The 56,089-nt window shown below is 63.2% G+C and carries 58 protein-coding genes and 1 tRNA gene (1 of these 59 cut by a window edge); 18 read left to right on the forward strand and 41 right to left on the reverse strand.

Features of this window, described 5'->3' with window-relative positions; all coding sequences use genetic code 11:
* From FLO80_RS10595 to FLO80_RS10630, 8 genes are all read right to left on the reverse strand, one after another.
* A partial coding sequence (locus FLO80_RS10595) for a GTP-binding protein (RefSeq protein ID WP_246156638.1) occupies window positions 1-148 on the reverse strand: 148 nt, incomplete at its 3' end.
* An 86-nt stretch (window positions 149-234) separates the two neighbouring features.
* Window positions 235-2,358: an elongation factor G gene (gene fusA / locus FLO80_RS10600; RefSeq protein WP_111368559.1), complete on the reverse strand. Its 2,124-nt coding sequence runs from the start codon at window positions 2,356-2,358 to the stop codon at window positions 235-237.
* Window positions 2,359-2,379: 21 nt separating this feature from the next.
* Window positions 2,380-2,850 carry a 30S ribosomal protein S7 gene (rpsG, locus tag FLO80_RS10605; protein WP_111368558.1) on the reverse strand — a complete coding sequence of 157 codons (471 nt, stop codon included), beginning with the start codon at window positions 2,848-2,850 and terminating at the stop codon, window positions 2,380-2,382.
* A gap of 12 nt (window positions 2,851-2,862) precedes the next feature.
* The gene (gene rpsL, locus FLO80_RS10610; protein ID WP_109385713.1) at window positions 2,863-3,234 is read right to left on the reverse strand and encodes a 30S ribosomal protein S12; all 372 of its coding nucleotides are present in this window, start codon (window positions 3,232-3,234) and stop codon (window positions 2,863-2,865) included.
* Between the two features lie 288 nt (window positions 3,235-3,522).
* Window positions 3,523-4,410: a DMT family transporter gene (locus FLO80_RS10615; protein ID WP_111368577.1), complete on the reverse strand. Its 888-nt coding sequence runs from the start codon at window positions 4,408-4,410 to the stop codon at window positions 3,523-3,525.
* 6 nt (window positions 4,411-4,416) lie between these two features.
* Window positions 4,417-5,229, reverse strand: a complete 813-nt coding sequence (locus tag FLO80_RS10620) for a glycosyltransferase (RefSeq protein WP_188078267.1) — start codon at window positions 5,227-5,229, stop codon at window positions 4,417-4,419.
* An 86-nt stretch (window positions 5,230-5,315) separates the two neighbouring features.
* Window positions 5,316-6,395 carry a site-2 protease family protein gene (locus FLO80_RS10625; RefSeq protein WP_111368557.1) on the reverse strand — a complete coding sequence of 360 codons (1,080 nt, stop codon included), beginning with the start codon at window positions 6,393-6,395 and terminating at the stop codon, window positions 5,316-5,318.
* A gap of 166 nt (window positions 6,396-6,561) precedes the next feature.
* Window positions 6,562-6,939: a winged helix-turn-helix domain-containing protein gene (locus FLO80_RS10630; protein WP_111368556.1), complete on the reverse strand. Its 378-nt coding sequence runs from the start codon at window positions 6,937-6,939 to the stop codon at window positions 6,562-6,564.
* A 286-nt stretch (window positions 6,940-7,225) separates the two neighbouring features.
* Between FLO80_RS10630 and FLO80_RS10635 the strand changes: the two genes are divergently transcribed.
* Window positions 7,226-8,716: a SulP family inorganic anion transporter gene (locus tag FLO80_RS10635; RefSeq protein ID WP_111368555.1), complete on the forward strand. Its 1,491-nt coding sequence runs from the start codon at window positions 7,226-7,228 to the stop codon at window positions 8,714-8,716.
* A 16-nt stretch (window positions 8,717-8,732) separates the two neighbouring features.
* Window positions 8,733-9,596, forward strand: a complete 864-nt coding sequence (locus FLO80_RS10640) for a universal stress protein (protein ID WP_111368554.1) — start codon at window positions 8,733-8,735, stop codon at window positions 9,594-9,596.
* Between the two features lie 56 nt (window positions 9,597-9,652).
* Here the strand turns inward: FLO80_RS10640 and FLO80_RS10645 are convergent, their stop codons facing one another.
* From FLO80_RS10645 to ectA, 6 genes are all read right to left on the reverse strand, one after another.
* Window positions 9,653-12,763, reverse strand: coding sequence for an efflux RND transporter permease subunit (locus tag FLO80_RS10645; RefSeq protein ID WP_111368553.1), 3,111 nt, complete (start codon window positions 12,761-12,763; stop codon window positions 9,653-9,655).
* On the reverse strand, window positions 12,760-13,875 hold the full coding sequence (locus tag FLO80_RS10650) for an efflux RND transporter periplasmic adaptor subunit (RefSeq protein ID WP_246156652.1): 1,116 nt from the start codon (window positions 13,873-13,875) through the stop codon (window positions 12,760-12,762). Before FLO80_RS10650 ends, FLO80_RS10645 begins: the two co-directional genes overlap by 4 nt.
* A 261-nt stretch (window positions 13,876-14,136) precedes the next feature.
* Window positions 14,137-15,573: an aspartate kinase gene (locus FLO80_RS10655; protein WP_111368551.1), complete on the reverse strand. Its 1,437-nt coding sequence runs from the start codon at window positions 15,571-15,573 to the stop codon at window positions 14,137-14,139.
* Between the two features lie 37 nt (window positions 15,574-15,610).
* A complete protein-coding gene (locus FLO80_RS10660; protein WP_111368550.1) occupies window positions 15,611-16,003 on the reverse strand; it encodes an ectoine synthase in 393 nt (130 codons plus the stop codon).
* A 4-nt stretch (window positions 16,004-16,007) separates the two neighbouring features.
* On the reverse strand, window positions 16,008-17,294 hold the full coding sequence (gene ectB, locus FLO80_RS10665; protein ID WP_111368549.1) for a diaminobutyrate--2-oxoglutarate transaminase: 1,287 nt from the start codon (window positions 17,292-17,294) through the stop codon (window positions 16,008-16,010).
* 67 nt (window positions 17,295-17,361) lie between these two features.
* Window positions 17,362-17,898: a diaminobutyrate acetyltransferase gene (ectA, locus tag FLO80_RS10670; protein WP_111368548.1), complete on the reverse strand. Its 537-nt coding sequence runs from the start codon at window positions 17,896-17,898 to the stop codon at window positions 17,362-17,364.
* A 233-nt stretch (window positions 17,899-18,131) separates the two neighbouring features.
* Between ectA and FLO80_RS10675 the strand changes: the two genes are divergently transcribed.
* Entirely contained in the window at window positions 18,132-18,608 is a 477-nt protein-coding gene (locus FLO80_RS10675; protein WP_111368547.1) for a MarR family winged helix-turn-helix transcriptional regulator, read from the forward strand.
* A 62-nt stretch (window positions 18,609-18,670) separates the two neighbouring features.
* On the opposite strand, the gene FLO80_RS10680 is transcribed toward FLO80_RS10675, so the two are convergent.
* From FLO80_RS10680 to FLO80_RS10715, 8 genes are all read right to left on the reverse strand, one after another.
* Window positions 18,671-19,315, reverse strand: a complete 645-nt coding sequence (locus tag FLO80_RS10680) for a 3-oxoacid CoA-transferase subunit B (RefSeq protein WP_246156661.1) — start codon at window positions 19,313-19,315, stop codon at window positions 18,671-18,673.
* Complete coding sequence (locus tag FLO80_RS10685; protein WP_246156653.1) at window positions 19,308-20,003, reverse strand: CoA transferase subunit A; 696 nt, start codon at window positions 20,001-20,003, stop codon at window positions 19,308-19,310. Before FLO80_RS10685 ends, FLO80_RS10680 begins: the two co-directional genes overlap by 8 nt.
* Entirely contained in the window at window positions 20,000-20,494 is a 495-nt protein-coding gene (locus FLO80_RS10690) for a GNAT family N-acetyltransferase (protein ID WP_111368544.1), read from the reverse strand. The genes FLO80_RS10685 and FLO80_RS10690 overlap by 4 nt, the downstream gene beginning before the upstream one ends.
* Window positions 20,491-21,831, reverse strand: coding sequence for an aminotransferase family protein (locus FLO80_RS10695; RefSeq protein ID WP_111368543.1), 1,341 nt, complete (start codon window positions 21,829-21,831; stop codon window positions 20,491-20,493). Before FLO80_RS10695 ends, FLO80_RS10690 begins: the two co-directional genes overlap by 4 nt.
* Window positions 21,832-22,911, reverse strand: a complete 1,080-nt coding sequence (locus FLO80_RS10700; protein WP_111368542.1) for an ABC transporter ATP-binding protein — start codon at window positions 22,909-22,911, stop codon at window positions 21,832-21,834.
* An 87-nt stretch (window positions 22,912-22,998) separates the two neighbouring features.
* Window positions 22,999-24,168, reverse strand: coding sequence for an ABC transporter substrate-binding protein (locus tag FLO80_RS10705; protein ID WP_246156654.1), 1,170 nt, complete (start codon window positions 24,166-24,168; stop codon window positions 22,999-23,001).
* Between the two features lie 50 nt (window positions 24,169-24,218).
* A complete protein-coding gene (locus FLO80_RS10710; RefSeq protein ID WP_111368540.1) occupies window positions 24,219-25,004 on the reverse strand; it encodes an ABC transporter permease in 786 nt (261 codons plus the stop codon).
* Window positions 25,005-25,017: 13 nt separating this feature from the next.
* Window positions 25,018-25,890: an ABC transporter permease gene (locus tag FLO80_RS10715; RefSeq protein ID WP_111368539.1), complete on the reverse strand. Its 873-nt coding sequence runs from the start codon at window positions 25,888-25,890 to the stop codon at window positions 25,018-25,020.
* A gap of 76 nt (window positions 25,891-25,966) precedes the next feature.
* Between FLO80_RS10715 and FLO80_RS10720 the strand changes: the two genes are divergently transcribed.
* The gene (locus tag FLO80_RS10720) at window positions 25,967-26,950 is read left to right on the forward strand and encodes a LysR family transcriptional regulator (protein WP_111368538.1); all 984 of its coding nucleotides are present in this window, start codon (window positions 25,967-25,969) and stop codon (window positions 26,948-26,950) included.
* 10 nt (window positions 26,951-26,960) lie between these two features.
* Here FLO80_RS10720 and msrA read toward each other — a convergent pair whose 3' ends face one another.
* The 4 genes from msrA to FLO80_RS10740 form a co-directional block, all read right to left on the reverse strand.
* Window positions 26,961-27,470: a peptide-methionine (S)-S-oxide reductase MsrA gene (gene msrA, locus FLO80_RS10725; protein WP_111368537.1), complete on the reverse strand. Its 510-nt coding sequence runs from the start codon at window positions 27,468-27,470 to the stop codon at window positions 26,961-26,963.
* A gap of 3 nt (window positions 27,471-27,473) precedes the next feature.
* Window positions 27,474-27,917, reverse strand: a complete 444-nt coding sequence (msrB, locus tag FLO80_RS10730) for a peptide-methionine (R)-S-oxide reductase MsrB (protein WP_223145483.1) — start codon at window positions 27,915-27,917, stop codon at window positions 27,474-27,476.
* A gap of 169 nt (window positions 27,918-28,086) precedes the next feature.
* Window positions 28,087-29,928, reverse strand: coding sequence for a dihydroxy-acid dehydratase (gene ilvD, locus FLO80_RS10735; protein WP_111368536.1), 1,842 nt, complete (start codon window positions 29,926-29,928; stop codon window positions 28,087-28,089).
* 101 nt (window positions 29,929-30,029) lie between these two features.
* Entirely contained in the window at window positions 30,030-30,482 is a 453-nt protein-coding gene (locus FLO80_RS10740; protein ID WP_111368535.1) for an Lrp/AsnC family transcriptional regulator, read from the reverse strand.
* Window positions 30,483-30,585: 103 nt separating this feature from the next.
* Here FLO80_RS10740 and FLO80_RS10745 point away from each other — a divergent pair, with 103 nt between their 5' ends.
* Window positions 30,586-31,269, forward strand: coding sequence for an AzlC family ABC transporter permease (locus FLO80_RS10745; protein WP_246156655.1), 684 nt, complete (start codon window positions 30,586-30,588; stop codon window positions 31,267-31,269).
* The gene (locus tag FLO80_RS10750; RefSeq protein WP_111368534.1) at window positions 31,266-31,562 is read left to right on the forward strand and encodes an AzlD domain-containing protein; all 297 of its coding nucleotides are present in this window, start codon (window positions 31,266-31,268) and stop codon (window positions 31,560-31,562) included. The genes FLO80_RS10745 and FLO80_RS10750 overlap by 4 nt, the downstream gene beginning before the upstream one ends.
* An 82-nt stretch (window positions 31,563-31,644) precedes the next feature.
* On the opposite strand, the gene FLO80_RS10755 is transcribed toward FLO80_RS10750, so the two are convergent.
* From FLO80_RS10755 to FLO80_RS10775, 5 genes are all read right to left on the reverse strand, one after another.
* Window positions 31,645-32,265 (reverse strand): YdeI/OmpD-associated family protein, encoded by a 621-nt coding sequence (locus FLO80_RS10755; protein WP_111368533.1) that lies wholly within the window; start codon window positions 32,263-32,265, stop codon window positions 31,645-31,647.
* Window positions 32,266-32,339: 74 nt separating this feature from the next.
* Complete coding sequence (locus tag FLO80_RS10760; protein ID WP_111368573.1) at window positions 32,340-34,118, reverse strand: SLC13 family permease; 1,779 nt, start codon at window positions 34,116-34,118, stop codon at window positions 32,340-32,342.
* Between the two features lie 135 nt (window positions 34,119-34,253).
* Window positions 34,254-35,066: a TIGR00282 family metallophosphoesterase gene (locus FLO80_RS10765; protein ID WP_111368531.1), complete on the reverse strand. Its 813-nt coding sequence runs from the start codon at window positions 35,064-35,066 to the stop codon at window positions 34,254-34,256.
* Between the two features lie 46 nt (window positions 35,067-35,112).
* On the reverse strand, window positions 35,113-35,586 hold the full coding sequence (locus FLO80_RS10770; protein WP_111368529.1) for an OsmC family protein: 474 nt from the start codon (window positions 35,584-35,586) through the stop codon (window positions 35,113-35,115).
* Between the two features lie 437 nt (window positions 35,587-36,023).
* Window positions 36,024-36,680: a DUF2161 domain-containing phosphodiesterase gene (locus FLO80_RS10775; RefSeq protein WP_111368527.1), complete on the reverse strand. Its 657-nt coding sequence runs from the start codon at window positions 36,678-36,680 to the stop codon at window positions 36,024-36,026.
* Window positions 36,681-36,971: 291 nt separating this feature from the next.
* Here FLO80_RS10775 and FLO80_RS10780 point away from each other — a divergent pair, with 291 nt between their 5' ends.
* The 6 genes from FLO80_RS10780 (at window position 36,972) to FLO80_RS10805 (ending at window position 42,056) form a co-directional block, all read left to right on the forward strand.
* Window positions 36,972-37,892 carry a manganese-dependent inorganic pyrophosphatase gene (locus tag FLO80_RS10780; RefSeq protein WP_111368525.1) on the forward strand — a complete coding sequence of 307 codons (921 nt, stop codon included), beginning with the start codon at window positions 36,972-36,974 and terminating at the stop codon, window positions 37,890-37,892.
* A 213-nt stretch (window positions 37,893-38,105) separates the two neighbouring features.
* Entirely contained in the window at window positions 38,106-38,981 is an 876-nt protein-coding gene (locus tag FLO80_RS10785) for a TIGR01459 family HAD-type hydrolase (RefSeq protein ID WP_111368522.1), read from the forward strand.
* 104 nt (window positions 38,982-39,085) lie between these two features.
* Window positions 39,086-39,529 carry a MaoC family dehydratase gene (locus FLO80_RS10790; RefSeq protein WP_111368520.1) on the forward strand — a complete coding sequence of 148 codons (444 nt, stop codon included), beginning with the start codon at window positions 39,086-39,088 and terminating at the stop codon, window positions 39,527-39,529.
* Between the two features lie 75 nt (window positions 39,530-39,604).
* Window positions 39,605-40,543, forward strand: a complete 939-nt coding sequence (locus FLO80_RS10795; RefSeq protein WP_111368517.1) for a bifunctional riboflavin kinase/FAD synthetase — start codon at window positions 39,605-39,607, stop codon at window positions 40,541-40,543.
* Window positions 40,540-41,010: a YcgN family cysteine cluster protein gene (locus FLO80_RS10800; protein ID WP_111368514.1), complete on the forward strand. Its 471-nt coding sequence runs from the start codon at window positions 40,540-40,542 to the stop codon at window positions 41,008-41,010. The genes FLO80_RS10795 and FLO80_RS10800 overlap by 4 nt, the downstream gene beginning before the upstream one ends.
* Window positions 41,010-42,056 (forward strand): threonine aldolase family protein, encoded by a 1,047-nt coding sequence (locus tag FLO80_RS10805; protein ID WP_111368512.1) that lies wholly within the window; start codon window positions 41,010-41,012, stop codon window positions 42,054-42,056. Before FLO80_RS10800 ends, FLO80_RS10805 begins: the two co-directional genes overlap by 1 nt.
* Before the next feature lie 93 nt (window positions 42,057-42,149).
* Here the strand turns inward: FLO80_RS10805 and FLO80_RS10810 are convergent, their stop codons facing one another.
* Complete coding sequence (locus FLO80_RS10810) at window positions 42,150-42,983, reverse strand: alpha/beta fold hydrolase (RefSeq protein ID WP_111368509.1); 834 nt, start codon at window positions 42,981-42,983, stop codon at window positions 42,150-42,152.
* A gap of 1 nt (window position 42,984) precedes the next feature.
* A complete protein-coding gene (locus FLO80_RS10815; protein ID WP_188078268.1) occupies window positions 42,985-43,584 on the reverse strand; it encodes a 2-hydroxychromene-2-carboxylate isomerase in 600 nt (199 codons plus the stop codon).
* Between the two features lie 118 nt (window positions 43,585-43,702).
* On the opposite strand from FLO80_RS10815, the gene FLO80_RS10820 reads away from it, so the two are divergent.
* On the forward strand, window positions 43,703-44,713 hold the full coding sequence (locus FLO80_RS10820; protein ID WP_111368503.1) for a ribose-phosphate pyrophosphokinase: 1,011 nt from the start codon (window positions 43,703-43,705) through the stop codon (window positions 44,711-44,713).
* A 33-nt stretch (window positions 44,714-44,746) separates the two neighbouring features.
* Here FLO80_RS10820 and FLO80_RS10825 read toward each other — a convergent pair whose 3' ends face one another.
* From FLO80_RS10825 to FLO80_RS10855, 7 genes are all read right to left on the reverse strand, one after another.
* A complete protein-coding gene (locus FLO80_RS10825) occupies window positions 44,747-45,376 on the reverse strand; it encodes a LysE family translocator (RefSeq protein WP_111368500.1) in 630 nt (209 codons plus the stop codon).
* A gap of 99 nt (window positions 45,377-45,475) precedes the next feature.
* Entirely contained in the window at window positions 45,476-45,826 is a 351-nt protein-coding gene (locus tag FLO80_RS10830; protein WP_188078269.1) for an H-type lectin domain-containing protein, read from the reverse strand.
* Window positions 45,827-45,969: 143 nt separating this feature from the next.
* Entirely contained in the window at window positions 45,970-46,368 is a 399-nt protein-coding gene (locus FLO80_RS10835) for a F0F1 ATP synthase subunit epsilon (protein ID WP_111368571.1), read from the reverse strand.
* A 56-nt stretch (window positions 46,369-46,424) separates the two neighbouring features.
* Window positions 46,425-47,849 carry a F0F1 ATP synthase subunit beta gene (gene atpD, locus FLO80_RS10840; protein WP_111368497.1) on the reverse strand — a complete coding sequence of 475 codons (1,425 nt, stop codon included), beginning with the start codon at window positions 47,847-47,849 and terminating at the stop codon, window positions 46,425-46,427.
* 19 nt (window positions 47,850-47,868) lie between these two features.
* Complete coding sequence (locus FLO80_RS10845) at window positions 47,869-48,744, reverse strand: F0F1 ATP synthase subunit gamma (protein WP_111368494.1); 876 nt, start codon at window positions 48,742-48,744, stop codon at window positions 47,869-47,871.
* A gap of 15 nt (window positions 48,745-48,759) precedes the next feature.
* The gene (gene atpA, locus FLO80_RS10850) at window positions 48,760-50,298 is read right to left on the reverse strand and encodes a F0F1 ATP synthase subunit alpha (protein ID WP_111368492.1); all 1,539 of its coding nucleotides are present in this window, start codon (window positions 50,296-50,298) and stop codon (window positions 48,760-48,762) included.
* A complete protein-coding gene (locus FLO80_RS10855) occupies window positions 50,299-50,859 on the reverse strand; it encodes a F0F1 ATP synthase subunit delta (protein ID WP_111368570.1) in 561 nt (186 codons plus the stop codon).
* Window positions 50,860-51,352: 493 nt separating this feature from the next.
* On the opposite strand from FLO80_RS10855, the gene FLO80_RS10860 reads away from it, so the two are divergent.
* Entirely contained in the window at window positions 51,353-52,174 is an 822-nt protein-coding gene (locus FLO80_RS10860) for a hypothetical protein (protein WP_146611070.1), read from the forward strand.
* A 43-nt stretch (window positions 52,175-52,217) separates the two neighbouring features.
* Here the strand turns inward: FLO80_RS10860 and FLO80_RS10865 are convergent, their stop codons facing one another.
* Complete coding sequence (locus FLO80_RS10865; RefSeq protein WP_111368487.1) at window positions 52,218-52,955, reverse strand: class I SAM-dependent methyltransferase; 738 nt, start codon at window positions 52,953-52,955, stop codon at window positions 52,218-52,220.
* A gap of 62 nt (window positions 52,956-53,017) precedes the next feature.
* Here FLO80_RS10865 and gloB point away from each other — a divergent pair, with 62 nt between their 5' ends.
* The 4 genes from gloB to FLO80_RS10885 all read left to right on the forward strand — a co-directional run.
* Window positions 53,018-53,788, forward strand: coding sequence for a hydroxyacylglutathione hydrolase (gene gloB, locus FLO80_RS10870; protein WP_111368485.1), 771 nt, complete (start codon window positions 53,018-53,020; stop codon window positions 53,786-53,788).
* Window positions 53,789-53,949: 161 nt separating this feature from the next.
* A tRNA-Ser gene (locus FLO80_RS10875) sits at window positions 53,950-54,039 on the forward strand.
* Window positions 54,040-54,187: 148 nt separating this feature from the next.
* Window positions 54,188-55,366, forward strand: a complete 1,179-nt coding sequence (locus FLO80_RS10880) for a tyrosine-type recombinase/integrase (protein ID WP_111368482.1) — start codon at window positions 54,188-54,190, stop codon at window positions 55,364-55,366.
* 13 nt (window positions 55,367-55,379) lie between these two features.
* Window positions 55,380-56,089, forward strand: the 5' portion of a protein-coding gene (locus FLO80_RS10885) for a hypothetical protein (protein ID WP_146611069.1). It continues 40 nt past the right edge of the window; 710 of the gene's 750 nt are visible here — the first part of the coding sequence; it begins with the start codon at window positions 55,380-55,382; its stop codon lies beyond the right edge, outside the window.

Consider the following 56,089-nt stretch of genomic DNA (forward strand, 5'->3'; position numbering starts at 1 on the left):
CCGGCGCGCCGTCGATCTGGTCATAGGCCCGGAAATCACCGAAATACTTCGTGATCGCCGCCGTCAGCGTCGTCTTGCCGTGGTCAACGTGACCAACCGTCCCGATGTTCACATGCGGCTTGTTACGTTCAAACTTTGCTTTTGCCATGATCGTGGCTCCTTTTTTCGTTGCGGACGGTGGGTTGGCACCCACCCTACAGGTTGGGTAGGGCGGGGTTCACCCCGCCACCCGGATTATGCGTATTTCGACTGGATCTCTTCGCTGATGTTCTGCGGCACCGGGTCGTAGTGATCGAACTGCATGGTGAACTGGGCGCGGCCCGAGCTCATCGAACGCAGCGTGTTGATATAGCCGAACATGTTGGCCAGCGGAACGAAGGCCTGGATCGCCACGGCATTGCCGCGCGGTTCCTGACCCGTCACCTGACCGCGACGCGAGGTCAGGTCGCCGATGACGGAGCCGGTATATTCCTCGGGCGTCACCACCTCGACCTTCATCATCGGTTCGAGCAGCTTGGCGCCGGCCTTTCTCAGACCTTCGCGCATGCACATCCGTCCAGCGATCTCGAAGGCCAGAACCGACGAGTCGACATCGTGGAACTTGCCGTCGATCAGCGCGACCTTGAAGTCGATCACCGGGAAGCCGGCCAGAGGTCCGCTATCCATCACCGACTTGATGCCCTTTTCGACACCCGGGATATATTCCTTGGGCACGGCACCGCCGACGATCCGGCTCTCGAAGCTGTAGCCCTCGCCCGGCTCGGTGGGCGCGATGATCAGCTTGACCTCGGCGAATTGGCCCGACCCACCCGATTGCTTCTTGTGGGTATAGGTGTGCTCGATCTCGAAACCGATGGTCTCGCGATAGGCGACCTGAGGTGCACCGATATTGGCCTCGACCTTGAACTCGCGCTTGAGACGGTCGATCAGGATATCAAGGTGCAATTCGCCCATACCCTTCATGATCGTCTGCCCGGATTCCAGATCGGTTTCGACACGGAAGGACGGGTCCTCGGCGGCCAGACGGGCCAGACCCTGGCTCATCTTCTCCTGGTCGTTCTTGGTCTTGGGCTCGACCGCGATCTCGATCACCGGGTCGGGGAAGGTCATGGTCTCCAGGACCACCGGCTTGGCCGGGTCACACAGCGTGTCGCCCGTGGTGGTGTCTTTCAGACCGGCCAGCGCGATGATGTCGCCGGCAAATGCCTCTTCGATCTCCTGGCGATCAATGGCATGCATCAGCATCATGCGGCCGACGCGCTCTTTCTTGCCCTTGGTCGAGTTGAGCATCGAGTCGCCCTTCTTCAGAACACCGGAATAGATCCGGCTGAAGGTCAGCGAACCGACGAACGGGTCGTTCATGATCTTGAAGGCCAGCGCCGAGAACGGCGCGGCATCGTCTGCCGGACGTTCGATATCGCGGGTCTCGGTCTCGTCATCGGGCGAAAAACCCTTGAGCATCGGCACGTCCCTGGGTCCGGGCAGGAAATCCACCACGGCATTCAGAAGCGGCTGCACACCCTTGTTCTTGAACGCCGACCCCGCGAGCATCGGGAAGAAGGCCAGTTCCAGCGTGCCCTTGCGGATCAGGCCGCGCAGGGTGGCCTCGTCGGGCTCCTCGCCTTCGAGATAGGCTTCCATGGCGGTGTCGTCCATTTCGACCGCCAGCTCGATCATGTTGCCGCGCCATTCGTCGGCCAGATCCTTGAGTTCGTCACGGATCGGCTGGCGCACCCAGTTGGCGCCCAGATCCTCACCGGTCCAGACCCATTCTTCCATCTTGATCAGGTCGATGATGCCTTCGAGGTTGTCCTCGGCCCCGATCGGCAGCGCGATCGGCAGCGGCGTGCCGCCGGTGCGGTCCTTGACCATCCTCACACAGTTGAAGAAGTCGGCCCCGATCTTGTCCATCTTGTTGACAAAGACCAGACGCGGCACCTTGTAGCGGTCGGCCTGACGCCAGACGGTCTCGGTTTGCGGCTCGACCCCGGCATTACCGTCAAGCAGCGCGACCGCGCCGTCGAGAACGGCCAGCGAGCGTTCCACCTCGATGGTGAAATCCACGTGTCCAGGCGTGTCGATGATGTTGAACCGCGTCTTGGTGTCCGACGTCCCTTCCGGGGTCGGATCTTCCTGGCGCTGCCAGAAGGTCGTGGTCGCGGCGCTGGTGATGGTGATTCCGCGCTCGGCTTCCTGTTCCATCCAGTCCATCGTCGAGGCACCGTCATGGGTCTCGCCGATCTTGTGGTTCTTGCCCGTGTAAAACAGGATGCGTTCGGTCATCGTCGTCTTGCCGGCGTCGATATGCGCCATGATGCCGAAATTGCGGTAGCGTTCGAGCGGATATTCGCGTGCCATGATCTCGTGCCCTTGAAAGGATTACCAGCGGTAATGGCTGAACGCTTTGTTCGCGTCGGCCATCTTGTGTGTGTCTTCGCGCTTTTTCACGGCCGAGCCGCGGGATTGCACAGCATCCAGCAACTCACCGGCAAGGCGCTCTTCCATCGTGTGTTCGTTGCGCGCGCGGCTGGCCTTGATCAGCCAACGGATCGCAAGCGCCTCGCGGCGCTCGGGGCGAACCTCGACAGGCACCTGATAGGTGGCGCCACCAACCCGGCGCGACCGCACTTCGACGCTCGGCTTGATATTGTCGAGCGCCTCGTGGAACACCTCGACCGGCGCGCGCTTGATCTTGTCCTCGACGCGGTCGAGCGCGCCATAGACGATCTTTTCAGCGGCCGACTTCTTGCCGTCGAGCATGAGGTTGTTCATGAACTTGGAGAGAACCTTATCGCCATATTTGGCGTCAGGCAGGATTTCGCGTTTTTCAGCGGCGTGGCGACGGGACATCTCTTGATCCTCTTACTTGGGCCGTTTGGCGCCGTATTTCGAGCGGCGCTGTTTACGATCCTTGACGCCCTGCGTGTCAAGCACGCCGCGCAGGATGTGATAGCGCACACCGGGAAGGTCTTTCACACGGCCACCACGGATCAGGACAACCGAGTGTTCCTGAAGGTTGTGGCTTTCGCCGGGGATATAGCTGATGACCTCGTAACCGTTGGTCAGGCGGACCTTTGCCACCTTCCGCATGGCCGAGTTCGGCTTTTTCGGCGTCGTGGTGTAAACGCGCGTGCAAACGCCACGCTTTTGCGGATTCCCTTCGAGATGGAGGGATTTGGAGCGTTTCACTTTGGGCTGCCGCGGCTTGCGGATCAGCTGCTGGATCGTCGGCATTGGGTCTCTTTCCCCGTTTTTCAACACATGTGTCGCGCGAGTCGCCCCGCACAGGTTTCCAAAAACTCGCGCTTCATGCGTCCATGAAACACGCAAAAACCGCCTTCGCCCCAATGTTTCCAAGGACGATGCGGTGGGTTTCCAGAGGATCGGGGCGGTTTTGCCCGGATCATGTCCACTACAGTTCTGATGTCGGCTTCGGGCAGACCCCTCGCCGGATGTGGCGCGTATAGGGGGAGTCGCCCCCCTTGTCAACACGTCCCCTGCACCATGCCCAAGACCCGGTCATCATTCCGCACGCTGCGCCTTCCGGCGCAATTGACGCTCTCGATAGAGGGTGAAAAGGCCCATCGCCACCACGATCGCCGCCCCCATCAACGTCAACGGCGCGGGCCAGTCGCCAAAGACCACGAAACCCAGCAGAAGCGCCCAGATCAGGCCGGTATAGCGGAACGGCGCGATGAATCCGATCTCGCCCACCCGCATCACCGCGACCGATGCGAGGTAGCCGACAAGGATGAAACCCGCCGCAAGCGAAATCAGCCCCAACGCCCGGCCATCGACCGGCGCCCAGCCCTGCATTGTTGACGCCAACCCGCCCGCCACCGTGATGACCATTGCCGTGATCAGCGCCACGGTGATCGACGGCACCCCCGGCGAAAGCCGCCGCGCCGTCAGGTCGCGCAGCGTCACGAATCCCACGGCCGCCAGCGCGTAAAGCGAATAGATGCTGAACCCCTCGGCCCCCGGGCGCACGATCAGCATCACCCCCCCGAACCCGACCCCGATCGCCACCAGGCGCCGCCAGCCCAGCGGCTCGCGAAAGAACAGCGCCGCTGCCAGCGCCACGGTCAGCGGCAGCGCCTGAAGGATCGCCGTGACATTGGCAATCGGCATGTGAAACAGGGCGGTGAGAAAGAAAAACGTCGCGCCGATCTCGGCGGCGCTGCGCAACCCGATCAACCCCCAGTCGCGTCGCGGCAGCGCAAGGCGGATCGCCCCCATCCGGCGCCCGACGACCCAGATCAACAGGCAAGTAAGCAAACCGCGCAAGAAAATCGCCTGGAAAAGCGGGATCTGCCCCGACAGCGCCTTCATGCATACATCGTTGAAGGTAAACGCCGCCATCGAGGCCATCATCAGCCCCGCCCCCTTGAGATTGTCGCGCGCGTCCATCATGACCTAAAGTGCCCTCAGCATGTCGATGTCGAAGCCGAACCGCTCGCGGATCTGCCGCTCCACCATGCTCGGCGAGAGCTTCTGGCCCACACCCTGCTTGGTTGGTTGCGATTTGTTGTCCGAGTGGATCGTGCGCAGGAACACCGGCGCGGCGACATCCGTGTAAAGGTTGTAATGCTGGCCCAGCGCCCGGTGATTGTAACGATAGGGCGTGCGATCATACGTCGCCGGAGCCAGAAGCGCGGTGCCCACCGACAGCGGCGCGCGCTCGACGAAATCGACGATGTCATTCTCCCCCTGCCCCGTCACCTCGACGTAAAAGCCCCGGTTGAAGGCGATCATGAAGGGCTGATCCTCATGCACCGCACGCAGCCCCAACCCGATCTGCTTGAGCCGCTCCACGTAATCGCGCGACACCGCGTCATCGTCATCGAGCCGGAACCACAGCTTGTGGCTGGCCCCACCCAGTGGCACCGAACGATAGGCCGCGCGGGTGATCGGGTAATGCAGATCCGGGGCCGCCGCGAACACCTCGATGTGGTCATGCGGCGCCACCAGCGCATCGAGCCGCGCCCGCGCCTCGGGCGGCAACTCGGTCGATGTCAGGATCACGGCTCGGAAATCACGGTCGCTTTGCTGCACCAGTGAAGGCAGGCACAGCTTTTCAAACAACTCGAACCGCAGCGCCAATCGTTCAGGCGAAAACAGGTGTTCGGCGACCTTGTCGACCGTTTCGAACCTCTCGGTATAATAATCCAGCGCAAGAACCGAAAACCGGACGACTCCCACCACCGGAATTTCTGTTCTCGCATTCATTGCCCGCCTCGCCCGATCTGCCTCGCGCTCAGATGACATGGCTTTGACGGAAAAGGAAAGCCCCCCGCGGCCCGCTATCTTCCCGCTCAGACCAGCCGGCGAGACAGGATCACCCATTCGCCGATATTCTCGCGCGTGATGTAGCCCAGGAAATGCCCGCCCCGGTCGGTGATCGCCACCGCCGGCGCATCGCTACTGGCCAGCGCATCGAGAACCTCGTCCATCGGCGCATCGAGCCGAAGTTCGGGAATGCCCGTCGTCACCGCACCCGACACCGGCGCGGTGCGATGTCCCGCCTCCGACGCGCCGAGAATGGATGCACGGGTCAGCATGCCGACAAACCGCCGGTCCGGGCCGACCACCGGAAATTCCGACTGCTCGGTGCGCAGCACCGCATGCGCCGCCGCTTCCATCGTGTCCTGCGGCCCCAGCGCCTCGAACGAGGTAATCATCGCATCCCGCGCCCGCGCCCCATGCGCCCGGTCGCGCAGCATCGCCTGCGAGCTTTCGGCCCCGGCCGCGAAAAAGATGAAGATCGCGATCAGGATCAACAGCGGGCTGCCCCCGGTCAGACCGAGAAAGCCGAACAGAAAGGCCATCACCTGCCCCGCCTGCGCGGCAAGCTGTGTCGCCTTGACCCGATCCATGAACACCGCAAGCACCGCGCGAAACACCCGCCCGCCATCCATCGGAAAGGCCGGGATCATGTTGAACAGCACCAACAGCAGGTTGACCGCCGCCAGCCGCTCGAGAAAGCCAAGCCCCGGGTCTTCCAGCGATTGCAGCACGTTGAACGAGAACGACGCGCCCAGAACCACCGTCAGGATCAGCCAGATCACGATATTCACCGCAGGCCCGGCCAGCGCGATCAGGATTTCCTGCCGCGGGTCTTCGGGAATGCGTTCCAGCCGCGCCAGCCCGCCAATCGGCAACAGCGTGATGTCGCGGGTGCCCACGCCGAACTGTCGCGCCATGGTCACGTGGCCCAGCTCGTGCAGCACCACGCAGGCGAAAACCGCCATGATGAACACCACGTTGACAATCGCCGCCCCCGGTCCCTCGACCAGCCAGGCCGCGGCCATCACCCAGGCCAGAAGCAAAAAGAAGGTCGCATGCACCCTGATCTGGGTGCCGCGCACATCTCCGATGGAAAAGGACCAGTTCATGATCGCTCCAACGCCTGCCAGGCATCCGGTTGCCCGGCCTGATAAGGCTTAGCATCGCCCAACCACCGTCCAAGCGCAAACCCTCTTTCGCCAACTCGCCTTGGCGACACGCGACAAACTGCCCGGGCGGGGAAACGTCGGGGCACGCCGGGCGGCGCCCGGATCACTATTGCCTGGGGGCTTTTTTCAACTTTGCATGCAGCCTGGCCAGCGGTCCCGAATTCGCAACCGTGGCCTCGTGCTCGACCGCGCGGTAAAGCGCCAGCACCTCATGCCCCGCATCGGTCAGCACGGCGCCACCGCCCCCGGGCCCGCCGCGCGTGCTCTCGACCAGCGGTGCGTCGAACATCGCATTCAACGTGCCGATCAACTGCCAGGCGCGCTTGTAACTCATCCCCATGTCGCGCCCCGCCGCCGCGATCGAGCCGGTCTGGGCGACCCGTTCCAGCAACTCGGCCTTGCCGGGACCGATCATCTCGTCTTCACCAAAGACAATGCGAAGTCGCAGCCGTGGCGGATCGGGGTGTTCGGGCATTCGGGTCATACCCACAGGATTGCGACGATCCACCGCCCGGTGCAAGCGGTCACATCGCACGCAAAACCCGACACTCAGCGCATTCAGCCCCGAAACAAGGCTTGGCAACCGCACACGGACCCGCTATGCCGCGCCGCAGCCAACAAGCAGCCGACAGAAACCCGGACGCAAGACCGGTGGGTCCAGACCATGAACCCGCCCGCCCGCGCCCGTTGGACGCCGGACGCCCCGAACAGACACTCACAATCAGGATCGAGACGTGCAAAGCGCCCGTATCGACTAGGAATTCTCTTTCATGATCTCACTCGACGCTTACCGAAGCCAATGGTTTGGCAATATCCGTGGTGACCTGATGGCAGGGCTCGTCGTGGCGCTGGCCCTGATCCCCGAAGCCATCGCCTTTTCGATCATTGCGGGCGTGGACCCAAAGGTCGGCCTCTTCGCGAGCTTCTCGATTGCCGTTCTGACCGCCTTCACCGGCGGACGCCCCGGCATGATTTCGGCCGCCACGGCGGCGACGGCCGTTCTGATGATCACGCTGGTCAAGGAACACGGTCTGCAATACCTGCTGGCCGCAACAGTTCTGGCCGGTCTGCTGCAAATCGCCGCCGGTGTGTTCCGGCTGGGCTTTGTCATGCGCTACGTGTCGAAATCGGTGATGACCGGCTTTGTCAACGCGCTGGCGATCCTGATCTTCCTCGCCCAACTGCCCGAACTGGACCCGCGCACGGTGACATGGCTGACCTATGCGCTGGTCGCCGCTGGTCTCGCGATCATCTACCTTTTCCCACTGCTGACCCGGGCGATCCCCTCGCCGCTGGTAACAATCGTGGTGCTGACCGGCCTGATCATGGTGTTCGGCTGGGATGTCCGCACCGTCGGCGACATGGGCGACCTGCCCGATACGTTGCCGGTCTTTCTGATCCCGCAAATTCCGCTGACGCTGGAAACCCTGGCCATCATCCTGCCCTATTCGGTCGCGGTGGCCATCGTGGGCCTGCTCGAAAGCCTGATGACCCAGAACATCGTGGACGACCTGACCGACACCAAGTCGGCCCGCAACCAGGAATGCGTCGGCCAGGGCATTGCCAACACGGCCACCGGTTTCATCGGCGGCATGGCGGGTTGTGCAATGATCGGCCAGTCGATCATCAACGTCAAATCCGGCGGTCGCGGGCGGCTTTCGTCTTTCACGGCAGGGGTCTGCCTGCTGTTCATGGTGGTCGTTCTGGGCGATCTGGTCAGCCAGATCCCGATGGCCGCGCTGGTCGCGATCATGATCATGGTCTCGGTCGGCACCTTCTCATGGTCGTCGATCAAGGCCCTTAGAACGCACCCGCACTCCTCGTCCATCGTGATGATCGCTACCGTCGTCACCGTGGTCTATACTCATAACCTCGCCATCGGGGTGCTGGTCGGGGTTCTGTTGTCCGGCATATTCTTTGCCGGCAAGATCGCCCAGCTTTTCCGGGTCACGACCACGATTTCCGACGACGGGCGCGAACGCACCTACGTGATCCAGGGGCAGCTCTTTTACGGATCGGTCGAGGATTTCATGAACGCCTTCGACTTCAAGGAGGCGCTCGAACGCGTCGTCATCGACGTCAGCCATGCACATATCTGGGATATCTCTTCCGTTCAGGCGCTCGATATGACCATTCTGAAATTCCGCCGTGACGGGGCCGAGGTCGAGATCGTCGGCATGAACGAAGCGAGCGAAACCATCGTCGACCGGCTTGCCGTTCATGACAAGCCCGGCGCCATGGACAAGCTGATGGCGCATTGAACGAGGACCAGGACAGATGACACAACAAACTCAAAAGATCGTCGCCCTCGTGGACGGCTCTCTCTATTCGGCCAGCGTCTGCGACCATGCCGCATGGATATCGCAACGCACCGATGCCCCGGTCGAACTGATCCATGTTCTCGGTCGCCGCGAGGCACCCGAAAAACAGGATCTTTCCGGTGCCATCAAACTCGGGGCGCGCACCGCGCTGCTCGAGGAACTGGCCGAGCTTGACGCCCAGCGCGCCAAGCTCATCAGCCACCGGGGCCGTGCCATTCTCGAGGACGCGCGCAGCATCCTCGACAAGGCCGGTGTGACCGACATCACCACCCGGCTGCGCCACGGCGATATCATCGAAGCCGTGGCCGAGGTCGAAGCCGATGCGCGCGTCGTGCTGATCGGCAAGCGCGGCGAAGCCGCCGATTTCGCCAAGGGCCACCTCGGGTCCAATCTCGAACGCATCGTGCGCGCCAGCCATAAACCCGTCTTTGTCGCCTCGCGCGCGTTTCAACCGATCTCGAAGGTTCTCGTCGCCTATGATGGCGGCACTTCGGCGATGAAGGCCATCGACCATATTTCCCGCTCTCCGCTGTTCCGGGGATTGGCGATCCATGTCGTCACCGTCGGCAACGAAACCGCCGAGGTCAAAAAAGGGCTCGAAGACGCCAAGGCCCTTCTCAAAGCTGCCGGAATCGAGGCCGAAAGCTCGGTTCTACCCGGCCAGCCTGAAACCGCCCTCGGCAAGCTGGTGGAAGAGGCGAAATTCGACATGCTCGTGATGGGGGCCTATGGCCATTCCCGCATCCGCAGCCTGATCATCGGATCGACCACGACCGAAATGATCCGGTCATGCAAGGTGCCCGTCGTCCTGATGCGATAGCGGGGTGACGGGTGCGCCGGTTTCAGCGCAGCCCGCCTTTCAAACCCGCTCCGCGCTCACTCGGCGGGTGCATGTGATCCGGCGATGTCGTGGGCGTCCAACTCCCGTTCCAGCGCGCGCTCGATATGACCGCGCGGACGGGTGAACCGGGCCAGCAGGTCATAGATCACCGGCGTCACCACCAGCATCAACAGCGCCGACAACGCAAGCCCCGCAATGATCACCGTGCCGATGGCGTTGCGGCTCTCGGCCCCGGCCCCCGTGGCCAGAACCAGCGGCAGCGCACCCAGTATGGTCGAAAGCACGGTCATCATGATCGGCCTGAGCCGCAGCGCCGCCGCCATGATCACCGCCTCGCGCACACTCTTGCCCTGATCGCGCAACTGGTTGGCGAACTCGACGATCAGAATGCCGTTCTTGGCCACCAGACCGATGAGCAGGATAATCCCGATCTGGCTGTAGACATTGAGCGACAGCCCCCCCAACGCCATCGCATAGACAGCGCCCGCCACTCCCGTGGGCACCGTCAACAGGATCGTGACCGGGTGCACGAAACTCTCGAACTGGGCCGACAACACGAGGAAAACGATCAGTAGCGACAAGGCAAACACGATCCCCACCCCCGCCGATGTGTCCTTGAAGGTGCGCGACTGGCCCTCATAGCCCAGCTTGCCACTGGGCGGAATGATCTCGGCCGCCGCCGCCTCGACCCGGGCCAGGACGCTGCCGAGATCCGCACCCGGCGCCAGCGCCCCCGACAACTGGATCGAGGGCAGCCGGTCGAACCGGCGCAGCGACGGCGCCGCGGCATTCTCCTGCACAGACACCAGCGCCCCCAGCGGGACCAGCGATTGCCCGTCGCCCGAGCGGATGAAGATGTTGTCGATATCCGAAGGCGAGCGGCGGTCACGTTCCTCGGCCTGAACGATGACCGGGTATTCCCGGCCCCTTGTCATGAACCGTGTCGCCTGCCGCGAGGCCAGCATCGTCTGCATCGTGTTGGCGACAACCTCCACGCTGATACCCAGATCATCGGCCCGCTCACGGTCGATCCGCACATCGAGCTGTGGCAGGTTCTGCTCGAAATTGATCTCGGGATTGATCAGCCCCTCGATCTCTCCGGCACGCTCCTGCAGGGCGTTGGCCCAGTCTTTCACGCTGTCGAAATCCGGCCCGCTCACCACCACCCGGATCGGGGTCGAACTGCCGCGCAGCCCGAGACCCGCAGGCGTGACCGGAAAGCCGCGCGCCGCCGTCAACTCACCCATTTTCGGAGCGATCCGCCGCACCACGTCCTCCGCCGACTGCTCGCGCTCGTCCCATGGCGCAAGGCGAAAGACGACAAAGGACCGCCACGCCCGGTTGCCCCAGCCGGTAAAGGTGAACACCGTTTCGATCACACCCTCATCGCGCATCGGGCGCAGGATCTCCTCGACCTGCTGCGCGGCGCGGTCGGTGTATTCAAGCGTGCTGCCCTGCGGCGCGGTCAGCGGGATGAACCCCACGCCGCGATCCTCCCGTGGGGCCAACTCGCGCGGCAGCGCATCATAGAAAAGCACCGCGCCCCCGGTCACCGCGCCGCCCAGCGCGATCACCACCAGCGGCATCTGCACCGCCCGGCGCAATAACCCGGCATAGAACTTCTGCACCGGCCCGCGCAGCCCGCTCTCATCAGCCGGCGCCGCGCCCGTGCCCTTGCTCAGCACCTTCGAGGCCAGCGCCGGACAGGCCGTCAACGCCACGAAGGTCGAGATCGCCACCGTCCCCGCCATGACCCAGCCGAACTCGATGAAAAGCCGCCCCACCTGCCCCGGCATGAACGACAGCGGCACAAACACCGCGATCAGCGTGACCGAAGTGGCCAGCACCGCGAATGTCACCTGCCGCGCGCCCTTGAGGCTGGCCACCAAAGGGCTCTCGCCGTCTTCGATCCGGCGCTGGATGTTCTCCAGCACCACGATCGCGTCATCCACCACCAGCCCGATCGCCAGCAGCAGCGCCAGAAGCGTCAGCGTATTGAGCGAAAACCCCCACGCCCCGATCAGGATGAACGCCCCCAGAAGCGACACCGGGATGGTGATCGCCGGAATCAGCGTGGCGCGCAGACTGCGCAGGAAGAACAGGATCACCAGCACCACCAGCCCGAGCGAGATCATCAGCGCCAGTGCCACCTCGCGGATCGACGCGCCCACGAAAAGCGCGTCATCCGAGCCCACCATGATCTCCATCCCCTCGGGCAGGGTCGGGCGCAGCGTGGCGATCTCGGCGCGCACAGCGTTTGAAATCTGAAGCGTGTTCGACTGGCTCTGGCGCTGCACCGCGAGGCCCACCGCATCGCGCCCGTCACTGCGCGCGATGGTCGAATCGTCGGCCACCCCCGCCTCGACCCGCGCCACATCACCCAGCCGCACCGGGTATCCCGCCACCCGGTCCAGCACCACGTCGCGGAAATCGTCGATGCTCTGCAACCGACTGTTCAACCGCACGGTCAACTCGCGGTCGCGCGACGTCACCTTGCCCGCCGGCAGCTCGATATTGTTGCGCACAAGCGCGCGTTCCACATCCGCCACGGTCAGCTTGCGCGCGGCCAGCGCCCGCCGGTCGAGCCAGATACGCACTGCGAAAGACCGCTCGCCATAGATGATAATATTGGCCACGCCATCCAGCGTGGCAAGACGGTCAACCACGAAACGATCCACGTAATCGGTGATCTCGGCGGTGGTCATCCGGTCCGACGTCACCGCCAGCCGCATCACCGGGTCGGCATCGGCATCGCTTTTCTCGACATCCGGCGGGTCGGCCTCCTGCGGAAGATTGGCGCGCACCCGGCCCACCGCGTCGCGCACGTCATTGGCGGCGACGTCGATATCGCGCCCGGTCTCGAACTCGATCGTGACTCGCGACCGGCCCTGCCGGCTTTCCGAACTGATCGAGCGTATCCCCGAGATCGAAGCGACCGCGCCCTCGATGGTCTCGGTCACATCGGTGTCGATGACCTCGGGGGCCGCACCGCGATAGGTGGTCGTGATCGTCACAACCGCGTTGTCCACATCCGGCAACTCGCGGATCGAGATGTCCCGCAACGCGCTCAGCCCGAACACGATCAGCAAAAGGCTCGCCACCGCCGCCAGAACCGGGCGGCGTACCGAGATGTCCGAAAGGGTCACGATTCCACCTCACCCGCCGCCGATCCAGCACCCGCGCCGCCGATCACCTCGACCGCGATGCCGTCGCGCACCCGGTGCAGCCCGCGCACCACCACCTCGGCGCCCGCATCAAGCCCCGACAGGATCGCAACCCGGCCCTCGCGCCGCTGCCCGGTTTGCACCGTGACCCGCCGCGCCACGCCGTCCTCGACGCGGAAAACATAGGTTTCAGCGGCCTGAAAGATGATCGCCTCTTCCGGCACGACCACATGTTCGGCCTGCCCCAGCGTCAGCTCCAGAGACATGAACATCCCCGCGGGCAGCACGCCCTCGGGGTTCGGGATCACGGCGCGCGCACGAAACGCCCGGCTCACCGGGTCGATCCGGCTGTCCACGGCCTCGATCTTGCCCTCGAAATGGCGGTCCTCGAACGCGGCGCTGGTCGCATTGATCGTCTGTCCCTGGCGAATGCGCGCAAACAAGGTTTCGGGCAGCGAAAACTCGACCTCCACCTCCGACAGATCGTCCAGCCGCGTGATCGACAGGCCTTCCGCCACGCGCGCGCCCTCGTCCACCTCGGCCAGGCCCACGATCCCGGCAAAGGGCGCGCGGATCGTCCGATCCTCAAGCCGCTGGGTCGCACGGTCGATCTGCGCCCGCGTCTCGGCCAGCCGCGCCACCGATTCTTCCAGCGTCGCCTCGGCCACCGCGTTGGTCTGCCTGAGTTGGGTCAACCGCTCGACCGCCTGTGTCCGCTCCTGAAGCCGCGCCTTGATCTCGTCCAGGTTGGCGCGCTCGATCGTGTCATCGAGCCGCGCCAGAACCGCGCCCTTCTCGACGCTCTGGCCCGGGGTAAAATTCAACGCCTCGATGCGGCCCGTGGCCTCGGGAACGATCTCGACCGATTGCCGCGCCCGTGTCGTGCCGACCGCTTCGACCGTGTCACGCAACACCCGCGTCTCGGCCCGGGCGGTCTCCACCGCCGCGACACGCGGCCCACCGCCCGCCTGCACCGGCGCCGCCTTTCCGGGCGCGAGGTAGTGCTGATACCCTTCGTATCCGCCATAGCCAAGCGTCGCCAGAACGCACAGAACGAGAAATTGCTTCCACAAGGCCATGTCGGGTCTATCCAACTCCTGATACCGGCGCGGATGCGCGCGTGCGCAAAGCTTAAGGCGCAAAGAGGATAAAACACAACTTCATCCGCACCGCTCACGAACTGGTGTTCAGGTTTCGATTACGCCACAGGCATAAAATCAGATCACCCAAACCCGCCCCGGCCACGATCCTGCAAACCACGAAATCCATGAAAAAGCCGGGCGCACAAGGCACCCGGCTCGATTGGTCTTCTCCATGATCGCACGGCCCAAAGGGCGCGCAGGAACGCACTCGACCTACGCGGCCAGTCGAGCGGCCTTCTGTTCCGGCGCTTCGACAAAGGCCCCGTGCAACAACGTGATCGCCTCGTCACAGGCATCCTCTGCCACGACGAACTGCACATCGACGCTCCCGGGCACGTGCTGGACCGCGCGCACACCGACATCGCCTTCGCGCAGCGCGGCAAGACCGCGCTCGACGCTGTGCAACCCGTCAAGGCTGCGCCCGATCACGGCAACCAGCGCCAGCCGCGTGAGCCGCACCTCGGCATTGGGGAAATGCGCGCTCAGATCGCGCTCCACCCGCCGCAGCGCCTTGCGCGAGGCATCGAGGTAATGGGTGATGGTGTTGGCATTGGTCGCCTTCGACACGATCCGCACCTTGTGCCGGGCCAGAACCTCGAGCACCTTGGCGTCATACCCCTTGACCCCCACCATGTCCTGTTCAAAAAGCTCCAGCGCCGTCACCGGCAGTCCGGTCACGATCTCGACCGCGGCACTTTCACCCGCTTCCTCGTCGATCAGCGTGCCCGGATCGTCCGGGTCGAACGCATTGGTCACGCGCAGCGGAATCCCCGCCCTGCGCAGGATCTTGGCCGCGTTGGGGTGAATCGCCTCCATACCGAGATTGGAAAGCTGATCGGCCACGTCGTAATTGGTATGACCCAACTTGCGCACCGCATCCTCGCCCACCAGCTTGGGGTCGGTCGAACTGAGGTGAAACTCCTTGTGGATGATCGCTTCGGCGGCCTCGGTCTGCGCGGCGATGTTCGAGAAGGTGACCTCGGAATAGCCGCGGTCATATTCACGCATCAAACCCTCGCTGCACTGGGCATAGCCGGTCACGATCGGCAATTCACCGGCCAGATCGACATCGGCGAACCCGTTCGCGATCCGCTCTTCGAGCGTGTATTCGTTCTCATCGCGCCAACCCGACAGGTCGACAAAGCGCGCATTCACACCGGCGCGCTGCAGCATCAGCGCGGCCACGAATGCCGAATGCGCCTCGCCCAGCCCGGCCAGCAATTCGCGCGTCACCGCCATGTGGTCCGACAGGCGGAAATGGCCATAGGAGCACAACCGCTGCAAGTCGATCAGGCACGAACGCGCGCCCTCGATCCGCTCGCGCACGAACTCGCCCGCCTGCGTCCGGTCGCCCGGTTGATCAAGCACCGCCTCGTGTGCCGCGACCATCGCCTCGCTCACCCGGGTCAGCGCGTCGTGCCAGCCATGGGCGCTTTCGTCATTGGCAAACATCTCGTAAACGCCGGCCTCGCCGGTTTTCTTGTGCTCAAGCAGAAGGTCGGTGATCCCGCCAAATGCCGAAACGACAAAAACCCGGTTGTAAAGCTCGGCGCCCTTGCGTTTGCCGATCAAAAGCGTGTCGCGCAATTCATCGAGCCGCGACATGGACGTGCCGCCGATTTTTTCGACGGTGTGTTTCTGGAGTGTCATTCTTTCCGGCCCGGAGGTATCGCCTCGGGCCCCTCTGTCAACTGGTTTCAAGCGCGTAAGAGCCGTCGGCCTGATGCACTTCGTTACCGGTCACCGGCGGGTTGAAACAGCACGCCATGACAAGCTCTTCCTCGGCCCGCAACACGTGACGGTCATGCTGGTCGAGCGCATACATCACGCCGGGATGGATCTCATGCGTCTCGCCCGTCGCGAGGTCGGTGATCGTGCCCTTGCCCTTCATGCAATAGACGCTCTCGAAATGGTTCTTGTATTCGAACTCATGCTCCGATCCCTCTTCGAGAAAGGTGATGTGGAACGAAAATCCCATCCCGTCATCGGCCAGCAACATCCGAACGCTGGTCCATTGCGCATCCGACACGACGCGGTCACGCTCGCTCTCGATGAGCTTGTTGAAATCTCTCACGATCATTGGGTTACTCCGCTGCCATCTTGCTTGTGTCCAGAACCTCGCGCGCCGAGTCGAGCAGAATGCTCAACCCCTTGCGCAACATCTCTTCGGACGTCGTCAGCGGCGCCAGGATCTTGACCACCTCATCATCGGGGCCCGACGTCTCGATCACAAGGCCCTTCTTGAAGGCACGCGCGCAAATCTCACCGGCCAGTTCGCCCGACCCGACATCGACACCGCGCATCAGCCCCCGGCCCTTCATCTTCGCGCCATCCACCATCAGGGCAAGGCTTGCCAGCCCCTCGGCGATCAGGTCGGCCTTGACGGCCAGATCCTTTTCAAAGGCGTCATCCTTCCAGAATTTCTCGATCGCCACCTTCGCGGTGACAAAGGCATGGGTGTTGCCACGGAAGGTGCCGTTATGCTCGGCCGGGCCGAATATGTCATGTTCAGGCCGCACCAGGACAAGCGCCATCGGCAGGCCGAACCCGGAAACCGACTTCGCCATGGTCACGATATCCGGCTCGATCCCCATCTCCTCGAAGGAAAAGAACGTGCCGGTCCGGCCACAACCCGCCTGGATGTCGTCGACGATCAACAGCGCGCCATGCTCCTTGGCCAGCTCGGCCACCCGCTTGACCCATTCGGGCCGCGCGGCATTAAGCCCGCCTTCGCCCTGCACGGTTTCAAGCATGATCGCCGCAGGCGCATCCATGCCCGACGAGCGGTCGCTCAGCATCTTCTCCAGAAGCTCGACCGTATCGAACTCCGGCCCCATGTACCCATCGAACGGCATCCGCGTGACCCCGTTGAGCGTCATGCCCGCGCCACCACGGTGATAACCGTTGCCGGTCGCGGCCAGCGCGCCCATCGTCACGCCGTGAAAGCCGTTGGTAAAGGCAATGATGTTCGTGCGCCCGGTCACCTTGCGCGCCAGCTTCATCGCCGCCTCGACGGCGTTGGCGCCGGTCGGGCCGGTGAACATCACGCGATGGTCCATCTTGCGCGGCCCAAGGATGTGTTTCTCGAAGCTTTCGAGAAAATCGGCCTTCCCGTCGGTGTGAAGGTCCAGCGCATGGGCCAGCCCGTCACTCATGACATGCTCGACCAGCGCGTTTTTCATGTCCGGGTCGTTATGGCCGTAATTGAGCGAGGAACACCCCGCCAGAAAGTCGATATAGCTGCGCCCGTTGGCGTCGGTCATTTCCGAGCCTTGCGCACTTGTGAACACCGTGTCGAAGCCACGGCAATACGAGCGCACTTCGGATTCTCGTCGCTCGAAAACGGAAATGTTGGATGACTTGTCAGTCATTGGGTGGGTATCCTTTTGGGATTGCTTGGATTTCAGTGTTTGTTCGCGGCAGGTGCCGGGCAGCGTCTCAGGCCGCCTTGCGCATGGTTTCGCGTTCCAGCGCGATCGTGACCATGTGCTCGGTCTCGTGGCGTCCGCGGAAATGCAGCGACTGGGTGAAATGGGCCTGCGCATCAAGCGTGCCATCGCGCAGGTCCGAGAACTTGCGGAACAATGCCCAGCTCGCCTCGTTATCGGCGGTGATCGTGGTCTGGAGCCGGTTCACGCCGTCGCACTCATCGCGACGGATCAGATGATCAAGCATCAGGGTGCCAAGCCCCATGCCACGCGCCTTCGACGACACGGCAACCTGCCAGACAAAGAACGTCTCGGCATCATAAGGCAGAACATAGCCCGAGACCCAACCCATGATCTCGCCGTCGATCTCCGCCACCACACAGGTGTCGCGGAAATGATCGGCTTGCAGCAGGTTGCAATACATCGAGTTCTCATCGAGCGGCTTGCAGGCGCGCACAAGCTCCCAGATGGCCGCGCCATCGGCGGCCTCGGGCTTGCGCAGAACCGGCTGTGCCTTCTTCCTGAGCTGCTCAATTGCATGGGTCATCTGAATGGGCCTCCTATTGCTTCGAGAGGCTAAGTAACAACTTCTGGGTTTTATTTCAAGTATCAAAGCATTTTTCCGGGCATTTTTGCCGATTTCCGCGTATTTCGCCCGATTCCCTTTGAAAATCACGTATATATCGCTTAGCTTATACTTTACATATTTATGACAGGAGGCGATTGATCTTGAACATTCCATCTGCCAACATTCTAACGTTTCACCGCAAGGGGAAAGCCATGGACCGCATCGACTCGAGTCTCGTCGCGCTGCGCCGCATCCTGCGCGCGACCGATCTGTTCGGCCGTGAGTTGGCGCAATCCGCCGGGCTCACCGCGGTTCAGTTCCGGGTGCTGCAACTGGTCGCGGAAAAGGGCGATGCCACCGCCACCACCATCGCCCAGCGGATGCGCGTCTCGCAGGCCACCGTGACCTCGCTTGTCGACAAACTCGTGGCCAAGGGCGTGGTCGTGCGCGAGAAATCCCAGACCGACCGCCGCCAGACCAATATCTGCATCACCGACAAGGGGCGCGAAACCATCGCCGACGCGCCAGACGCACTGCAACAACGCTATGTGCGCGAATTCCAGTCGCTCGCGGACTGGGAACAGGCGATGATCGTCGCCGCGCTCGAACGCGTGGCCACCATGCTCGATGCCGAGGATCTCGACGCCTCGCCCGTGCTCGACGCCCGCGACATCCGCTCCGGCACATGATCAACGATTTTTCTGCGACAAATCGGATCGCATCCAGGATTTCTCGCAGAAAGATCGTCGGCTCAAAACCGGGGCAAGTCCCCTTCGGGCAGGACGAGGCTGGCCCCCGTCGCCTTGACCACGTCCGCCACGCTCAGCCCCTCGGCGATCTCGCGCAGGTGAAAGCGCCCCTGCGCCACATCGACCACCGCCATATCCGTGAACACCCGGTTAACACAGGCCCGCGCGGTCAGCGGCAGGCTGCACCGCTCCAACAGCTTGGGGTTGCCCTTGCGGTCCAGATGCGTGGTCAGAACCACCACCCGCCGTGCCTTTTGCGCCAGTTCGATACCGCCACCCGCCCCGGGCGAAAACTTGCCCGGGATCTTCCAGTTGGCCAGATCGCCGGTTTGCGCCACCTCGAAGGCCCCCAGCATCGTGAGGTCGAGCCGCCCGCTGCGCACCAGCGCGAAACTTACCGCGCTGTCAAAGAACGCACTGCCCGCAATGGTCGAGACATAGGCCCCGCCCGCGTCGATCAGGTTCCGGTCGGCCTGTTCATAAGGCAAGGTCGGCCCGATCCCGCTCAGCCCGTTCTCGGTATGCAGGCAGACCGGAAAATCCGCCGCCAGGTGGTCGATGACCTGCGTCGGCAAACCGATGCCGAGATTGACCACCATCCCCGGCGCGATCTCGCGCGCCGCGCGCGCCACCATCCTGTCACGCACGTCTGACAACGCCATACTCCTCGCCCAGCGCCCCCAATGGCACCACGTGATCCACGAACGGCCCCGGCGTATGCACCTCCTCGGGCACGATACCGCCCGGCGCCACCACCTCTTCGACCTCGGCAATCACCCGGTCGGCGGCCATCGCCATCAGGGGGCTGAAATTGCGCGCCGCCGCCGCGTAGCACAGGTTGCCGAACGTATCGGCCCGTGCCGCATGGATCAGCGCCACATCGGCGCGCAACGCGGTTTCCAGAACCCCCTCGCGCCCGCCCACTTCAACCCGTGGCTTACCCGTCGCCAATTCCGTCCCGAGGCCAATATCGGTGACGAAGCCCATCAGCCCGGCACCGCCCGCACGCACCCGCTCGGCCAGCATGCCCTGCGCGCAGAACTCGACCTCGATCTCGCCCGCGTTCATCATCGCCATCGCCCGCGCATTGAGCCCGATATGCGTCACGATCAGCTTCTTCACCATCCCCGCCGCCAAAAGGTGATCGACCCCCATGCCCTTTTCGTTGGCGTCGTTCTTGATGATGGTAAGATCCTTCGGCCCCTGCCGCACCAGTTCGCGGATGAGTGCGAACGGCGTGCCCGGCACGCCAAAGCCGCCCAGCATCACCACCGCGCCCGCGCCGATCCGCGACACCGCGTCTTCCATCGCGCAGGTCTTGTCCGACAATCTCACGCCGCACCCTCCCGCGCCAGCCGCGCAAACCGCTCACCCGCCAACCCCATCGGCAGGTCATCGGCATATGCGCCGAACCCCAGCCGGTCATAGAACCGCACCGCGCCGCTGTTGTGGCGATTTGCCATCAGCGACAGGTAAGCCGCACCCCAACGCTCCGCCGCCTCTCGCGCCACGGCGGCCAGCAACCGGCGGCCAAGCCCGCTGCCGCGCTGGTCCGGCGCGATCCAGAGATCCTGCACGTAAACCCCCGGCACCCCCCGCAGGGTCGAGAAATGCTTGAAATATAGGCTCATCCCGCAGGCATCCGCGCCGGCTTCGGCAATCAGTGCCTCGAAGAACCCCGTGCCCCAGGGGCCATGGCGGCGCAGCGCCCCGGCATTGCCGGTATGAAGGTCATGATCGCCCAGATGCTCCGACAAGGCCCGCAGCATCGCATCCAGCGCATCGACATCAGCCTCGGTCGCCGGGCGTATCCGCACCCCGCTCACGCCGCGCGCCCTGTCTCAAGCCCCGCCTCGCCCGCGAAATCCTCAAGCGCGGCGCCCAGCCCCTCGATGATCTCGTCGATCCCGTCCTCGCCCACGATCATCGGCGGGCAGACAAGGAAATGATCCCCCTCGAGCCCGCCACGCGTGCGCCGCGAATAGATGATCAGCCCCCGGTCATAGGCCAGATCGACCAGCCGCGCATGCGCGTTCAGGTCTTTGGGCAATGGCGCCATGCTGTCGCGGTCGCTGACCAGTTCGAAGGCCAGCAACAACCCCTTGCCCCGCACATCCCCGATAAAGGGAAACCGCTGCATCAGCGCCTCGAGCCGCGACTTGAGCCGCGCGCCCATCCGGTCCGCGTTGCCGATCATGCCCTGCCGCTCGACCTCGTCAAGAACCGCCAGCCCGGCGGCACAGGCCAGCGGGTTGCCCGCATAGGTATGGCCATGCACGAACCCGCCCATGTCGAGCACCGCCTCGACGATATCCTCGCGCGCGATCATCGCACCCAACGGCACGTATCCACCGCCGAACCCCTTGGAAATACAGATGATATCCGGCACCACCTGCCAATGCTCGGCGCCCCAGAACTTGCCCGTTCGCCCGCCCCCCGACATCACCTCGTCATGGATCAGAAGCACCCCGTAACGATCACAGATCTCGCGGATGCGGCTCATATACCCCGCCGGCGGCACCAGCGCCCCGGTCGAAGCGCCCCCCACCGGTTCCACTATGAAGGCCAGCACCGTTTCGGGGCCTTCGTCGCGGATCTTCTGCTCCAGCATGTCAGCATAGTGATGGCCCGTCGCCACGTCGTCGATATCGAGCCCGTCGAGATAGGCGCGCGGCGCGGGGATCTTCGGCATCCGCATCAGCATCGGGTCGAACGGCGCGCTCATCGGGGCATAGCCCGTCACCGCCAGCGCGCCCAGCGTCGCCCCGTGATAGGACGGCATCCGCGAAATCACCTTGAACCGCTGCGCCTCGCCCTTGGCCAACGCATATTGCCGCGCCAGCTTGATCGTGCTTTCCACCGCCTCGGACCCGCCAGAGACGAAAAATACCTTGCTGAGGCCCGGCGGCGACAGTTCCGCCGTCTTCGCCGCCAGCGCCTCCGAGGCTTCGGTCTGGAAATGCAGCCGATAGCCGAAGGTCGACTTCTCCATCTGCGCGCGCATCGCGGCCAGAACGGCCGGGTTGGAATGGCCGATATTGCTGACCATCGCGCCACTCGATCCGTCAAGATAGCGCTTGCCGGATGTGTCCCACATATAGATGCCCTCGGCACGGTCGAGTTCCGGCCGCGCCAGCCGGCTTTGATAGAAAAGATGGCTCATTCACGCCTCGTTCGCCAATACGCTGCAATCATCGGGGTTCAGAACCACCGACACCTCGGCCCCTTCGGCAAAGGGCGCACCGTCGATCATGTTCATCGCCTGGAACTGGGTCTCCCCGATCCGCACGAAGTAACGTGCCAACTGGCCCTGATAGTCAACCGCCTCGACCACGCCGCGGGTCGAAACCGTGCCCTCGGGCGCCGCCCCGTCGGCAAGGTGCAGTTTCTCGGCCCGCATGACCAGCTTGCCCCTTGAAGCATCGCCCAGGTTAGTGGCCCGGCTCGCCCGCAGCGTGACCGCCCCGAAATGCGGCACGTCAAGCGTCACGTCATCCGCGCCGCGCCCCTTCACATCCACATCCACGATGTTGGACGCGCCAAGGAAATTGGCCACGAAGACGCTCGCCGGGTTGTTATAGACCTCTTCGGGCGCCCCGACCTGCTCGACCCGGCCATCACTCATCACGATGATCTTGTCCGACATGGCCAAGGCCTCGGACTGGTCATGCGTGACGAAAATCGACGTCACCCCGATCCGGTGCTGAATCGCTTTCAACTCGACCCGCATATCCTCGCGCAGGTTGGCATCCAGCGCCGATAACGGCTCATCGAGGAGCAGAACATCCGGTTCGATCACGATGGCGCGGGCCATGGCGATCCGCTGTTGCTGGCCGCCCGACAACTGGCTGGGATAACGGTCCTCGACCCCCGGCAACCGTACGATATCAAGCGCCTCGGTTACCTTTTGCGCCGCATCCGCGCGGCTCACGCCCCGGTATTTCAGGCCGAAGGCGATGTTCTCGGCAATGGTGCGATGCGGGAACAGCGCGTAATTCTGGAACACCAGCCCAAGGTTGCGCTTGTGAATGGGCACGTCGTTGATCCGCTTGCCCCCGATCAGGATATCGCCACCCGTCGGCGTCTCCAGCCCCGACACCATCCGCAGGATCGTCGTCTTGCCACAGCCCGACGGGCCCAGAAGCGTGGTGAACGATCCCTCCTCGAACACCACATCGGATTCATGCACCGCCTTCAGGATGCCAAAGGACTTGGTGATTTGCTTGAGTTCGACGCGGGCCATCGCGTGCCATCCCCGTTTTCGGTCAGTTGCTGTTGGAACCGGGCCGCGCAAACCCTCGCGCGGCCCGGCCCGGTCATCATGCGGGGATCAGCCGCCCTTCTGAACCCGGTTCCACATCGCACCCTGCTTCTTCTCGTGCGGGTTCCATGTCTCCGGGTTGCGGAACACCAGCGCCTCGAGCTTGCCGGTCGGGTCGAACGCCGGCAGGTTCTGCACCTCCTCGGGCATCTCGACCTTGGTCGGGTCAAGCGACGAGGGGTATTTCTGCCCCACCGCCACCGCGATCGCCGTTTCGGGATCGAGCATGAAATTCAACAGCTCCTCGGCCTCGGCAAGGGGCGAGCCCTTGAGGACGAACATCGACTCCATCCATGCCAGCCCGTTGGGCGGATCCATATAGGCAATCGGATGCCCCTGCGCCTGAAGCGCGGCAACCCGGCCCGACCAGGCCTCGGTCACCCAGATTTCTTCCTTGGCCAGAAGGTCCATCAGTTCCGCACCCGACCCCCAGTATTTCAGCACCAGTTCGCGATGCTCGCGCGCCTTGTCCCAGACCGCGTCCCAGTCCTGGATATCGTTCGGGTCTTGCCCCGATTGCAGCGCGCCATACCATGCCCGGTTGGCCCAATCGCCACCCCAGCCGCCGATCTTGCCCTTGAGCTCCTTGTCAAGCAGCAGGTCGGCCCCCAGCTCCATGGCCTTTTCCTTGCTCACATGATTGGTGTTATAGGCAATGCCCGTGGTGCCGTAATCGTAAGGCACCGCCGACAGGCCGTCGGGCGTGATCGCGCGGAACGGCTCGATCATCGCGGTCATCACGTTCTTGAGGTTGGGAATGTTGTCCTCGTTCAGAACCACGTGAAAGTCATTATCGACCCAGCGCTTGTACCAGCTCACCCCCGAACTATGCAGGATGTTGTGGCCCGAGGTGCTGCCCGCCGCCTTGAGCTTGGTCAGAACCTCGTTCTCGCCGCCGAAGGTGGCGTCGATCACCTTGTTGCCGGTGGCGGCCTCGTAAGGATCAAAGGCATGCTTGCGCAGCGCCTCCGAAACCACGCCACCCCAGCCTTCGAAATGCAGCTCGACACCGGCGGCACGCGCCTGTTTCGCCATCGCCGTCATGATCCCGCCGGAAAGCCCGGCAGTGATCCCCGCCGATCCGAGCAGGCCAAAGAAGGTGCGACGATCCACATCGCCGTTGCCCACCGCCTCGCGCAGCTTTTCATAGCGTTTTGTGCTGTCCATTTTCCTGGTCATCATACTCTCCTTGTTGGTTGTTTCCCGTTGGTCGTTTCTTGTCGCTCGGGTCAGATCTTCCTGCGTGAGAAATAGCGCGCCAGCCCACCCGCCAGAAGCGGCACGCCCACCGTGATGCAGATCATCACGAAGCCCAGCGCGTTGATCTCGGGGCTGACCGAATGGCGCAGCATCCCGAAGATCTGCGTCGGCACCGTCTCCATGCCCGACGGGCGCCAGAAAATCGTCGCGGTGATGTTGTCGAACGATATGGTGAAGGCAAAAAGCGCCCCGGCAAAGATCGCCGGCAACAACAGCGGAAAGGTCACGGAAAAGAAGGTCTGCACCGGGCTTGCGCCCAATGATCGCGCCGCCTCCTCGTATTCGCGGCGTATCCCCACCAGCCGCGCCTGCACCACCAGAACGACAAACGGCAGCGCGATGATCGAATGGCCCAGCAGCAACAGGGTGAAACTGCGCGGCATGTGCAGCCAGCGCAGGAATATCAGGAGGCCGACCGCCAGCACCGTCTCGGGCACCAGCACCGGTGAAATCAGGAAGGTCGTGACCCAGTCCTTGCCGCGAAACTGATAGCGCACCAGCGCCAGCGCCGCCAGAATCCCGATCGTCGTCGCGACCAAAGCGGTCATCAGCCCGAGGATGAACGAGGTGCGGAACGCCCGCATGATCGCCTCGTTCTCGAACAGCGCATGAAACCACCGCAGGCTCAGCCCGTCGATCGGGAACCCGCCGAATTGCGAATTGTTGAAGGCCAGCACCAGCACCACCGCGATAGGTGCGAACATGAAGGTGTAAACAAGGATCGTGTAGAACCGGATAAAGGCCCATGCGCTCATGTCCGTGCCCCCCTCACCCGAATGCCTTGGACAACTGGTTGAGCCCCATGAACCGGCTGTAAAGGATCACCACCGACCCCAGCAGCACCAGAAGCGTGAACGAAAGCGTCGCCCCCATCGGCCAGTTGAGTTCGGTGACCACCGCGTCATAGATCAGGTTGCCGAACAGGAAATCGCTCGGCCCCCCGAGGATCAGCGGCGTCACGTAAGACCCCCCGGTCAGCACGAAAACCAGCAGGCTCCCCGCCGCCAACCCGGGCAGCGACAGCGGCAATGTCACCTCGCGAAACGCCTGCCACGGCGTCGCCCCCAGCGTGCGCGCCGCCGGTTCGAGGTTCCGGTCGATGCCTTCGAGGCTCACGTAGATATTGAGGATCATGTAAGGCAGAAAGACATGGATCAGCCCCACCATCACCGAGAACTCGTTGAACATCATCCGCAACGGCTCATCGCTCAGGCCCAGCCACTGGAACAACCCGTTGAGCGCCCCCTGGTTGCCCAGGATGTGAATCCAGCTCAGCGTGCGGATGATGAAACTGACCCAGAACGGCAGGATCAGCAGCAGCAAAAGCAGCCATTTGTGCCGGAATGTCGTCATCGCGATGAAATAGGCCGGCAGATAGCCCAGAACCGCCGCCAGAACCGTCACCACGACCGAGATGCGCAACGTCTTCCAGATCGCGCTGTGATAGTAATTGTCGCTCAGAAGCATTTCCCAGTTGCCGAACTGAAACGCGACGCGGTCCACGGCAAGGTCGATATTCTCGTAGAAGGAATAGACGAGGATGAACGACATCGGGATCACCACAAGCGCCGTGATCGCGATGAACGCCGGTGTCAGCAACACCAGCGGTCGCTTGTCGATCGGGGTGGCAGTCTCGGCCATTACGTCCGTTTGTCCCAGAAGTCGTTTTGAGAAAACGGTTGCATGGCGCTGAAAATTGCTCAAATTGATAATCCGTATGGAGCACATTAATCCAATCAATGCCGAGCAACAGCCCGACCGCTTCACCGCCAATCTCGACTGGAACCTGCTGCGCAGCTTCATCGTGATCGTCGAAGAGGGCTCGATCACCCGCGCCGCGCATCGCCTGCTGCGCGGTCAGCCCGCGATCAGCCTCGCACTGCAACGGCTCGAACAGGAATTCGGCACCCGTCTCATCGACCGCGGGCGCGGGCATTTCGCGCTCACTGCCGCCGGGCGCGCGCTCTATCGCGAATGTCTCGACATCCATGCCGGAATCGCCAAGCTGCGCGAGGCGACAACGCTGGCCCAGTCCGAGATTTCCGGCCATGTCACCATCGCACTGGCCAGCCACGTCATCACGCCGCTGCTCGACGATCTTCTGGGCCGGACCTACCGCGCCCATCCGCGCGTGACCTACCGGATTCACTCGGCCACCTCGGCCAACGTGGCCGCCGCCCTGCGCGACCGCACCGCCAGCTTCGGCATCTGCCTTGTGAACCGGCGCCTTCCCGATCTCGACTATGGGCGGCTCTACCGCGAATTCTTCGGCTTCTATTGCGGCCCCGCGCACCCGCTCTTCGGGCAGGAGGGCTTGGGCATCGAGGCACTCAAGGGGCTCGACGCGGTCTCGTTCGAAACCGACGATCTCAACGATGCGCTGCGCCCCGTGGCGCTCCTGCGGCGGCAATACGAACTGGATCAGCGCATTGTCGGGCGTTCTTCTCATCTCGAAGAGGTGCGCCGCATGATCCTGTGCGGCCTCGGCATCGGTGCATTGCCCGTCCATGTCGCGCAATCCGATGTCGAACAGGGCCGCCTGTGGCGCCTGCCGCCCTATGACGATCCGCCCGCCGTCGATATCTACCTGCTGACCAACCCGCGCAAACGGTTCAACCGCGCCGAAAAGCTGATGATCGACGCGCTGCAAGACGCCATCGCCACCCGCCCGCTCGCCGAACGCACCTACCCGTCAGTCTGACGGGCGTGTCTCACTCCGCCGCATCGCGCCGGGGCAACACCCAGTTCGGGCGCGGAAAATGGCAGGTATATCCGTTCGGAATACGCTCAAGGTAATCCTGGTGCTCGGGCTCGGCCTCCCAGAAATCGCCCACCGGTTTCACCTCGGTCACCACCGGCCCGGGCCAAAGCCCGCTCGCCTCGACATCGGCGATGGTGTCCTCGGCCACGCGCTTTTGCGCGTCATCCACGTAATAGATGCCCGAGCGGTAACTCATCCCCACATCGTTGCCCTGCCGGTTGGGCGTGGTCGGGTCGTGGATCTGAAAGAACACCTCCAGCACCTGCCGATAGCTCAGCACCTCGGGGTCAAAGATCACCTCGATCCCTTCGGCATGGGTGCCGTGATTGCGATAGGTCGCATTCGGCACGTCACCCCCGGTATAGCCCACCCGCGTGCGCAACACCCCCGGAATCCTGCGGATCAGATCCTGCATCCCCCAGAAACATCCGCCTGCCAGAACCGCGCGTTCCTCGCTCATCGCTCAACCCTCCACCTGATCAAGATATTCGCCATAGCCTTCCGCCACCATCCGCTCCTTGGGAATGAACCGCAAGGCCGCCGAATTGATGCAATAGCGCAGCCCCCCCAACTCGGGCGGCCCGTCCGGGAACACATGCCCCAGATGGGAGTCCCCGTGTTTCGAGCGCACTTCGGTGCGCACCATCCCAAGCGACGCATCCTGCAACTCGACGATATGGCCCGCCTCCACCGGCTTGGCGAAGGCCGGCCAGCCACACCCCGAATCGTATTTCATCGCGCTGACGAAAAGCGGCTCGCCCGACACCACGTCGACATAAAGCCCCGGCGCGAAATGCCGGTCATATTCGCCGGTATAGGGCCGCTCGGTCCCGTTTTCCTGCGTGACCCGGTATTGCTCCGGCGTCAGCCGCGCCAAACCGTCCTTGCTCTTCTCATAGGCCATCATGTTTCCTCGCACTTGCTCGCTTCCAAGATGGGGCGCCCAGGTGCGGCACTTCAAGCCCCTCGTGACCGAACGTGATCGCCGCCACGCCCTGCCCCCACCCTTCATCTTGCCCGAAATACTCGAAATTCGATCCGCGCCGGCTGCACTTCGCCGAAAGCGCGCCCAAACCTCACGGCACCCTGCGGAACCCGCCCTTGTCGGCACTCTCGGCAAAGGCGGCATAGACCCGCAGCGCCGCCCCGATCACCCGTGACCTCGGTGCAGCGGGGGTCCAGCGCATCCCCTCGGGCCGCGCCTCCATCTCCGCGCGTCGCGCGGCCAGTTCCGTCTCATCCACCAACAGGGACAGGCTGCGCCCCGGGATATCCACGGCGATCCGGTCGCCGTCGCGCACAAGGCCGATCGCGCCCCCCGCCGCCGCCTCGGGCGAAACATGGCCAATCGAAAGCCCCGCCGTCGCACCGGAAAACCGCCCATCGGTGACAAGCGCGCATGTATCATCCACCTTCTGCGCCTTGAGGCTCATCGTGGGTTTCAGCATTTCCTGCATCCCCGGCCCGCCCTTCGGCCCCTCGTAGCGGATCACCACCACCGTGCCGGGCGCGATCTCGCCCCCGTCGATGGCCGCCAGCGCCGCCTCCTGATCGTCGAACACCCGCGCCACGCCTTCCCAGCGCAGCATCTGTGCGGGCACCGCCCCGGTCTTGACCACGCAGCCATCCACCGCGATGTTGCCGCGCAGCACGGCCAAGCCGCCCTCGCGCGAATAGGCATGCTCCAGCGACCGGATACAGCCCGCTGCGCGGTCGAGATCCATCTCCTGCCAACGCATCTCCTGCCCATAGGGCGTGATCGTGCGCCGCCCGCCCGGCGCCGCACGATAGTAAAGACTCACCTCCTCGTCGCCGCTCTGGATCACGTCCCATTTCGCCAGTTGCGCCGCCATGCTCTGCCCCGAAACCGTGCCCACGCTGTCATCCAGCAACCCGGCACGCTGCAATTCGCCCATGATTCCCATGATCCCGCCCGCGCGGTGCACGTCCTCCATGTAATAGTCGAATGTCGCGGGCGAGACCTTGCACAGGTAGGGCACTTCCCGCGAAAGCCGGTCGATATCGCCCATGGTGAAATCGACCCCCGCCTCGGCCGCCATGGCCAGCATGTGCAGGATCGTGTTGGTCGAGCCCCCCATCGCGATATCCACCTTCATCGCGTTCTCGAAGGCCGCCTTGGTCGCGATGTTGCGCGGCAACACGCTCGCGTCTTCACCCTCGTAATAGGCCCGGGCGAGATCGACCACCCGCCGCGCCGCGCGTGAAAACAGCGCCTTGCGGTCGGCATGCGTGGCCAGAAGCGAACCATTGCCCGGCAGCGCAAGGCCGATCGCCTCGGCCAGGCAATTCATCGAATTGGCGGTGAACATCCCCGAGCACGACCCGCAGGTCGGACAGGCATTTTCCTCGATCGCCTGCGCCGCCTCGCCCTGCTCGGGATCGAACGCCGCGACATAGGCCATGATCGGATCGAGCCGCTTGACCTCACCCTGCCCCGGCAGCCGCCCCGCCTCCATCGGCCCGCCCGAAACATAGATCACCGGGATGTTGAGCCGCAAACCCGCCATCAGCATCCCCGGCGTGATCTTGTCACAGTTGGAAATACAGATCAGCGCATCGGCGCGATGCGCCTCGACCATGTATTCGATGCTGTCCGCGATCAACTCGCGCGACGGCAGGGAATAAAGCATCCCGTCATGGCCCATCGCGATCCCGTCATCGACCGCGATGGTGTTGAACTCACGCGGAATGCCCCCCGCGGCCCATATTTCCTCACACACCAACCGGCCCACCTCGGCAAGATGCACATGGCCGGGCACGAACTCGGTAAAGGAATTGGCCACCGCGATCACCGGCTTGCCGAAATCCGTCGCCTCCACCCCGCCCGCCATCCAGAGCGAGCGCGCCGCCGCCGCCGTCTTGCCCTCGGTCACCAGCGCCGATCTCAGTTTCGCCATGATGTGCTCCCGTCCTCTTCCCCGGGCATGAAGCCACGCCCCCTGCCCCAAGACAAGCCCCCGACCCCCCGGACGTCGGGTCGCTTGGCCCCTCCATCCGGTCAGATCGGCAGCTCCGACGTCGCCTTTTCCGTCGAGACCACGATCGACGTCCGGAACTTGCGGACATTCCTGTCGGCAAAGAAGAACCGGTGCGTGAACGCTTCGTAATCCGCGATGTCCCGCGCCATCACGACAAGGACAAAGTCGGCATCTCCCGCGATGCAATAGAAATGCGTCACCTGCCGATCCTCGCGCGCCTTGCGCTTGAAGGCGTTGATCTGGTCGAGCCGGTCACGCTCCAACTCCACCGCGACAATAGCCGTAACCCCGAGGCCCAGGGGTTCGGGATCGAGGATCGCCACTTCCTTGCGGATCACCCCGGCCTCCCGAAGCGCCCGCATTCGCCGCTGGACCGAGGCTGTCGAGATACCGGTCGCGTCTGCGAGGGACTGAATCGAGGTTCTGGCGTTCTTTTGCAACTGATCGAGTAAACTCCGATCTATCGAATCCATGACAGTCTATCCCTCGATACATGACTAAACATGATCCACATAGATCATAATACGATCAAAAATGATATAGAGCGCGTCACGAAAACCTTCTATGGTGTGTCACATGATGAAACGCGGTGCCATTGCCATCCTTCCGCTCGCCTTCGGCGCCGCCGTCTACGGTTTCGCCTTTGGGCTGCTCGCCGCGCAGGTGGGTTTCCCCTGGTGGGGCGTGGGCCTGATGAGCGTGTCCGTCCACGCCGGGTCGTCCCAGATCGTCGCCGTCGAGCAGTTGGCCTCCACCGGCACGGTGCTGGGTGCGGTACTGGCGGCCGCGGCGTTGAACCTGCGCTATGTCGGCATCATTGCATCGCTCTCGGATGTGCTGGACGGCCTCTCGCTGCGCGCCAAGTTGCTGGCCATCCATGTCACCGGTGACGAGAACTGGGCCCTGACCATGGCCGAACGTGCAAAATCGCCCGACGTGGGCGCGGCGTTCCTGTTGGGATCGGGCTTCGTGATGATCTCGGTCTGGACCGTTTCGACAACGGCCGGGGCGGTGATCGGGGCGGCGCTGCCCGATCTTGAACGCTTCGGCCTCGGCTTCGCTTTCACGGCGGCTTTCATCGCCATGGCCCGGGGGCTGTGGCGGGGCCGCTCGCAGGCACTGCCCTGGGTTGTGGCAGCAGCGGCCACGGTCGCCGTCGTCTCGTTCGGACTGCCCAAGGCCTATGGCATCGTCACGGGCGCGTTGTGCGGGCTGGCGGTCCGTGCGCTGCTGCGCCGCATGAAGGCTGTCATCGCATGAGCGGCGCGCATTGGGCCCTGATCGGACTTCTGGCCATGGCCGCCGTCGCAATTCGCGTGGCGGGGCTGATCGCGGGCGGGCGCCTCCGGGCGTCCCGGCATGCCTGGGTGCTCGACGATCTGCCCGGGCTGATCGTGGTCAGCCTGGTCGCGTCGTCACTGGTCGGACAGCCGCCGGTGACATGGATCGCGGCAGGCGCGGCGCTCGGCATCGCCATCCTGACGAACCATGTCATCGTCACGATGGTCGCGGGTGTGGCGGCCTATGCCGGGCTGGGATGGTTGGGGATGTAGCCGCATCACCCGACCCCCGGGCCCGCCTTGCATGCCCCGGGTCGCCTGTTGACGGATCAAAATGACCCGTCGCAATATCGGCTCACCGCTCGTTCGCGCCTTTTCCCGCAAGGATCTTGCCGCGAAACTTGGCAATGCGCGACATCCGCGTCTCGGATTTCTTTGCCGAGTTGAGATTGATCACGTAACTTTTCTGCCGCCCCGGGGTCAGGTTGTGAAAAGCCTCGGCAAGTTCCGGATCGGCATCCAGCGCATCCACCAGCTCGACCGGCAGTTCGATTTTGCTTTCCTCTTTCGGCGGCTTTATGCCCGCCTCGGCATAGCCCATCGCTTCTTGCAAATAGGACTGGATGACCGGTGCGCGCTTTGCCACCTGCGAATTGTCTACAAAGCGGATCATGTCGGGATGCCGGGCGTTCGGCCCCTGCGTCTCAAGCACACCCTCGGGGTCTTTCATCAGTGCCGCGTTGAAGAAACTGAGGCGAAAATCGCCCCGGAATGCACCGATGATCACGATATTCCGGCCCGCATGCATATAGCATGGATGCCCCCACTTCACGGTCTCGACAAGCCCGGCTTCAAGGCAAATCCGGCGCAGATCGCCAAGGCCATCGGCCCATTTCCGGGTCGAACAATCCGGCGTTGCAAACCGTTCGCAACGTCCGCACCCTTTTGCAAAATAGTCCTCGATCTCGGTGATCATGACATCGCCCTATGGTTGAATTTACTGCCCCCTTGTAATCCAAACCGCGCCGGACATCAAAACCCGCAACGCGATCAAAGCGGCCAGATAAACGGGATGACCGCACTTGCCAGCAGCCCCACCGACAGGTTGAGCGGAATGCCCACCTTCATGAAATCGGTGAACTTGTATCCGCCGGGGCCGTAAACCAGCGTGTTGGTCTGGTATCCGATCGGCGTGGCAAAGGCCGCGCTCGCCGCCACCATCACCGCCACGACAAAGGGCCGCGGATCGACCCCCATCGCCTCGGCGAGGCCGATGGCAATCGGCGTGATCACCACCGCCACCGCGTTGTTGCTGACCATCTCGGTCAGAATGCTGGTCATGAGATAGATCGCCCAGATCATCAGCGCCGCGGGCAACAGCGACAGCATCGGCGCCACCGCGCCCACGATCATGCTCACCGCGCCCGAACTTTCCAGCGCCACGCCAATCGCCAGCATCGAAAAGATCAGCGCCAGAAGCCGCCCGTCGATGAACGAAAACGCCTCGTCCGCGTCGATGCAGCGGCTGAGCAGAACCACCGCCACCGCCAGCACCGCCAGCATCAGGATCGGTGCCACCCCCAGCGCCGCCAGGCCCACGATGGACAAAAGCGCCAGCACCGCCACCGGCGCATGCCCCCGCCGGAACGCCCGCGACGACGGGTGCGAGACGTCGACAAGCTCCATGTCCGCGGCCAGCCGGTGAATATCCTCAGGCGTCCCTTCGAGAAGCAGCGTATCGCCCACCCGCACCACCAGGTCGTCAAGCTGGCGCCCGATATTCTGGTTCTTGCGATGCACCGCCAGCGGATAGACCCCGTAACGCCGCCGCAGCCGCAACTTGCCAAGGCTGCGCCCCACCATCTTGCAGCCCGGCGTGATCAGAACCTCCACCGTCGTGGTCTCGACCGCACTCACCTGGTCCACACGCTTGAGTTCCTTGTTGCGCTGAAGGCTCAGAAGCTCGGCCATGCGCGTGCGCAGCACCACCCGGTCGCCGACCTGCAACTCCACCCCTTCGAGGTTCCGGCGCAGCGACGCATCGCCGCGAATGACGTCGATCAACCGCACCCCCTCGCGCTTGAAAAGCTGCACACCGGTCACCTCGCGGCCAATGAGGTTGCTCTCGGGCGGGATCACCGCCTCGGTAAAGAACTTCATCCGCGACCGATCCGACAACAGCGTCGCCATGCTGTCGCGCTCGGGCAGCAACAGCGGCCCGATGAACCGCAGATAGATCATCCCCCAGACCACCAGGATCGCCGCCAGCGGCGTGATCTCGAAAATCGTGAACGGCGCCATCCCCTGCGCCCGCGCCACCCCGTCGACCAGCAGGTTGGTGGATGTCCCGATCAGCGTCAGCGTGCCCCCAAGGATCGCCGCGTAACTCAGCGGGATGAGCAGTTTCGAGGCCGAAACCCCCAGCGACCGCGCCAATTGCACGAATACCGGGATCATCACCACGACCACCGGCGTGTTCGACACCACCGCGCTCGACAACACGACAAAGAGCATCAACAACCCGATGGCCAGTTTCGGACTGGTGCGCGCTTTCCGGTCGGCAAGGCTCGTGAACGCATCGAGCGCCCCGGTGCGCACCAGCGCGCCCATCACGATGAACATCGCCGCAATGGTCCATGGCGCGGGGTTCGACAGCACCTGCACCGCGCCGTCATAGGGCAGCACCCCCAGCACCAGGAGCACCGCGACCCCGCCGATCGCCACCACCTCGGTGGGATAGCTCTCGCGCAGGAAAAGCGCGAACATCGCCACCACCACGGCCAGCGTGACAATCGCCTCACCGGTCTGGGAAAACGCGAAAACCTGCATCATGGCCCATGCCCCGCCTGATCTGCCGCCCTGCCGATGCGGGGCGGGTATTCTGCATCAACCATCACTATCGTTGACGCGGGCCGGGAACAATCCCGCCCGGATCAGGCGCAAAGGCGAAAACCCGCCCGCGCATCAAGGCGCCGATTGCAGCAACCGCCCGCCGAGGCGCACCATCTCGACGCGCGTGGCCCGCCCGGTGCGATCGTCGCTTTCGACATAAACCCCCGACAGCGTCGCCTCGCCCAAGGCGGGGGTGAAGCGGGTCTTGCCCATGCCGGTGACAAAGCGGCGCATCGGCTCGGCCGGGTCCATGCCGATCACGCTGAGGTAATCGCCACACATCCCCGCATCCGACTGATAGGCCGTGCCCTTCGGAAGGATCTGCGCATCGCCGGTCGGCACATGCGTATGCGTGCCCACCACGAGGCTCGCGCGCCCGTCACACCAATGCCCCATCGCCATCTTCTCGGATGTCGCCTCGCAATGCACGTCGACAATCGCCGCCTGCACGGCCCCACCGAGGGGGTGCGCCTTGAGCACGGTCTCGATCTGCGAAAACGGATCGTCAAAGGCGCGCTTCATGAACACCTGCCCCAGCACCTGCGCCACCAGAACCTTGCGCCCCCGCGTCGCCTCGAACACCCGCGCACCCTTGCCCGGCGCGGTCTTGGCATAATTCACCGGCCGGATCACACGCGGCTCGGTCTCGATGAATTGCAGCATGTCCTTCTGATCGAAGGCATGATCGCCCAGCGTCACGCAATCGGCCCCGGCCTCCAGCAACAGTTTCGCATGCTCGCCCGAAAGCCCCACGCCATTGGTCGCATTCTCGCCATTGACCACCACGAAATCGAGGCCCCAGTCCTCGCGCAGCCGCGGCAGCCGCTCCCTGATGGCGGCCCGTCCGGACCGGCCCATCACATCACCCAGAAAAAGCAATCTCATGGCAAAACCCCTAGGACCAAGAACGCCAGGGGGCAAGCCCCATACCTCAGCCGCCGATCACGTATCGCGCCTTGTGGGCCACCGGAAACGCCACCGAACGGGCAATGAAACAGACCTTGCCGATCTCGTGATGAATCGCATCGGCACGGCCGAGATCGGTGCCCGGTGCCACCGTGATCCCCGGCCGCAGCGTCGCCCCGGTGAACCGCCCCGCCCCCGACGCCGCGCTTTCGCCATGACCCAGCGGGCTGTCGTCATAGGCCAGAACGGTGATCCCCGCGTCGCTGGCCAGATGCAGGTACCAAAGCATGTGACAGGCCGAAAGCGCCGCGATCAGCATATCCTCGGGATTGTGCAACCCCGGATCGCCGCCGAGCCGCGGATCGTTGGAACAGGCAACCGGCGGCTTGCCGGGTGTGCGCACCTCCCACGTGCGCTCATAGGCGCGGTAATGCGCTGTGCCTTCCCCCCGGTTGCCGGTCCAGACGATCCTCGCCTCGAAATCATGGGCCACGCTCATGTCCGCTTTTCCTTGTTCCAGTAAATTATGGTTCCAGCCAGCAGTTGCGCCGCGCATGCGCGCGTCGCCCCGAAAGTGGGGCAAACGGCCAGGCCGGGCAAGTGAGTATTTTTCCCAAGAAAGAACGGCGAGTCAGGATTTGTTAAGGTTGACGTGCAAGCGTGACAACGCGGTACAGGCTGGAGAGCCGATGATCGCCCAAGGAAGAGCCGATGCTCTTGCCCGCCCCGGTCACGCCCCACAAGGAGGTGCCGGAGCGGCGTTCGTTTCACGCAGTGAAATCCGGTATTCTTTCTTGGCTCAAATACTCAACTTGCAACGGCGACGACCGGCCTGCCACCTGACTCCGTGCAGGTGCGCGGCGCAAGGGCGGTCGTGGTTTCGCAGGAACCGCGMCSGGGKGGGKGGGCGGSCCCTTGCGGCGCGCATCTGCACGGTCACGCCCCGAGTGCCAACCGCCCGCTCTCGCTCAGCCGGTAAACCCCTTTGTCGACCCGCTCGAACCAGCCGTAATGGTTGTCGCGCATCATCGTCGTCGCCCGCGCCACGCCGGTCGCGCGCGCCACGTCCGCGCCCCGGCTCGGCCCCGCCCCGGCCAGGTAGGCCGCGCATTTCACCGCCCCCTGGCGATAGGCCGTCACGATGGTCTCGCGCGCCATGCCGCCCGGGTTGGGATCTCCCGCGCGCGCCTCGAACTCCTTCAAGAGCGCCGCACGGCGCGGTTTCGACTTGCGCGGCCGGAACGGCGCCGGATCGCAATGCGCCTGCACCACTCCCGCCGCCAGATCGACCGACAGCACCCCCAGGCCCAACCGCCGGCACAGCCCGAGATTGCCCTTGAAGCTGCGCCACCCCGCCTTGCCCGCCCAGCGCGGCACAGCGACATAGACCGTCTCGGTCACCGCCTGCCGTGCCACCGCCTGTTGCAGGAGTTGCAGCGAGAACCCGGTCTTGAGCTCCACGATCAGCGGCGCCTCGCCGGGGCGCAGCGCCACCACATCGGCCGCGCCGACCTCGCCCTTGACCACGTAGCCAAGGGTTTCGAGCCAGGACTTGATCGGCGGGTAGAGATCGGTTTCTCGCGGCTTCGCCATGACCGCAGATTAGCCCCCCGCCCCGACCGGCGAAAGCCCCGTCGCGCGGCGGCACCGGACGGCGCGTTAACCCTTTTTCGCACAGCCCGGGGCCGAAACCGTCGGCAGCCGGATGGCAGCCGGGCAGCAGCCGGATGTCACCCCCTCTTTTTTGGCGTCCCCGCCGCGTTAACCTTTTGATGCTGCACTGCGGCAAAAACGGTCCACACACCCCGTGACATCGCCGCCACGCGCGCCTATAAGGCCTGCGAAATCCCGCAATCGATCCGCATCAGACAGGATAGTGACACCATGACCACGCTCGTTTTCGGCCATAAATCGCCCGACACGGATTCCACCGGATCGCCCATCCTCTGGGCCTGGTATCTCAATGAAGTCAAAGGGATAGAGGCCAAACCGGTGCTCCTGGGCGAACCCAATACCGAAGCCGCCTTCATGCTGACCCGCTGGGGCCTCGACAAGCCCGCGATCATCTCCGACCTCGACGAGGGGCAGCCTTGCGTCGTGGTCGATACCAACAACCCCGCCGAACTGCCCGCCGGCATCAACGGCGCGGATGTGCTTGAAATCATTGATCATCACAAACTGACCGGCGGCCTGGAAACCAAGACCCCGATCACCATCACCATCCGCCCCCTGGCCTGCACCGCGACCATCATGATCGACATGATCGGCAATGATTACAACAAGATACCGGACCCGGTCAAAGGCGCCGCGCTGACCTGCATCCTCTCGGACACGCTCGAATTCCGCTCGCCCACCACCACCGATCACGACCGCGAAGTGGCCGAGAAACTGGCCTCCGACCTGGGCATTTCGATCCCCGACTACGCCGCCGAGATGTTCGCCGCGAAATCCGATGTCTCCAGTTTCTCGGACGCCGAACTGATCCGCATGGACTCCAAGGAATACGCGGTCTCGGGCACGAAATTCCGCGTCTCGGTTCTGGAAACCACCGCCCCCGCCGCCGTGCTCGACCGTAAGGCCAGCCTGATGGACAGCATGACGCAGGTCGCGAAAGAGGACGGCGTCGATCAGGTGCTGCTCTTCGTCATCGATATCCTCAACGAAGAGGCCACGCTGCTGGTGCCCAACGACCTGGTGAAAACCGTCGCCGAGAAAAGCTTTGGCGCGCACCCCGAGGGCGATATGGTTGTTCTGCCCGGCATCATGTCGCGCAAGAAACAGATCATCCCCCATCTGGCCGTCTAAGGCATTGATGAAGCATCTGAAAAAGGGCGCCACCCCCGGCGCCCTTCTCGCACGTCCCSCCCCCAACCYCGCCCCCCCCCCGGGTCTTCATCTGGCAGAAAATACCTCGGGGAGCGCGAGGGGCTGGCCCCTCGCACCCCAACGGTTCGCTAAACACTGGAAATTCCGGCGCGCCCCTGCCATATCTGCCGCAACCCGCTCAAAGGAGCCCGCATGACCCGTATCATCGACAGCCTCGCCCAGGTTTCCGACGGCTATGACGCGCTTTTCGTCGATCTCTGGGGCTGCGTGCATGACGGGGTGCGCGCCCTGCCCGCCGCCGTCAAGGCATTGCAGGACTACCGTGCCCGCGGCGGCAAGGTGGTGCTTGTCACCAACTCGCCCAAACCGCGCAAGGGCGTCGCCGCGCAGCTCGACATCTTCGGTGTCGCCCGCGACGCATGGGACACGATCGCCACCTCCGGCGACAGCGCCCGCGCCGCGATGTTCCGTGGCGTTGTCGGCGAAAAAGTGCTGTTCATGGGAGAACGGGATCGCGACGCGGAATTTTTCGAACCGATGCAGGTGATCGAGAACCCGGTCGATATCGAGCGCGTCCCCCTGCAAGAGGCTGAAGGCATCGTCTGCTGTGGTCCCGACGATCCCATGGCCGATCCGGATGTGAACCGCCCCGCCTTTCTCTATGCCAAGCAGAAGGGGCTGAAACTGCTTTGTGCCAATCCCGATATCGTCGTGGATCGCGGCGACGTCCGCGAATGGTGCGCTGGGGCGCTGGCCCGGCTTTACACCGAAATGGGCGGGGAAAGCCTCTATTTCGGCAAACCGCATCCGCCGATCTATGACCTTGCCCGCCGCCGCCTGGCGGAACTGGGCCCCTCACCCTCGGACAGCCGCATCCTTGCCATCGGTGACGGTTTGCACACCGATATCCAGGGCGCCATGGGCGAAGAGATCGACTCGCTCTACATCACCGGTGGGCTTGCCCGCAAGATTACCAAAACCACGCAGCAACCCGACGAGGATGCGCTCAACGCGTATTTGTCCAAGGAAATGATCACGCCCGATTATGCCATCGGACAGCTGCGCTAGATGATTTAAGGGTTGCGTTTCTGCGCCTGCAAAGTAATAAAGTTCCGAAATTTGGCACTCAACCGGCCAAAAGTTGCGCACGAAACAAGCCTTCGGAGGGCGGAATGTTGGATAACCTGCCACGCGGAACCATCACCATCGAGGAAATCGAGATGGGCATGACCCGCCACCTTCGCAAGGTGGTGACCGACGAGGATATTGAGATGTTCGCCCAAGTCTCGACCGACCGAAACCCGGTCCATCTCGATGACGACTATGCCCGCGACACGATCTTCGAAGGCCGTATCGCCCATGGCATGCTCACCGCCGGGCTGATCTCGGCGGTGATCGGCGAACAACTCCCGGGGCACGGCACGATCTACATGGGTCAAAGCCTCAAATTCCTCGCCCCCGTGCGCCCCGGCGACATGGTGCTGGCCGAGGTCGAAGTGATCGGCATCGACCACGCCAAGCGCCGCGTGACGCTCGATTGCCGCTGCCTAGTCGATGGCAAGAAAGTGCTGACGGGCGAAGCCACCGTACTCGCCCCTTCGGCCAAGTTCGACTGACAACAGGCACTTGAAATCATGCGCAAGATGCGCTCCCCGCTTGCGCCCGTCCCGCCGCGCAGCTAGACCCGCGATATGCGTATCGTCCGTGACCATCAATTCGTCTCGCCCGCCGACAAGGGCGCCTCGGCCGCCATCGGGAATTTCGATGGTGTGCATCTCGGCCACCAATCGGTAATCGATATCGCCCGCGCGCAGGGCGCGAAAATCGGCGCCCCTCTCGGCATCGTCACCTTCGAACCGCACCCGCGCCAATTCTTTGCCCCCGACGCCCCGCCCTTCCGCCTCACCGGCTCGGCTGCCCGTGCGCACCGGCTTGAAAAACTTGGCGTTGAACGGCTCTATGAACTCAACTTCAACGCCGCTCTTTCCTCGCTCACGCCCGAGGAGTTCGCCGCCCGGGTCATCCGCGACGGGCTGGGCCTAAGGCATGTCGTCGTCGGCGCCGACTTCTGCTTTGGCAAGGGCCGAGCGGGCAATGCCGATGATCTCAGGGCCTTCGGCGCAGAGATGGACTTCGGCGTCACCATCGCCAAGCTGCTTGAAGGCGACACGGGCGAGGTTTCCTCGACCGCGATCCGCACCGCGCTCACCGAGGGCCGCCCCCACGACGCCGCCGCCATGCTCGGCCACTGGCACCGGATCGAGGGCCGGGTGATTTCCGGCCATCAACGCGGCCGCGAATTGGGCTATCCCACCGCCAACATGTCGATCGAGGGGCTGCACCCGCCGAAATTCGGCGTCTATGCCGTGTTGGTCGATGTGCTCGACGGCCCGCATCAGGGCAGCTATCGCGGCGCCGCCTCGCTCGGCGTGCGCCCGATGTTCAACGGCGAGATCCCCAATCTCGAAACCTATCTCTTCGATTTCTCAGGCGATCTCTACGGTGCCGCGCTCTCGGTCGGGCTGGTCGAATACCTGCGCCCCGAGGAAAAGTTCGACAGCCTCGATGCCTTCATCGCGCAGATGGATGCCGATTGCGCCCGCGCCCGCGACATCCTCGCCCACCCATGACTGACCCGATCGACCGCACCGGCCTGCGCCCGCGCTTCTGGGAGACCACACCGCTCGCCCGGATGACCCGCGCCGAATGGGAAGCGCTCTGCGACGGCTGCGGCAAATGCTGCCTTAACAAGCTCGAGGACGAGGAAACCGGCGAGGTCGCCCTGACCCGAGTCGCCTGCCGCCTGTTCGACGATGCGACCTGTCGCTGCGCCAAATACGAAACTCGCCACCAATTCGTGCCCGAATGCATCACGCTCGACCCTGCCACGATCGAGAAGAACGCCTATTGGCTGCCCGAAACCTGCGCCTATAAACGGCTCTGGCAGGGCGACCCCCTGCCCGACTGGCACCCGCTTTTGACCGGTACGGCGCAGTCGGTCCATGATGCGGGTATCTCCATGCAGCACCGCACCGTCCCCGAGTTCGACATCGACGAGGACGACTGGGAAAATCATATCATCGAGGAGCCCACCTGATGTTCTTTGCCTCCGACAATTCCGGCCCCGCTCATCCCGCCATTCTCGACGCGCTCACCCGCGCCAACGAAGGCTATGCCATGGGCTATGGCGACGATGCGATCATGGACGAGGTCCGCGACCGGATTCGCACGATCTTCGAGGCGCCCGAGGCCGCCGTCTATCTCGTCGCGACCGGTACCACCGCCAATGCGCTGGCCCTGGCCAGCCTCACCGCGCCGTGGCAAACCATCTTCTGCTCGCCGGTCGCGCATATCCACGAAGACGAATGCAACGCACCAGAATTCTACACCGGCGGGGCCAAGCTCACACTGGTGGGCGACAGCGACCGGATGACCCCCGCCGCGCTCCGCGCCGCCATCGAGGGCGAGGGCAACCGCGGCGTTCACGGCCCCCAGCGCGGCCCTGTCTCGATCACGCAGGTGACCGAACGCGGCCATGTCTATACGCTCGACGATCTCGCCGCTCTCACCGCCACCGCGCGCGACTACGGGCTCAAGACCCATCTCGACGGTGCGCGCTTTGCCAATGCGCTGGTGGCGCTCGGCTGCACCCCGGCCGAGATGACATGGAAACGGGGCATCGACGCCGTGTCCTTCGGTGGCACCAAGAATGGTTGTATCGGCGTCGAGGCGGTGATCTTCTTCGACCCCGCCCCGGCATGGGAGTTCGAGTTGCGGCGCAAGCGCGGCGGACATCTCTTCTCGAAACACCGCTATCTCTCGGCGCAGATGCAGGCCTATCTCGCCGACGATCTCTGGCTCGACCTCGCGCGCCGCTCCAACGCGGGTTGCGCGCGTCTTGCCAGCGGCCTGCGCGCCCTGCCCGGCGTTCGCATCGACGGCACGCCCGACGCCAACATGATCTATACCCACATGCCCCGCGCCATGCATCAGCGCCTCGTCGCCGCCGGTGGTGTCTATCACATATTGTCCGACACCCTAGACAGCGGCGACCCGGACGAGGCGCTCCCCGCCCGTCTGGTCTGCGACTGGTCCATGCCCGATAGCGAAATCGATCGCTTCCTCGCCGCGGCCCGGGGCTGAACCCGCTTTCATCTTGCCCGAAATACTCCGGGGGGAGGCGACAAAACGCACCGCGTTTTCTCGCTAGGGGGGCAGCGCCCCCCCGGCCGCGGCTCAATCCGCGTCCACTCGCTCGGGCACCTTTTCCAGGAAATCCGAAACCAGGTCGGCCACGGCGCGCGGATGGGTGATCGGCGCCATATGTCCCGCGCCTTCGATTGCCACGTCGCGCGCCCCGCTCAGCCGCCGCGCGATCGCCGCATGGGTCAGCCCCACGAAGACCGAGCTTTCGGCCCCGCGCACCAAAAGCACCGGCACGTCCAGCGCCTCGATCCTGCGATCCGCCAGAATCTGGGGCCGGTCCTCCAGAACCGTCGCCTGGTTGGCCTGAATGAGGTGGATCTTCTCGGCCAGCATGTCGCGCTGCTCCTGCGGAAGGCTCTCCCATGGCCGCCCATCGCCCCAATCGCGCATGAAGGCGCGCGCCGCGCCAACACGATCGCCACGGACCAGCGCATCCCTGAACCCTGCGTTCTTCTCGTTGTGTAGCCCCGTCATCTCCGGATTGTCTGCCAATGCCGCGGCGATAAACACGCTTTCGATCAGCACCAGGCTGCGCACCAGGTCCGGCCGCTCGATCGCCAACCGCAAGGCCACGGTCGCACCAAAGGAATGACCGATCACATCCATCGGCCCGTCACTCCCGATCACATCCGCCGCCATCGCAACCGACATCTCCTGCATGTCGCGCGCCGGCGTCCAGTCATCGCTGCGCCCATGCCCCGGCAGGTCATAGGCCCGCATGCTCAGCGTCCCGCCGAGATGCGACGCCATGCCCTTCCACGCGCCGGAATGGGCCAGCGAACAATGGATCAACAGCCCCCGGCGCGGGCCGGTGCCGAACTCGGTCCAGAATGTCGGGTGACCGCCCCGGATATCCTTGACCATCCTACAGCTCACCCGCCAGATGCGCGTCGAGATCGTCCAGCCGGTCCTGCCCCCAGAACATCTCGCCATCCTCGCAGATATAGAACGGCGCGCCGAACACGCCCGCGGCAACCGCGTCCTCGGTGTTGCGGGCATAGGTCTCGGCCCCGCTCAAGAGGCCGCTCATGGTCAGCCCCGGATCGAACCCGGCCGCCTTGAGACAATCCTGAACCACGTCTTCCTCTGCAATGTCGCGTTCCTCGGCCCAGCAGGCCCGCAGGAGGCCATGCACCAACGCCCCCAGATCACCGCCACCCGCCTGCTGCGCGGCGATGATCGCGTAAGACGCCGGCGCCGGATTGGTCGGAAAGAATGCGGGTTTCAGATTCAGCGGCAATCCGGCCTTGCTCGATTGTCTGCGCAATTCCTGCAAGCGATAGGCCTGCCGCGCCGGGGGTCGCTCGGGCAGCGGCGTGCCACCGGTGCGTGCGAAGACCGCCGTTATGTCCACCGGCTTGTAGGTGATCGCGGCCCCATGCCGCGCTGCGATTCCTTCCAACCGCTGCCCCGCGAGATAGACATAGGGGCTCAACGTGGAAAAATAATACTCGATCCGGGCCAAATTCATCTCCTTCGCGCAGCACTTGGGGCGGCATGTCTTTGCCAGACCCTAGAGAGATGCTAAGCGGTGTCAACGTCACGATTCTGTCATGCCAGACGCACCCGGGGACCACGCCATCATGCCGATCACCAAGGAACCGAAACTCATTTCGGGCAATGCCAACCTGTCACTCGCCAAGGGCATCGCTCGCCGCATGTCGATGCATCGCGGGGTCAACACACAGCTTGTCGATACCCGCGTCGAACGCTTCAACGACGGCGAGATCTTTGTCGAGGTGTTTGAGAATGTCCGCGGCGAGGACATGTTCATCATTCAGCCGACCTCGAACCCGGCCAATGACAACCTGATGGAATTGCTGATCATGTCCGACGCGCTACGCCGGTCGTCGGCCTCGCGCACCACCGCCGTGATCCCCTATTTCGGCTATGCCCGTCAGGACCGCCGCACCAAGGCCCGCACCCCCATCTCGGCCAAGCTCGTCGCCAACATGATCGTGGGCGCCGGGATCGAACGGGTGCTGACCATGGACCTGCACGCTGCCCAGATTCAGGGCTTCTTCGATATTCCGGTCGACAACCTCTATGCCTCGCCGCTCTTTGCCCTCGATATAATGAAACAATTCGCCGATCGGCTCTCGGATGTGATGATCATCTCACCCGATGTCGGCGGCGTCGCCCGGGCGCGCGAACTGGCCAAGCGGATCAACGCACCGCTCGCCATCGTCGACAAGCGCCGCGAGAAGCCCGGCGAGATCGCGGAAATGACCGTGATCGGCAATGTCGAGGGAAAATGCTGCATCATCGTCGACGATATCTGCGACACCGCCGGCACGCTGTGCAAAGCCGCCGAGGTGATCATGGAGAATGGCGCCAGCGAGGTTCATTCCTACATCTCGCATGGTGTGCTCTCGGGCCCCGCGGTGGAGCGGATCACGAAATCGGTAATGAAATCGCTTGTCATCACCGATTCCATCGAAGCCTCTGAATCGACCCGGGCCGCCCCAAATATCCGCGTGCTGCCCACCGCGCCGCTTTTCGCACAGGCGATCCTGAACATCTGGAACGGCACGAGCGTCAGTTCGCTCTTTGACGCCGACATGCTTGAACCGATCTACGAAGGCATTTTCTGAAAGGACCCAAGGTCTTCTCGGGGTCCAAACCGGCTACTGCCGCGCAATCGACCTGAAACTCAACAAGATCGCCGCAACGATCATGAAGCTGCCGCCGATGCGTTCGATCCAGGCTTTCGCCGCTCCCTTGAAGCGGGCGGCAATCCAACTTGCCCCGGCCCCGTAAGCTGAAAGAAACAGGCCATCCATGATGATGTAGGTCACTGACAAAATGAGAAACTGGGGCCAGAAGGCGTGGTCGGCAGATATGAACTGCGGGAAAAGAGCTGCGAAGAAGACAACAGCTTTGGGGTTGGCAGCGGATGTAATGAACCCCTGCATCCAAAGATTGCCGAGCGACACGTTCCGCTTGGTATCTCCGACCTTGGGATCATTGGGTTTTGCTCGCCTTATCATACGGATACCGAGCCAAATCAGGTAAGCGACCCCAGCCCATTTAATGATTGCGAGCGCAGCACCTGAAGCGGCGATGATCGCGGCCAAACCCAAACCTGCTGCCAGCATTTGTAGGGAATTTGCCGAAAGATCGCCTGCCGCGGTCGAGAGCGATCGTCTAAGCCCGTGCGCACCGCTGTTGGACAACATGAGTAGCTGGCTCGGCCCGGGCGTACTCATCAAGGCAAGCACGGTCGCCACGTAAATCGTCCAGATCTCCAGTGTCATGGGCAGCACTCCATTTGCCCAAGCAAGCTACCAATTGTTTTGGGGATTTCCAGAACAAATCGAGTCACGACATGGCAGCCTCGTCCCCCTAATCAGATCTCAGTAGAGCTCCCAATCGTCTTCATTGGCCACTGACCCGATCGCGATCCAGTCGAGGCGCACGCGGGCGATCCTGGTGTCACCCCATGTACGGAACACAAGGTCGAACCCCTCGGCCCCTACATTCTCGGCCTCGACATGGGCGCGCATGTTGGCACCATTGTCCACGTCCCAGAGCGATAGGGAACAATGCACCACCGGCGCATCGGTGAAACCTTCGGAAAAGCGCACAGGCTTGCGCCGTTCGCGCTGGCCGGTTCCGGTCCACATCTCGCCACCGTCCTCGAAATCCTCGAACAGTGTTTCGTCGCCCTGCAGAATGCCTATCGTGTTCGCCGTCAGCCGTTTCATGCCTCACCTTGCGCAGGCTTTGCCCATCGGAGTTCAATGATCGCCCCCAAGGCTCGCCGCAATTGGCCGGTTTTGCAAAACAAAAAGGCCCTGATACCAATCAGGGCCTTTCCTTGATCTCCATTCGGGCAGGCGTTCCAGTGTCAGCCTGCCACTATCTCGCGCAGCGCCTTGAGATCGGCCAGTTGCTTGTCGGCCCGGTCACGCGCAGCACCCGAGGCTTCGGCCACCGCCGCCGTCGCCGCTTCGATCATCGGATCGAGGTCGGCACCGGTGGCATCGCTCACCGGCTTGGCAAGTTCGGCCAGCACGCTGGTGGCCTCGGCGCTGATCTCGGCAAACCCACCGGTCACAAGGAACTCCCGATCACCTTCCGGACCCTTGATCCGGATCACACCGGGGCGCAGTGTCGTGATCAACGGCGTATGGCCTGGCATCGCCGTCAGGTCGCCATCGGCCCCCGGCATCTGGATTTCCGCCACCTTGAGCGAAGCCAGGCTCCGCTCGGGGCTCACCAGATCAAATTGCATCGTTTCCGCCATGTTCATCTCCTTTCCAGACCCTGTCCCCCACCCTCACGGGCGGGGGACGGTCGGGATCAAGCGGCGTCCGCAGCCAGCTTCTCGGCTTTCGCGATCACCTCGTCGATGTCGCCCACCATGTAGAACGCACCCTCGGGCAGGTGGTCGAACTCGCCAGCCACGACCCGCTTGAAGCTGTCGATGGTCTTCTCAAGCGGAACCTGCACACCGTCCGAGCCGGTAAAGACTTTGGCCACGTCAAAGGGTTGCGACAGGAAGCGCTGGATTTTCCGGGCACGGGCCACGGTCAGCTTGTCCTCTTCGGAAAGCTCGTCCATGCCGAGAATCGCGATGATGTCCTGAAGTGCCTTGTAGCGTTGCAGAATTTCCTGCACGTCCCGGGCCACTTGGTAATGCTCTTCACCAATGATCAGGGGGTCCATCAGGCGCGACGTTGAATCAAGCGGGTCCACGGCCGGGTAAATGCCAAGCTCGGAGATGGCACGGTTGAGGACCGTCGTGGCGTCAAGGTGCGCAAAAGTCGTGGCCGGTGCCGGGTCGGTCAGGTCGTCCGCAGGAACGTAAACAGCCTGAATCGAGGTGATCGAACCCGCTTTGGTCGAGGTGATCCGCTCCTGCATGGCGCCCATGTCGGTGGCCAGCGTGGGCTGGTAGCCCACCGCCGAAGGAATACGTCCCAGAAGCGCCGACATCTCGGACCCGGCTTGCGTGAAGCGGAAGATGTTGTCGACGAAAAAGAGAACGTCGCTCCCCGACTGGTCGCGGAACTGCTCAGCCAGAGTCAGGCCGGTCAGCGCGACACGGGCACGCGCACCCGGCGGCTCGTTCATTTGGCCGTAAACCAGCGCGATCTTGGAATCCAGAAGGTTGTCCGGGGTCAGAACGCCGGATTCGATCATCTCGTGATAGAGGTCGTTGCCCTCACGGGTCCGCTCGCCCACACCGGCGAACACCGACAGACCCGAATGCACCTTGGCGATGTTGTTGATCAGTTCCTGGATGAGAACGGTCTTGCCGACACCGGCACCGCCGAACAGGCCGATCTTGCCGCCCTTGGAATAGGGGGCGAGCAGGTCGATGACCTTGATACCGGTCACGAGGATTTCCGACTCGGTGGCCTGTTCGGAAAAATCAGGGGCGGGCTGGTGGATGGCGCGCGTCTCATCCGCTTCGATCGGACCCTTTTCGTCCACCGGTTCGCCCACGACGTTCAGGATACGGCCCAACGTCGCGTTGCCGACCGGAACCATGATCGGCGCGTCCTTGTCCGTCACTTCCTGACCGCGGACCAGGCCCTCGGTCGCGTCCATCGCGATGGTGCGCACGGTGTTCTCGCCCAGGTGCTGCGCCACTTCGAGGATCAGCGTCTTGCCGTTATTGTCGGTTTCCAGCGCGTTCAGAATCGCCGGCAGGTGATCGGTGAACTGCACGTCCACCACGGCACCGATGACCTGGGTCACTTTGCCTTTTGCGTTTGCCATGTTTCGTCTCCGGTTTGTCTTACAGCGCTTCCGCGCCGGAAATGATTTCAATAAGCTCGTTGGTGATCACGGCCTGACGCGAACGGTTGTATTCGATGGTCAGCTTGTCGATCATCTCGCCCGCGTTGCGGGTGGCGTTGTCCATCGCCGACATCCGCGCGCCCTGCTCCGAGGCCCCGTTCTCCAACAACGCGCTGAAGATCTGCGTGGCCACACCGCTGGGCAGAAGCTCGGCAAGGATCTCGGTCTCGTCGGGCTCGTAGTCATAGAAGCTGCCACTGTCGACCGCCTCCTGATCGCCCACATCAGCCGGGATGACCTGCTGCATGGTCGGGATCTGGGTCACCACGTTCTGGAACCGCGCAAAGAAGATCTTGGCCACGTCGAACTCACCCTCGTCGAAGCGTTTGAGCACATTGGCCGCGATCGCCTGCGCATCGGCATAGCCCACGCGCTTAACCTCGCTCAGATCCACATGATCGATGAAAAGATCGCCGTAATCGCGCTTCATCGCGTCGCGGCCCTTCTTGCCGACGGTGATGATCTTGACCGTCTTGCCCTCGGCAGTCAGCTTCGACGCCTCCGCCTTGGCTAGCTTCGCGATATTGGCGTTGAAACCGCCGCACAGGCCCCGCTCGGCGGTCAGCACCACCAAGAGATGCACCTTGTCTTCGCCGGTCCCGGCCAGAAGCGCCGGCGCGTTCTCCGCATCGCCGACCGAAGCGGCGAGCTTGGCGATCACCGCGTTGAACCGTTCGGTGTAGGGCCGCGACATCTCCGCAGCCTCCTGCGCCCGGCGAAGTTTCGCCGCCGCCACCATCTGCATGGCCTTGGTGATCTTGCGGGTCGATTTGACCGACTCGATCCTGTTTTTCAGGTCCTTAAGACTTGGCATTGCCTCGTCTCCCCCTTACGCGAAGTCTGCGGCGAACTCGTCAATCGCGGTCTTCAGACGATCGGCGGCGTCTCCCTTGATCTTCGGATCTTCATTGGTGATCCAGTCAAGGACATCCTTTCGCTTGCTGCGCATATGGGCCAGGAGTCCGGCCTCGAACCGGTTCACATCGCCCAGATCCAGCTTGTCGAGATAGCCGTTGGTCCCGGCAAAGATCACCACGACAATCTCGGCATTGGTCAACGGCTCATATTGTGGCTGCTTCATCAGCTCGGTCAGGCGCGCACCACGGTTCAGCAATCTTTGCGTCGCCGCATCGAGATCCGAACCGAACTGCGCAAAGGCCGCCATCTCGCGATACTGCGCCAGTTCGAGTTTGACCGGCCCGGCGACCGAGTTCATTGCCTTGGTCTGGGCCGAACCACCGACGCGGCTCACCGAAAGGCCGGTGTTCACGGCCGGACGAACGCCCTGATAGAACAGGTCGGTTTCGAGGAAGATCTGACCGTCGGTGATCGAGATCACGTTGGTCGGGATAAAGGCCGAAATGTCGCCGGCCTGCGTCTCGATGATCGGCAGCGCGGTCAGCGAACCCGCACCATGATCCTCGTTGAACTTGGCCGACCGCTCCAGAAGCCGCGAGTGCAGATAGAACACGTCGCCCGGATAAGCTTCGCGGCCCGGCGGGCGGCGCAGCAGGAGCGACATCTGGCGATAGGCCACGGCCTGCTTGGAAAGGTCATCATAGATGATCAGCGCGTGACGCCCATTGTCGCGGAAATGTTCGGCCATCGCGGTCGCGGAATAAGGCGCGAGGAACTGCATCGGCGCCGGGTCGGACGCGGTGGCCGCCACCACGATCGAATATTCGATCGCGCCGGTCTCTTCGAGCTTCTTCACAAGCTGCGCCACGGTCGAGCGTTTCTGTCCGATGGCAACGTAAACGCAATAGAGCTTCTTGCTCTCGTCGTCGCCGGCCGCATCGTTATAGGCTTTCTGGTTGAGGATCGTATCCAGCGCCACGGCGGTCTTGCCGGTCTGGCGGTCGCCGATGATCAACTCGCGCTGGCCGCGCCCGATCGGGATCATCGAGTCGACGGCCTTGAGGCCGGTTGCCATCGGCTCATGCACCGACTTGCGCGGAATGATCCCCGGCGCCTTTACGTCGGCCAGACTGCGCTCGGACGTCTTGATCGGCCCCTTGCCGTCAATCGGGTTACCAAGACCATCGACCACGCGCCCCAAGAGCGCGTCACCCACAGGCACATCCACGATCGCGTTGGTGCGCTTGACAGTGTCGCCTTCCTTGATGTCACGGTCGGAGCCAAAGATCACGACACCCACGTTGTCGGCTTCAAGGTTCAGCGCCATGCCCCGGATACCGCCGGGGAATTCTACCATCTCGCCGGCCTGAACCTTGTCCAGCCCGTGAACGCGGGCAATCCCGTCACCCACCGACAGCACCCGGCCGATCTCGGCAACTTCGGCATCCTTGCCGAAATTCTTGATCTGGTCCTTCAGGATCGCAGAAATCTCTGCTGCTTGGATACCCATTTATCCGACCTCTTTCATTGCGTTCTGGAGAGAATTCAGGCGCGAGCGGATCGACGTGTCGATCATCTTCGAACCCACTTTGACGACAAGACCGCCGATGAGGCTTTCATCGACGGTCGCATTGATGATCACGTCCTTGCCGAAGCTGGACTTGAGCGATTTGGCAAGCTTGCCCTCCTGCGTCTTGGTCAGGGGCTTGGCACTCACCACGTCCGCGGCCACTTCGCCCTTGTCCTCGGCAATCGCGGCCCGCAGCGCCCGGACAAGCTGTGGCAGAACGAAAAGCCGACGCTTGGAGGCCATCAGCGCAAGCGTGCTGCCCATCGTTTCCGACAGGCCCATCTTGTCCGCGATCGCGGCAATCGCCTTGGCCTGCGCCTCGCGCGAATGAATCGGCGACGAGATCAGCGAATTGAAATCCGCGCTATCGGCCAGCGCGTCTTCAAGCGCGGTGATATCGCCTTCAAGCGCGGTCAAATTGTCGGATTCCTTGGCCAGTTCAAACACGGCCGTGGCATAGCGCGCGGCGATGCCGGTTGAGATCGAAGCTGGTTCGGACACGTCCACCCTTCCGATTTTCTGGCCCCGGTTTGACATACCACACACGGCGCAGAGCCTTGGCTCCTGCCGCGTGGCATCCGGGGGTGTTGGTCGCCTTGCTCTCGCAAAACGTCGAAATCGGGGCGGGTGTAGCAGAGCCCATCGCACCTAGCAACCTGCTATAGCTGAATTGCCTAGCCTACAACATTACATGTTTTCAAACACTTAATCAAAGTGCGGCCGATTGCGCGAAAAACAGGCACCGAAAAATGCGAGCATTCGGCCCGGTTTTCGCGATTCCTTGTCTTGGCAGCCACAATCCGGCGCCACAACCGTTAACGCTACCATCCGCTCAATCCCGCGCAAGCACCGGCAAGAACCCGCGCAAACGGGGGCATTTGCGCCATACGGACGATTTGACTCTGCCCTGCCGGGTCGCAAAACTGCTGCGCACCGGATGCGTCATGGCGCGCGGCGGGTTTCATGGTTTCTTCAGCCGTTCAAGAGTGCAGACATGGACATCTCTCTCGCCTATCCCGGTCCACCCTGCGAGGTGCCGGGTTTCGATCCGGACGAGGACGTGCTCGTGATTGCCCTGCCCGATGCCTTGCTTGCCACATCCGCCCCCTGGCTCAGCCTGCATCACGACCACGCCGCCAATCGGCTCGACCTGACGGTCTCTCTGGCCGCCGATGCGCCGCCCCTCGTGATCCATCTGCCCGGCCTTGTCACCCTGCCCAGCGATGCGGTGGTGCTCTTGTCACTGAGCGACAGCAGGACGCTCGGGCCAGAACCCGCACCAGCGGCGCACCCGGCCCCTGCCAACACCACTGCCGCCGTGCTGACCGGCGAAGGGCTCTACCCGCCCGAAGAGGCCCCAGGCAGCGCACGACCATCGTCGCCCCCCACCCGGCACCGATTTGCCCCGCGCCACGACTGGCGGCGCGACGGTCCGCCACCCGAATGCTTTTTCGATCTCAGCCATCCTGACTCGGAGCTTTTGATCAAGCTGCCCCCTGCCACACAGGGCCCGGTCCATGCCATCCGCTTCAATGAAACAACCGCAAGCGCCGGTTCGAGCGACACCCACGGCTCGATCGTACTCATCCAGTCGCCACCCGGCAGCCCGCCGCTCTCGCCCGCGGCGCTCACCGCGAGATTCGCCACCAGCCTCGGTGCCCCCGATTTCCGCGCCATCGCGTGGATCTGGCTAGGCAACGAGGGGCATTTCACCGACCCCGCCAGCGGCGAAAGGCGCGCTTTTGGCCGGATCAACCACAACCCCACGCTCGCGATCACCGGCCCGATCGCCGGTTCGGTCGAGATCCGCCGCTGATCCGCGTCACGGCCCGGTGGCGCACCCGGGTCGTCCCTGCCGCCTATGCCGGTTTGACCTCGGGCTTGGGGTCGAGGATCGAGATCGGCCGCCGGACCCGCACGCCCAGTCCCCCGCTCGGCGCAGGCACCCGCTTCGAGGCTTCCACCATCAGGACGCCGCCCGGTGCAATCATCGGCACCGATCGGCCCACCCGCTCCCAGAAGGCGGCGGTCCTGCGCCAGAACCGTCGTGCGCTCGGCGGCTGATAGAGCGTGGTGCGCTGCTCTCCGGCCAGGAATCCATGCGCCTTGAGCTGCGCATCAAGCTGGCCCAGTGTGTAAGGTCGCCCATAGCCGAAAGGCGTGCTGTCATTGCGACTCCAAAGCCCGGCCCGGTTGGGCAGGATAAAGAGCGCCTTTCCCCCCGGCCCCAGCACCCGATAGCATTCCTGCAACACCGCGCTCGGCATTTCACTGGTCTCCAGCCCGTGCAACACAACGAGCTTGTCGACCCGCCCGGTTTCGATCGGCCAATAGGTCTCTTCGCTCAGAACACTCACATTTGGCATCCCCGCGGGCCAGGCCATTACCCCCTGCGGCCCTGGCATCAACGCCACCACGCGCCGCGCCTCACCCAGATAGGGCCGCAACAGCGGCACGGCAAAGCCAAACCCCACCACCGTCTGGCCCTTGGCCTCGGGCCAGAATTCGAGCATCTGCTGCCGGATCACCTCCTGCGCCGCCCGCCCCAATGTGCTGCGGTAATAGAAGTTGCGCAGATCCTGCACATCAAGATGCATTGCAGCCCGGCTCCGGATCGGTCACTCTGGCCCCCACAATATCAACAGGAGCGCGAAACGCCATGGCCTTCGACCTCGTGACCATCCCCTGTCTTGCAGACAATTATGCCTTTCTGGTGCATGACCCCGACACCGGCGATACCGCCGTGGTGGACGTGCCCGAGGCCGCACCCATCGCCGCCGAACTGGCAAGCCGCGGCTGGACTCTCACTCATGTATTGCTCACCCATCATCATCACGATCACGTCGAAGGGCTGGACGCGCTGAAACGGGACTGGCCCGAGGCCGTGGTGATCGGCGCCGCCGCCGACGCCCACCGCCTGCCGCCGCTCGATCTCAGGGTAAAAGAAGGCGAAACCATTACCGTTGGTATCGAATGGATCGGCGTGATCGACGTGCCCGGCCATACCGTGGGCCATATCGCCTATCATTTCCCCGAATCGGGCTATGCCTTCACCGGCGACAGCCTGATGGCGCTGGGGTGCGGGCGGCTGTTCGAGGGGACCGCTGCGCAAATGTTTGACAGCCTGTCGAAGATCGCCGCTCTCGCGCCCGACACGCTGATCTGTTCGGGCCATGAATACACCGCCGCCAACGCCCGCTTCGCGCTCTCCATCGAGCCCGACAACCCGGCGCTGCAACAACGCGCCAGGGAAATCGAGGCCACCCGCGCCGAGGGCGGCTTTACCGTGCCTTCCACCCTGCAACTGGAACTCGACACCAACCCCTTCCTGCGCGGCCATGTCGCCGAGGTGCAGAATACCGTCGGACTGAACGGTGCCGACCCCGCCGACGTCTTCGCCGCCGTCCGCAAGGCAAAGGACAGTTTTTGAGTGCTGCCAGCCGTCGGACAAACCGATCACGATTTTATCTTCGTATCTAGGCACACCCGGTATGTACGTTTCCGCCCCCAAAACGGGGAATTGCATCGATCGGCGCCATTTCTTTTCATTGCCCCTTGTCCCTGCCCCGGCAGATCATTAAACGGGTCAGCGGAGACGTGGCCGAGTGGTCGAAGGCGCTCCCCTGCTAAGGGAGTAGGCGGGAAACCGCCTCGAGGGTTCGAATCCCTTCGTCTCCGCCACCCACCATTTTCATTGAACCCTATGGGGCTGCTTGATAGCGTATAAGTTACTGAACTTATGCGCTCATCTGCGTTCGTTGATTTCATTGGCTTCGTTTCGATTGCGCTCGGTTCTATTCATTTGGTGGTACGAACTGTGGTATTTTCTATGGCTTATACCTCGGGAAAGCTGACGAAGAATCTGGTCCGAACGCTCGGCCCTGGGCGGCATGGCGACGGCCACGGGCTCTATCTGGTGGTCGATCCATCCGGCGCGCGGCGCTGGATCGTCCGCGTCACGGTGAAGGGACAGCGGAATAGGCAGGGAAAGCCACTCCGCACCGATTTCGGCCTCGGCGGTGCTGACGTGGTGACACTCAACGTGGCTCGCGAACGCGCCCTGGAGTATCGCCGTCTTGCCAAGCAGGGCCTCAACCCGAAATACCACAAGGACCAGGACGTGCCCTGTTTTGAAGAGGTCGCCCGGCAGGTTCATATCGAGCGCCTGCCGACCTGGAAGAACCCGAAGCACGGACAACAGTGGATCACCACGCTTGCCGACTATGCTTTCCCCGAGATCGGCAGGATGCCCGTCTCGGATATCGATCAGCCAGAAATCTTGCAGGTATTGTCCCCGATTTGGACCGAGAAGCACGAAACCGCGCGCAGGGTCGCACAGCGGATGAAAACAGTCCTCGATGTGGCCCGGTCGCGCGGTTACCGCGAAGGCGAAAACCCCGTGACGGTCGTGATGGACGCCCGTGTGCTGCCGCGCGTGAAGGCGAAGGTGAAACACCACAACGCGATGCGCTGGCAGGATGTGCCCGCATTCTACGCGCAGCTCTCGCAACAAAGCGGGATGGCGGCCAAGGCGTTGATGTTCACCTGCCTGACCGGGTGCCGAACTAGCGAGGTGCTGCAAGCCGTTTGGGAGGAGTTTGACTTTGACGACCTGATTTGGACGATCCCCGAAGAGCGCACCAAGACGGGGGCCGAACACCGCGTCCCGCTTACAGATCAGATGTTGGCAATCATCGAGCCATTGAAGGCATTGCGCTCTGAATGCGTCTTTGAAGGCCAGCGCCGACACAAGCCGCTCTCGAACATGTCGATGCTGATGCTGCTACGACGCATGGAGATCGAGGGTGTGACCGTACACGGGTTCAGATCAGCGTTTAGGGATTGGGCTGCTGAGGAGAGCAATCACCCGCGCGAGGTGGCGGAAATGAGCTTGGGGCACAAGGTGGGCTCGGAGGTTGAACGGGCCTATGCGCGAAGCGACTTGTTGAGCAAGCGGCGAGAACTGATGGAGGGTTGGAATGCATATATTCGGTTCTCCGGAGTATGAACGGTTTTATGAGATGATCGACGAACTGGATTCCTCGCGAAATCCCATGCTCAGGAGAATGCAATCATCACAACGCAGACGCCTGCCCAAATGGTGGCCAGAAGATGGGTTGGGACTGGATCGCGCGAGCCCGTTCTTCCAGGACTATGTGGGAGTCGTGAAAGAGCTGAATCACTTCCTTGAAGACTTGTATGAGACCAAGTTTTGCAAGTTTGAAAAGTACAAACTTGCCGTAGCAATGCACGGCGTCTTGGCGCCGAGATTTTCCTTGGGACCAAATCAGCTTGATCGGGGGCGTCAGACGCAAGTTCTGAAGCAATTGGGAAAAGCTCACCGGGACTTGTCTAAAGCAATAAATACGCTTCGTTCGCTACCTTACCCCGCGAACCTTCAGGTAAATCCCGTCCTCGATGATCTTATTCACCAGCAGGGCCTTAGAAAGATCGAAAGGTTGCAATCTTTCTATCAGTATCAAAAGGCGCAGGTGCAATCCAAAGCAAACGAAAGGGCGGTTGTCCTTGCTCGATTTCTGCGGATCGGATTTGAAAGGTACACAAGCACTGTATGTCGGGCATCCAAAGACTCCGACGGATATATCTGCTCCGCCTTCGCGCTCGGCGTGGAGAGACTGTTCCATCATATCGGCTTGGAAGTGGATGCTTTTGAGCCGGCGCGTCAAGCACTCTCCGACGGCGATGATGAGTTCTTCACTTGGGCTGTTTT

Origin of the sequence: Aquicoccus porphyridii (assembly GCF_008369105.1) — a bacterium.
Classification (GTDB): Bacteria; Pseudomonadota; Alphaproteobacteria; order Rhodobacterales; family Rhodobacteraceae; genus Aquicoccus; species Aquicoccus porphyridii.

What these genes read in the sequence shown, in the direction of transcription:
- fusA (WP_111368559.1), bottom strand. Translation starts at nt 2,358, where the DNA reads ATGGCACGCGAATATCCGCTCGAACGCTACCGCAATTTCGGCATCATG.
- rpsG (WP_111368558.1), bottom strand. Translation starts at nt 2,850, where the DNA reads ATGTCCCGTCGCCACGCCGCTGAAAAACGCGAAATCCTGCCTGACGCC.
- rpsL (WP_109385713.1), bottom strand. Translation starts at nt 3,234, where the DNA reads ATGCCGACGATCCAGCAGCTGATCCGCAAGCCGCGGCAGCCCAAAGTG.
- FLO80_RS10615 (WP_111368577.1), bottom strand. Translation starts at nt 4,410, where the DNA reads ATGGACGCGCGCGACAATCTCAAGGGGGCGGGGCTGATGATGGCCTCG.
- FLO80_RS10620 (WP_188078267.1), bottom strand. Translation starts at nt 5,229, where the DNA reads ATGAATGCGAGAACAGAAATTCCGGTGGTGGGAGTCGTCCGGTTTTCG.
- FLO80_RS10625 (WP_111368557.1), bottom strand. Translation starts at nt 6,395, where the DNA reads ATGAACTGGTCCTTTTCCATCGGAGATGTGCGCGGCACCCAGATCAGG.
- FLO80_RS10630 (WP_111368556.1), bottom strand. Translation starts at nt 6,939, where the DNA reads ATGACCCGAATGCCCGAACACCCCGATCCGCCACGGCTGCGACTTCGC.
- FLO80_RS10635 (WP_111368555.1), top strand. Translation starts at nt 7,226, where the DNA reads ATGATCTCACTCGACGCTTACCGAAGCCAATGGTTTGGCAATATCCGT.
- FLO80_RS10640 (WP_111368554.1), top strand. Translation starts at nt 8,733, where the DNA reads ATGACACAACAAACTCAAAAGATCGTCGCCCTCGTGGACGGCTCTCTC.
- FLO80_RS10655 (WP_111368551.1), bottom strand. Translation starts at nt 15,573, where the DNA reads ATGACACTCCAGAAACACACCGTCGAAAAAATCGGCGGCACGTCCATG.
- FLO80_RS10660 (WP_111368550.1), bottom strand. Translation starts at nt 16,003, where the DNA reads ATGATCGTGAGAGATTTCAACAAGCTCATCGAGAGCGAGCGTGACCGC.
- ectB (WP_111368549.1), bottom strand. Translation starts at nt 17,294, where the DNA reads ATGACTGACAAGTCATCCAACATTTCCGTTTTCGAGCGACGAGAATCC.
- ectA (WP_111368548.1), bottom strand. Translation starts at nt 17,898, where the DNA reads ATGACCCATGCAATTGAGCAGCTCAGGAAGAAGGCACAGCCGGTTCTG.
- FLO80_RS10675 (WP_111368547.1), top strand. Translation starts at nt 18,132, where the DNA reads ATGGACCGCATCGACTCGAGTCTCGTCGCGCTGCGCCGCATCCTGCGC.
- FLO80_RS10695 (WP_111368543.1), bottom strand. Translation starts at nt 21,831, where the DNA reads ATGAGCCATCTTTTCTATCAAAGCCGGCTGGCGCGGCCGGAACTCGAC.
- FLO80_RS10700 (WP_111368542.1), bottom strand. Translation starts at nt 22,911, where the DNA reads ATGGCCCGCGTCGAACTCAAGCAAATCACCAAGTCCTTTGGCATCCTG.
- FLO80_RS10705 (WP_246156654.1), bottom strand. Translation starts at nt 24,168, where the DNA reads ATGACCAGGAAAATGGACAGCACAAAACGCTATGAAAAGCTGCGCGAG.
- FLO80_RS10710 (WP_111368540.1), bottom strand. Translation starts at nt 25,004, where the DNA reads ATGAGCGCATGGGCCTTTATCCGGTTCTACACGATCCTTGTTTACACC.
- FLO80_RS10715 (WP_111368539.1), bottom strand. Translation starts at nt 25,890, where the DNA reads ATGGCCGAGACTGCCACCCCGATCGACAAGCGACCGCTGGTGTTGCTG.
- FLO80_RS10720 (WP_111368538.1), top strand. Translation starts at nt 25,967, where the DNA reads ATGGAGCACATTAATCCAATCAATGCCGAGCAACAGCCCGACCGCTTC.
- msrA (WP_111368537.1), bottom strand. Translation starts at nt 27,470, where the DNA reads ATGAGCGAGGAACGCGCGGTTCTGGCAGGCGGATGTTTCTGGGGGATG.
- msrB (WP_223145483.1), bottom strand. Translation starts at nt 27,917, where the DNA reads ATGATGGCCTATGAGAAGAGCAAGGACGGTTTGGCGCGGCTGACGCCG.
- ilvD (WP_111368536.1), bottom strand. Translation starts at nt 29,928, where the DNA reads ATGGCGAAACTGAGATCGGCGCTGGTGACCGAGGGCAAGACGGCGGCG.
- FLO80_RS10740 (WP_111368535.1), bottom strand. Translation starts at nt 30,482, where the DNA reads ATGGATTCGATAGATCGGAGTTTACTCGATCAGTTGCAAAAGAACGCC.
- FLO80_RS10745 (WP_246156655.1), top strand. Translation starts at nt 30,586, where the DNA reads ATGATGAAACGCGGTGCCATTGCCATCCTTCCGCTCGCCTTCGGCGCC.
- FLO80_RS10750 (WP_111368534.1), top strand. Translation starts at nt 31,266, where the DNA reads ATGAGCGGCGCGCATTGGGCCCTGATCGGACTTCTGGCCATGGCCGCC.
- FLO80_RS10755 (WP_111368533.1), bottom strand. Translation starts at nt 32,265, where the DNA reads ATGATCACCGAGATCGAGGACTATTTTGCAAAAGGGTGCGGACGTTGC.
- FLO80_RS10760 (WP_111368573.1), bottom strand. Translation starts at nt 34,118, where the DNA reads ATGCAGGTTTTCGCGTTTTCCCAGACCGGTGAGGCGATTGTCACGCTG.
- FLO80_RS10765 (WP_111368531.1), bottom strand. Translation starts at nt 35,066, where the DNA reads ATGAGATTGCTTTTTCTGGGTGATGTGATGGGCCGGTCCGGACGGGCC.
- FLO80_RS10770 (WP_111368529.1), bottom strand. Translation starts at nt 35,586, where the DNA reads ATGAGCGTGGCCCATGATTTCGAGGCGAGGATCGTCTGGACCGGCAAC.
- FLO80_RS10775 (WP_111368527.1), bottom strand. Translation starts at nt 36,680, where the DNA reads ATGGCGAAGCCGCGAGAAACCGATCTCTACCCGCCGATCAAGTCCTGG.
- FLO80_RS10780 (WP_111368525.1), top strand. Translation starts at nt 36,972, where the DNA reads ATGACCACGCTCGTTTTCGGCCATAAATCGCCCGACACGGATTCCACC.
- FLO80_RS10785 (WP_111368522.1), top strand. Translation starts at nt 38,106, where the DNA reads ATGACCCGTATCATCGACAGCCTCGCCCAGGTTTCCGACGGCTATGAC.
- FLO80_RS10790 (WP_111368520.1), top strand. Translation starts at nt 39,086, where the DNA reads ATGTTGGATAACCTGCCACGCGGAACCATCACCATCGAGGAAATCGAG.
- FLO80_RS10795 (WP_111368517.1), top strand. Translation starts at nt 39,605, where the DNA reads ATGCGTATCGTCCGTGACCATCAATTCGTCTCGCCCGCCGACAAGGGC.
- FLO80_RS10800 (WP_111368514.1), top strand. Translation starts at nt 40,540, where the DNA reads ATGACTGACCCGATCGACCGCACCGGCCTGCGCCCGCGCTTCTGGGAG.
- FLO80_RS10805 (WP_111368512.1), top strand. Translation starts at nt 41,010, where the DNA reads ATGTTCTTTGCCTCCGACAATTCCGGCCCCGCTCATCCCGCCATTCTC.
- FLO80_RS10810 (WP_111368509.1), bottom strand. Translation starts at nt 42,983, where the DNA reads ATGGTCAAGGATATCCGGGGCGGTCACCCGACATTCTGGACCGAGTTC.
- FLO80_RS10820 (WP_111368503.1), top strand. Translation starts at nt 43,703, where the DNA reads ATGCCGATCACCAAGGAACCGAAACTCATTTCGGGCAATGCCAACCTG.
- FLO80_RS10825 (WP_111368500.1), bottom strand. Translation starts at nt 45,376, where the DNA reads ATGACACTGGAGATCTGGACGATTTACGTGGCGACCGTGCTTGCCTTG.
- FLO80_RS10830 (WP_188078269.1), bottom strand. Translation starts at nt 45,826, where the DNA reads ATGAAACGGCTGACGGCGAACACGATAGGCATTCTGCAGGGCGACGAA.
- FLO80_RS10835 (WP_111368571.1), bottom strand. Translation starts at nt 46,368, where the DNA reads ATGGCGGAAACGATGCAATTTGATCTGGTGAGCCCCGAGCGGAGCCTG.
- atpD (WP_111368497.1), bottom strand. Translation starts at nt 47,849, where the DNA reads ATGGCAAACGCAAAAGGCAAAGTGACCCAGGTCATCGGTGCCGTGGTG.
- FLO80_RS10845 (WP_111368494.1), bottom strand. Translation starts at nt 48,744, where the DNA reads ATGCCAAGTCTTAAGGACCTGAAAAACAGGATCGAGTCGGTCAAATCG.
- atpA (WP_111368492.1), bottom strand. Translation starts at nt 50,298, where the DNA reads ATGGGTATCCAAGCAGCAGAGATTTCTGCGATCCTGAAGGACCAGATC.
- FLO80_RS10860 (WP_146611070.1), top strand. Translation starts at nt 51,353, where the DNA reads ATGGACATCTCTCTCGCCTATCCCGGTCCACCCTGCGAGGTGCCGGGT.
- FLO80_RS10865 (WP_111368487.1), bottom strand. Translation starts at nt 52,955, where the DNA reads ATGCATCTTGATGTGCAGGATCTGCGCAACTTCTATTACCGCAGCACA.
- gloB (WP_111368485.1), top strand. Translation starts at nt 53,018, where the DNA reads ATGGCCTTCGACCTCGTGACCATCCCCTGTCTTGCAGACAATTATGCC.
- FLO80_RS10880 (WP_111368482.1), top strand. Translation starts at nt 54,188, where the DNA reads ATGGCTTATACCTCGGGAAAGCTGACGAAGAATCTGGTCCGAACGCTC.